At 56.2% G+C, this 56,892-nt stretch carries 53 protein-coding genes and 1 tRNA gene (2 of these 54 running past the window's edge); 30 read left to right on the top strand and 24 right to left on the bottom strand.

Going from position 1 to position 56,892, the window contains the following annotated elements; translation table 11 throughout:
- The 11 genes from EKL30_RS08610 to EKL30_RS08560 form a co-directional block, all read left to right on the top strand.
- Positions 1-186: the 3' portion of a branched-chain amino acid ABC transporter permease gene (locus tag EKL30_RS08610; RefSeq protein ID WP_126706802.1), read on the top strand. It extends 684 nt beyond the left edge of the window; the window shows 186 of its 870 coding nt (coding positions 685-870); the start codon falls outside the window, past its left edge; it ends in the stop codon at positions 184-186.
- 56 nt (positions 187-242) lie between these two features.
- A complete protein-coding gene (locus EKL30_RS08605; RefSeq protein ID WP_126706986.1) occupies positions 243-1,133 on the top strand; it encodes a branched-chain amino acid ABC transporter permease in 891 nt (296 codons plus the stop codon).
- On the top strand, positions 1,130-1,879 hold the full coding sequence (locus EKL30_RS08600; RefSeq protein WP_126706801.1) for an ABC transporter ATP-binding protein: 750 nt from the start codon (positions 1,130-1,132) through the stop codon (positions 1,877-1,879). Before EKL30_RS08605 ends, EKL30_RS08600 begins: the two co-directional genes overlap by 4 nt.
- On the top strand, positions 1,876-2,604 hold the full coding sequence (locus tag EKL30_RS08595) for an ABC transporter ATP-binding protein (protein ID WP_126706800.1): 729 nt from the start codon (positions 1,876-1,878) through the stop codon (positions 2,602-2,604). The genes EKL30_RS08600 and EKL30_RS08595 overlap by 4 nt, the downstream gene beginning before the upstream one ends.
- A 207-nt stretch (positions 2,605-2,811) precedes the next feature.
- Positions 2,812-6,807, top strand: coding sequence for a GH36-type glycosyl hydrolase domain-containing protein (locus tag EKL30_RS08590; RefSeq protein ID WP_126706799.1), 3,996 nt, complete (start codon positions 2,812-2,814; stop codon positions 6,805-6,807).
- A complete protein-coding gene (locus tag EKL30_RS08585; RefSeq protein WP_126706798.1) occupies positions 6,800-7,495 on the top strand; it encodes an HAD family hydrolase in 696 nt (231 codons plus the stop codon). Before EKL30_RS08590 ends, EKL30_RS08585 begins: the two co-directional genes overlap by 8 nt.
- Positions 7,492-8,598, top strand: a complete 1,107-nt coding sequence (gene tal / locus EKL30_RS08580; RefSeq protein WP_126706797.1) for a transaldolase — start codon at positions 7,492-7,494, stop codon at positions 8,596-8,598. Before EKL30_RS08585 ends, tal begins: the two co-directional genes overlap by 4 nt.
- The gene (gene pgi / locus EKL30_RS08575; protein WP_126706796.1) at positions 8,595-10,274 is read left to right on the top strand and encodes a glucose-6-phosphate isomerase; all 1,680 of its coding nucleotides are present in this window, start codon (positions 8,595-8,597) and stop codon (positions 10,272-10,274) included. Before tal ends, pgi begins: the two co-directional genes overlap by 4 nt.
- 96 nt (positions 10,275-10,370) lie before the next feature.
- Complete coding sequence (gene tkt, locus EKL30_RS08570; RefSeq protein ID WP_126706795.1) at positions 10,371-12,455, top strand: transketolase; 2,085 nt, start codon at positions 10,371-10,373, stop codon at positions 12,453-12,455.
- Positions 12,452-14,131: a phosphoglucomutase (alpha-D-glucose-1,6-bisphosphate-dependent) gene (pgm, locus tag EKL30_RS08565; protein WP_233582941.1), complete on the top strand. Its 1,680-nt coding sequence runs from the start codon at positions 12,452-12,454 to the stop codon at positions 14,129-14,131. Before tkt ends, pgm begins: the two co-directional genes overlap by 4 nt.
- A 16-nt stretch (positions 14,132-14,147) precedes the next feature.
- Positions 14,148-15,521 (top strand): glucoamylase family protein, encoded by a 1,374-nt coding sequence (locus EKL30_RS08560; RefSeq protein WP_126706794.1) that lies wholly within the window; start codon positions 14,148-14,150, stop codon positions 15,519-15,521.
- A gap of 275 nt (positions 15,522-15,796) precedes the next feature.
- Here EKL30_RS08560 and EKL30_RS08555 read toward each other — a convergent pair whose 3' ends face one another.
- From EKL30_RS08555 to EKL30_RS08540, 4 genes are all read right to left on the bottom strand, one after another.
- A complete protein-coding gene (locus EKL30_RS08555; RefSeq protein ID WP_126706793.1) occupies positions 15,797-16,039 on the bottom strand; it encodes a hypothetical protein in 243 nt (80 codons plus the stop codon).
- Entirely contained in the window at positions 16,036-16,515 is a 480-nt protein-coding gene (locus EKL30_RS08550; protein WP_199748515.1) for a DUF1772 domain-containing protein, read from the bottom strand. Before EKL30_RS08550 ends, EKL30_RS08555 begins: the two co-directional genes overlap by 4 nt.
- Positions 16,516-16,519: 4 nt before the next feature.
- Positions 16,520-17,017 (bottom strand): hypothetical protein, encoded by a 498-nt coding sequence (locus EKL30_RS08545; protein ID WP_126706792.1) that lies wholly within the window; start codon positions 17,015-17,017, stop codon positions 16,520-16,522.
- Positions 17,018-17,083: 66 nt separating this feature from the next.
- Positions 17,084-17,159: transfer RNA gene (locus EKL30_RS08540), tRNA-His, on the bottom strand.
- A 243-nt stretch (positions 17,160-17,402) separates the two neighbouring features.
- On the opposite strand from EKL30_RS08540, the gene EKL30_RS08535 reads away from it, so the two are divergent.
- A complete protein-coding gene (locus tag EKL30_RS08535) occupies positions 17,403-17,768 on the top strand; it encodes a hypothetical protein (RefSeq protein ID WP_126706791.1) in 366 nt (121 codons plus the stop codon).
- A 3-nt stretch (positions 17,769-17,771) separates the two neighbouring features.
- On the opposite strand, the gene EKL30_RS08530 is transcribed toward EKL30_RS08535, so the two are convergent.
- Positions 17,772-18,635 (bottom strand): neutral zinc metallopeptidase, encoded by an 864-nt coding sequence (locus EKL30_RS08530; protein ID WP_126706790.1) that lies wholly within the window; start codon positions 18,633-18,635, stop codon positions 17,772-17,774.
- Positions 18,636-18,757: 122 nt separating this feature from the next.
- On the opposite strand from EKL30_RS08530, the gene EKL30_RS08525 reads away from it, so the two are divergent.
- The 4 genes from EKL30_RS08525 to bamC all read left to right on the top strand — a co-directional run bounded on the left by EKL30_RS08525 (position 18,758) and on the right by bamC (position 22,235).
- Positions 18,758-19,384, top strand: coding sequence for an L-threonylcarbamoyladenylate synthase (locus EKL30_RS08525; protein WP_126706789.1), 627 nt, complete (start codon positions 18,758-18,760; stop codon positions 19,382-19,384).
- A 76-nt stretch (positions 19,385-19,460) separates the two neighbouring features.
- Positions 19,461-20,114 (top strand): site-2 protease family protein, encoded by a 654-nt coding sequence (locus EKL30_RS08520; protein ID WP_126706788.1) that lies wholly within the window; start codon positions 19,461-19,463, stop codon positions 20,112-20,114.
- An 82-nt stretch (positions 20,115-20,196) separates the two neighbouring features.
- The gene (gene dapA, locus EKL30_RS08515) at positions 20,197-21,099 is read left to right on the top strand and encodes a 4-hydroxy-tetrahydrodipicolinate synthase (RefSeq protein ID WP_126706787.1); all 903 of its coding nucleotides are present in this window, start codon (positions 20,197-20,199) and stop codon (positions 21,097-21,099) included.
- Positions 21,100-21,116: 17 nt separating this feature from the next.
- A complete protein-coding gene (bamC, locus tag EKL30_RS08510) occupies positions 21,117-22,235 on the top strand; it encodes an outer membrane protein assembly factor BamC (RefSeq protein ID WP_199748514.1) in 1,119 nt (372 codons plus the stop codon).
- On the opposite strand, the gene cysG is transcribed toward bamC, so the two are convergent.
- The 14 genes from cysG to EKL30_RS19160 all read right to left on the bottom strand — a co-directional run bounded on the left by cysG (position 22,201) and on the right by EKL30_RS19160 (position 39,442).
- Positions 22,201-23,634, bottom strand: coding sequence for a siroheme synthase CysG (gene cysG, locus EKL30_RS08505; RefSeq protein ID WP_126706785.1), 1,434 nt, complete (start codon positions 23,632-23,634; stop codon positions 22,201-22,203). The two genes, bamC and cysG, sit on opposite strands and share 35 nt — an antisense overlap.
- A 5-nt stretch (positions 23,635-23,639) precedes the next feature.
- A complete protein-coding gene (cysI, locus tag EKL30_RS08500; RefSeq protein ID WP_126706784.1) occupies positions 23,640-25,340 on the bottom strand; it encodes an assimilatory sulfite reductase (NADPH) hemoprotein subunit in 1,701 nt (566 codons plus the stop codon).
- 11 nt (positions 25,341-25,351) lie between these two features.
- Positions 25,352-27,148, bottom strand: a complete 1,797-nt coding sequence (locus EKL30_RS08495) for an assimilatory sulfite reductase (NADPH) flavoprotein subunit (RefSeq protein ID WP_126706783.1) — start codon at positions 27,146-27,148, stop codon at positions 25,352-25,354.
- Positions 27,149-27,304: 156 nt separating this feature from the next.
- Entirely contained in the window at positions 27,305-28,492 is a 1,188-nt protein-coding gene (locus EKL30_RS08490) for a cupin domain-containing protein (protein WP_126706782.1), read from the bottom strand.
- The gene (gene mutS, locus EKL30_RS08485; RefSeq protein WP_233582939.1) at positions 28,489-31,131 is read right to left on the bottom strand and encodes a DNA mismatch repair protein MutS; all 2,643 of its coding nucleotides are present in this window, start codon (positions 31,129-31,131) and stop codon (positions 28,489-28,491) included. The genes EKL30_RS08490 and mutS overlap by 4 nt, the downstream gene beginning before the upstream one ends.
- 203 nt (positions 31,132-31,334) lie before the next feature.
- Complete coding sequence (locus EKL30_RS08480; RefSeq protein ID WP_126706983.1) at positions 31,335-32,102, bottom strand: sulfite exporter TauE/SafE family protein; 768 nt, start codon at positions 32,100-32,102, stop codon at positions 31,335-31,337.
- A gap of 84 nt (positions 32,103-32,186) precedes the next feature.
- Positions 32,187-33,167, bottom strand: a complete 981-nt coding sequence (locus EKL30_RS08475; protein WP_126706781.1) for a tripartite tricarboxylate transporter substrate binding protein — start codon at positions 33,165-33,167, stop codon at positions 32,187-32,189.
- A 31-nt stretch (positions 33,168-33,198) separates the two neighbouring features.
- Positions 33,199-33,921: a fumarylacetoacetate hydrolase family protein gene (locus EKL30_RS08470; RefSeq protein WP_126706780.1), complete on the bottom strand. Its 723-nt coding sequence runs from the start codon at positions 33,919-33,921 to the stop codon at positions 33,199-33,201.
- Positions 33,922-34,054: 133 nt separating this feature from the next.
- Positions 34,055-34,990, bottom strand: a complete 936-nt coding sequence (locus EKL30_RS08465) for an AraC family transcriptional regulator (protein ID WP_126706779.1) — start codon at positions 34,988-34,990, stop codon at positions 34,055-34,057.
- 16 nt (positions 34,991-35,006) lie between these two features.
- Positions 35,007-35,729: a YggS family pyridoxal phosphate-dependent enzyme gene (locus tag EKL30_RS08460; RefSeq protein WP_126706982.1), complete on the bottom strand. Its 723-nt coding sequence runs from the start codon at positions 35,727-35,729 to the stop codon at positions 35,007-35,009.
- Positions 35,730-35,836: 107 nt separating this feature from the next.
- Complete coding sequence (locus tag EKL30_RS08455) at positions 35,837-36,832, bottom strand: LLM class flavin-dependent oxidoreductase (RefSeq protein ID WP_126706778.1); 996 nt, start codon at positions 36,830-36,832, stop codon at positions 35,837-35,839.
- A gap of 43 nt (positions 36,833-36,875) precedes the next feature.
- Positions 36,876-37,652, bottom strand: coding sequence for a S9 family peptidase (locus EKL30_RS08450; protein ID WP_126706777.1), 777 nt, complete (start codon positions 37,650-37,652; stop codon positions 36,876-36,878).
- Positions 37,642-38,769, bottom strand: coding sequence for a DUF3182 family protein (locus EKL30_RS08445; protein ID WP_199748513.1), 1,128 nt, complete (start codon positions 38,767-38,769; stop codon positions 37,642-37,644). The genes EKL30_RS08450 and EKL30_RS08445 overlap by 11 nt, the downstream gene beginning before the upstream one ends.
- Before the next feature lie 193 nt (positions 38,770-38,962).
- Positions 38,963-39,442 (bottom strand): PRC-barrel domain-containing protein, encoded by a 480-nt coding sequence (locus EKL30_RS19160; RefSeq protein WP_126706776.1) that lies wholly within the window; start codon positions 39,440-39,442, stop codon positions 38,963-38,965.
- Between the two features lie 170 nt (positions 39,443-39,612).
- Here EKL30_RS19160 and EKL30_RS08435 point away from each other — a divergent pair, with 170 nt between their 5' ends.
- Together EKL30_RS08435 and EKL30_RS08430 are read left to right on the top strand one after the other, a co-directional pair.
- Positions 39,613-39,759, top strand: coding sequence for a lmo0937 family membrane protein (locus EKL30_RS08435; RefSeq protein WP_126706775.1), 147 nt, complete (start codon positions 39,613-39,615; stop codon positions 39,757-39,759).
- Positions 39,760-40,046: 287 nt separating this feature from the next.
- Entirely contained in the window at positions 40,047-40,913 is an 867-nt protein-coding gene (locus EKL30_RS08430) for a mechanosensitive ion channel family protein (protein WP_126706774.1), read from the top strand.
- Position 40,914: 1 nt separating this feature from the next.
- On the opposite strand, the gene EKL30_RS08425 is transcribed toward EKL30_RS08430, so the two are convergent.
- Entirely contained in the window at positions 40,915-41,682 is a 768-nt protein-coding gene (locus EKL30_RS08425) for an IclR family transcriptional regulator (RefSeq protein ID WP_233582930.1), read from the bottom strand.
- Positions 41,683-41,827: 145 nt separating this feature from the next.
- Here EKL30_RS08425 and EKL30_RS08420 point away from each other — a divergent pair, with 145 nt between their 5' ends.
- The 3 genes from EKL30_RS08420 (at position 41,828) to EKL30_RS08410 (ending at position 44,171) form a co-directional block, all read left to right on the top strand.
- Entirely contained in the window at positions 41,828-42,781 is a 954-nt protein-coding gene (locus tag EKL30_RS08420) for a tripartite tricarboxylate transporter substrate binding protein (RefSeq protein WP_126706979.1), read from the top strand.
- 83 nt (positions 42,782-42,864) lie between these two features.
- Complete coding sequence (locus EKL30_RS08415) at positions 42,865-43,536, top strand: 3-oxoacid CoA-transferase subunit A (protein WP_126706773.1); 672 nt, start codon at positions 42,865-42,867, stop codon at positions 43,534-43,536.
- Positions 43,533-44,171: a 3-oxoacid CoA-transferase subunit B gene (locus EKL30_RS08410; protein WP_126706772.1), complete on the top strand. Its 639-nt coding sequence runs from the start codon at positions 43,533-43,535 to the stop codon at positions 44,169-44,171. The genes EKL30_RS08415 and EKL30_RS08410 overlap by 4 nt, the downstream gene beginning before the upstream one ends.
- Here the strand turns inward: EKL30_RS08410 and EKL30_RS08405 are convergent.
- Positions 44,168-44,938 carry an RNA methyltransferase gene (locus tag EKL30_RS08405; protein WP_126706978.1) on the bottom strand — a complete coding sequence of 257 codons (771 nt, stop codon included), beginning with the start codon at positions 44,936-44,938 and terminating at the stop codon, positions 44,168-44,170. The two genes, EKL30_RS08410 and EKL30_RS08405, sit on opposite strands and share 4 nt — an antisense overlap.
- A 130-nt stretch (positions 44,939-45,068) precedes the next feature.
- Between EKL30_RS08405 and EKL30_RS08400 the strand changes: the two genes are divergently transcribed.
- The 5 genes from EKL30_RS08400 to EKL30_RS08380 all read left to right on the top strand — a co-directional run bounded on the left by EKL30_RS08400 (position 45,069) and on the right by EKL30_RS08380 (position 50,941).
- Entirely contained in the window at positions 45,069-45,860 is a 792-nt protein-coding gene (locus EKL30_RS08400; RefSeq protein ID WP_126706771.1) for an inositol monophosphatase family protein, read from the top strand.
- 73 nt (positions 45,861-45,933) lie between these two features.
- Positions 45,934-47,517, top strand: a complete 1,584-nt coding sequence (locus EKL30_RS08395) for a TerC family protein (protein ID WP_126706770.1) — start codon at positions 45,934-45,936, stop codon at positions 47,515-47,517.
- On the top strand, positions 47,510-48,403 hold the full coding sequence (locus EKL30_RS08390) for an undecaprenyl-diphosphate phosphatase (RefSeq protein ID WP_126706769.1): 894 nt from the start codon (positions 47,510-47,512) through the stop codon (positions 48,401-48,403). Before EKL30_RS08395 ends, EKL30_RS08390 begins: the two co-directional genes overlap by 8 nt.
- 121 nt (positions 48,404-48,524) lie before the next feature.
- Positions 48,525-49,157 carry a carbonic anhydrase gene (locus tag EKL30_RS08385; protein WP_199748512.1) on the top strand — a complete coding sequence of 211 codons (633 nt, stop codon included), beginning with the start codon at positions 48,525-48,527 and terminating at the stop codon, positions 49,155-49,157.
- Between the two features lie 62 nt (positions 49,158-49,219).
- Complete coding sequence (locus EKL30_RS08380) at positions 49,220-50,941, top strand: solute carrier family 23 protein (protein ID WP_126706767.1); 1,722 nt, start codon at positions 49,220-49,222, stop codon at positions 50,939-50,941.
- Here EKL30_RS08380 and EKL30_RS08375 read toward each other — a convergent pair whose 3' ends face one another.
- From EKL30_RS08375 to EKL30_RS08365, 3 genes are all read right to left on the bottom strand, one after another.
- The gene (locus EKL30_RS08375; RefSeq protein WP_126706766.1) at positions 50,942-51,712 is read right to left on the bottom strand and encodes a UDP-2,3-diacylglucosamine diphosphatase; all 771 of its coding nucleotides are present in this window, start codon (positions 51,710-51,712) and stop codon (positions 50,942-50,944) included. It lies immediately after the preceding gene.
- Positions 51,705-52,214, bottom strand: a complete 510-nt coding sequence (locus EKL30_RS08370; RefSeq protein ID WP_199748511.1) for a peptidylprolyl isomerase — start codon at positions 52,212-52,214, stop codon at positions 51,705-51,707. The genes EKL30_RS08375 and EKL30_RS08370 overlap by 8 nt, the downstream gene beginning before the upstream one ends.
- A 164-nt stretch (positions 52,215-52,378) precedes the next feature.
- Positions 52,379-53,149 (bottom strand): tetratricopeptide repeat protein, encoded by a 771-nt coding sequence (locus EKL30_RS08365; RefSeq protein WP_126706764.1) that lies wholly within the window; start codon positions 53,147-53,149, stop codon positions 52,379-52,381.
- Positions 53,150-53,363: 214 nt separating this feature from the next.
- Here EKL30_RS08365 and cysS point away from each other — a divergent pair, with 214 nt between their 5' ends.
- The 4 genes in view from cysS to tilS are tightly spaced (at most 36 nt apart) and all read left to right on the top strand, a layout consistent with a single transcriptional unit that may run on beyond the window.
- On the top strand, positions 53,364-54,812 hold the full coding sequence (cysS, locus tag EKL30_RS08360) for a cysteine--tRNA ligase (RefSeq protein ID WP_126706763.1): 1,449 nt from the start codon (positions 53,364-53,366) through the stop codon (positions 54,810-54,812).
- A gap of 10 nt (positions 54,813-54,822) precedes the next feature.
- Positions 54,823-55,470: a DNA-3-methyladenine glycosylase gene (locus EKL30_RS08355; RefSeq protein ID WP_126706762.1), complete on the top strand. Its 648-nt coding sequence runs from the start codon at positions 54,823-54,825 to the stop codon at positions 55,468-55,470.
- A 36-nt stretch (positions 55,471-55,506) separates the two neighbouring features.
- Positions 55,507-56,472, top strand: a complete 966-nt coding sequence (locus EKL30_RS08350; RefSeq protein ID WP_126706761.1) for an acetyl-CoA carboxylase carboxyltransferase subunit alpha — start codon at positions 55,507-55,509, stop codon at positions 56,470-56,472.
- Between the two features lie 5 nt (positions 56,473-56,477).
- Positions 56,478-56,892 carry the start of a tRNA lysidine(34) synthetase TilS gene (tilS, locus tag EKL30_RS08345; protein WP_126706760.1) on the top strand. 638 nt of this gene lie beyond the right edge of the window, so 415 of the gene's 1,053 nt are visible here — the first part of the coding sequence; its start codon is at positions 56,478-56,480; its stop codon lies off the right edge, out of view.

Below are 56,892 nucleotides of genomic sequence, written 5' to 3'. Positions count from 1 at the left end.
ATTATTGTGGGAGGTCTGGGCAGCCTATTCGGCACCTTGCTGGGCGGATTGCTGATTGGTGTGGCGTCCGGAATAGCGACTGTGTTCGTTCCGTCCGCTTCTGAAGCGATCATCTACATCATGATGGCCCTCGTTCTGCTCGTGCGTCCGCGCGGCCTGCTCGGTGAAGAGGGGATGAATCTGTGACTGACATCAAACAAAAGAGACTTGCGATCGCTCTATTGTGGATTGCGCTCTTGACCATGCCTTACTGGATGGGCGCCGTCGGCGGCTATACCGGTTTGGCGACCCGTGTTCTTGTGCTGGGACTCGCGGCAATGTCCGTGAATTTTCTTCTGGGTTTCACGGGCGTCCTGTCCTTCGGGCATGCGGCCTACTTTGGTCTCGGCGCATACGGTGCGGGCATGCTGCTGAAGTATCTGGTGCCCAGCACTACATTGAGCATTCTCGTGGGCGTGCTTGCGGGAACCATAGCGGCCGCCGTAGTCGGCGCGTTGATCGTGAAGCTGCGCGGCATTTACTTCGCCATGGTCACCATCGCATTTGGCCAAATGTTTTATTTCATCGCTTTTCGGTGGAGTTCTGTGACCGGCGGGGACGACGGTCTGACCGGCTGGAAGCGCCTTCCTATCAATCTTGGTTTTACCCAGATCGATATCCTGGGCAACGCAGAAGCCTACTACTATTTGGTGCTCCTGATATTCGCAGTATCAGTGGGCGTCATGGCCCTCATACTTCGTTCGCCTTTCGGGCGGACGCTGCTATCCATACGGGAGAACGAACGGCGTGCACGCTTCCTGGGCATACCGGTAGAGATGCATATCTGGATTGCGTTCGTAATCTCGTGCTTCTTCGCAAGCCTTGCCGGCACGCTGTACGCGCTGCTGAATAACTTTGTGGACCCGCGCACATTGCATTGGACACTGTCCGGCAACTTCGTGATCATGGCCGTCGTAGGCGGCATGAGATCGTTCTGGGGACCACTGATCGGCGCGGCAATTTTTGTGATCCTGCAGGACTACGTTTCCAGCTACACGCAAAACTGGATGTTTTTCATCGGAATATTCTTCGTGCTCATAGTGCTGTTTTTTCCGCGTGGAGTACTGGGAATGGTTCGAAAGAGACTGCTATGAGCCTGCTGGACGTCAAGAATGTATCGCAGCATTTTGGAAGCCTTGTAGCGGTCAACAATGTCACCATGGCGGTCGAGGTTGGCGAACTGAGGGCGCTTATCGGTCCCAATGGCGCGGGGAAGACGACTCTTTTCAATTTGATTAGTGGGTTCTTCCGGCCCACCGCTGGCCGTATCTTGCTGAGCGGCCAAGATATAACGGGGCTCGCGCCGCATAAGCGGGTTGGATTGGGAATGGCCCGAACCTTCCAGATCACCGAGATCTTCCCGGAATTGAGCGTGCGTCAAAACTTGCGCATCCCTGTTGAGCTCGCGATGGGGATGCGACTGCAGCCATGGCTGGGCCGGGCTGACGATGCCCAGGTCCGCGAGCGCGTGGACGAACTCATGGACCTGGGCGGCTTGACGCAGCACGCTGACAGGATGGTAGGCGAACTATCACATGGCGACCAGCGCGCGACTGAAATCATGATGGCGCTGGCCCTCAAGCCGCGCATCCTGCTTCTGGACGAACCCACTGCCGGTATGGGCAGTCGCGAAACCTACAGCACGGCGATGCTTATTCGTAAATTGCACAGGACGCAAGCGCTGACCATCGTGCTGGTCGAACACGACATGCGAGTGATTTTCAATCTGGCCGATCGGATTACCGTACTTGCGGAAGGGGCTGTCCTCGAAGAGGGCGCGCCCGACGAAATTGCGGCCAGCGAACGGGTGCAGGACGCCTATCTGGGGAGGGTTGCATGAAAGCGCTCGACGTGCAGGATCTGCATACTTACTACGATAAGAGCCATATTCTGGACGGGGTCACCTTCAGCGTGGAAGAGGGCGAGCTCGTCACCTTGCTGGGTCGCAACGGTGCCGGTAAATCGACTACGCTGCGCAGCATCATGGGGCTTACGCGTGCGCGCAGCGGCAGTGTGCACATACTTCGTCACGAAACCACGCAATGGCCGCCCTATAGAATCGCCGCGCTGGGGGTTGGCTTCGTTCCAGAGGGTCGACGCATTTTTTCAAACCTCACGGTCGAAGAGAACTTGAAGGTGCCGGTCGATAGGCCCGGCCCATGGAATGTAGCGCGAGTATACGAACTCTTCCCCAAATTGGCCGAACGCAAAGCCAATAAGGGGCGCCAGCTTTCAGGAGGAGAGCAGGAGATGCTGGCAATTGCCCGAACCTTGCTGCTTAATCCGAAACTGCTGCTTTTGGATGAGCCTTCACAAGGCCTCGCCCCATTGATTGTCAGGGACGTTTTTAAAATTATCGTGGCGACTCGTAAGGAAGGCACGTCGGTGCTGCTGATCGAGCAGAACGTGCGTGCCGCCGTCGAAATCGCTGACCGGGCCTATGTCCTGGACGAAGGTCGTATCGTATATGAGGGGGCTGCGGCGGAATTTGGGCGGGATGAGGAAAGAGTGCGGGCCCTCGCGGGGGCAAGTGCCGAAAAATGGGAGGAGGAACCAGCCAGCTGACTGTCGTGCTTCAGTGCCGGATGCAAGTTGCTCACACAAAAAACGGCTTGGCAAATTATTGCCAAGCCGTTTTCCATGGCGTTTCCTGTGCACGAAAATTGCTTTTGAACTTCCTGCCCCGTTAGTAGTCTGCTATTTATAGCCGGCCTGTTTTTATACATTGAAATTTAGGCCCCGCGATTTTCCGTTACTGGAGGTCGACCCGTCATGCATTCGCTCTCGTCCCCGGAAACCGGCGCTTGTTCCATCAACAACAAGGGTGCCGGCGGGGAAGGGTGCAATGCCAGTTACGATCCGGGCCCCTGGCCCGCAGCGCATCTGCTGTCGAACGGGCGGTATCACACCATGGTAACAAGCGCAGGCGGCGGATACAGCCGTTGGAAAAACAACGCCCTCATCCGTTGGCGTGAAGATTGCACCCGTGATAACTGGGGCGTCTTTTTTTACATTAGAGACCTCATCACCAAAGCGCTTTGGTCTGCCGCTTTTCAACCGGTCTGCAACGGTGCCGCACACTACCAAAGCAGCTTTGTGGGTGGCTGCGCGACCCTACATTGCGATGCCTTCGGGCTAGCCCTGCACACTGATATTACCGTCAGCATCGACGACGATCTTGAAATACGCAAGATAACAATCACCAACCATTCCGGCGATCACAGGTTGATAGACTTGACCAGCTATGCCGAAGTTGCCCTCGCGCCGCCTGCTACCGACGACGCACACCCGGCCTTTAACAAGCTGTTTATCGAGACGGAAATCGTTAGTGAACGGCGGGCATTACTTTGCCGCAAGCGGCCAGGCGGCGCCGACCCAGATGAACCCTGGGTTTTTCATATGTTGATCGCCGGCGATGTGGCGGTGGAAAATGTTTCTTGCGAAACCGACCGGGCTCGCTTCATCGGGCGCGGCAACACGGCAGTCAATCCGCAAGCAATGCAGACAGAGCGCTTATCGGGCACTCAGGGTTCGGTGCTGGACCCCATTGTTGCAATTCGCTGCCCGGTCAATTTGAAGCCCGGCCAGTCGACCGAAATTTACTATCTTTTTGGTGCGGGTGACAGTAGGGAAAGCTGCCTGGCGTTGATTGAAAAGTATAGTGAGCGCAGCGTGGCAGATGACAGTTTCCGGAGTGCGCACACGCACCACCAACAGCTATTGAACGATCTTGACATCAAGCCAGTGGATTGCGGCCTGTATTGCCTCCTTGCCGATGCCATTCTCTATAACAGTCCAGCATGGCGAGCCGACCCTGCTACCGTCATGCAAAATGAGCGTGGACAATCTGGCTTGTGGCGCTTTTCAATTTCCGGCGATTTGCCTATCGTATTATTGCAATTGGATGATCCGCCAGATATTGACCTGCTGCGCCAGATGTTGCAGGCTCATGCCTATTGGCGCAGTTGCGGCCTGGCCGTTGACCTGGTTATTTGCAATAGTTTGGGTATGCCCGCCGGGCAAAGCGCGCAAGAGCGCGTCCTGGTGCTCGTCGCCAACGAAAACCAGTCCGATCAAATTGATCGGCCGGGAGGGATATTCATACGCCTGGATACAGCCTTGGCGCGCGAAGACCGCATACTGCTGCAGACGGTGGCCCGTATCGTTCTTGATCAGTCGGCGGGCGCCTTACCAGCACAGTTCGCAAAACGGGCCTTACCCAAAACCACGGCGCATCTTGCAGCGCCTTCCGTTATGCCACCGCAGCACGACCCCGTGGCGGCCCGCGGCACGACAGCATCAAGCGTCTGCTTTCACAATGGTCTGGGCGGCTTCACGCCTGACGGTACCGCGTATGTCATCACCCTAGAGCCTGGTCAAGTCACCCCAACCCCTTGGGTCAATGTACTGGCCAACCCGGATTTCGGTACGCTGGTGTCGGAAAGCGGCTGCGCCAGTACCTGGTGCGAAAATGCGCACGAATTCCTGCTTACGCCTTGGTCTAACGACCCGATAGGCGATTCGCTGGGCGAAGCCATCTACCTGCGCGACGAAGAAACGGGCTGCTTTTGGTCGCCCACGCCCTGGCCATGCCGTGGCAAGGGCCAGTACGTTTGCAGCCACGGCTTTGGCTACAGCATGTTCGATCATGAACAAGACGGCATAAGGTCTGAACTGCGGGTCTATGTCGCTATCGACGCGGCAATAAAGTTCATCGTGCTTAAACTGCATAATTGTTCTGGCCGCAGCAGGAGTCTTTCTACAACAGGCTATGTGGAATGGGTGTTGGGCGACTTGCGCGAAAAAACCATGATGCAAGTATGCACCGAACTTGACCCTAGCAAGGGCACCATAACGGCCCGCAATGCGTACAGCATGGAATTCGGCGCCTACGTGGCATTTTTTACTTCGAACGACGCCAATTGTTCCCTGACCGCCGACCGAACTGAGTTTATTGGACGAAATGGGTCGCCGGAAGCGCCGGTGGCCATGACCCGGCCCGAGCTTGGTGGCAGGGCGGGAGGTGTGCTCGACCCTTGCGGCGCGATCCGAATTCCCTTTGAACTAGGCGCGGGCCAAGAGCGCGAAATTATTTTCAAACTGGGCGCCGGTCAAAATCAGGGAGAGGCGCAGGCGCTGATTCAACGCTTCGAACAGCCGGCTGCAGTTCATGCCGCCCTGGATCAAGTCACCGAGTACTGGAGAGGCACCTTAGGCGCCGTGCAGGTGGAAACCCGCGACAAATCGCTGAACTTCCTGGCCAATGGGTGGCTCGTTTATCAGACGATTGCTTGCCGCCTGTGGGCACGTACCGGTTTCTATCAATCGTCGGGGGCCTTCGGTTTTCGCGACCAGTTGCAAGACGTTATGGCGCTGGTGCATACCCAGCCCGGCCTGGTGCGCGCGCATATCCTGCGTTGCGCTTCGCGCCAATACCTCGAAGGCGATGTGCAGCATTGGTGGCATCCCCCTCAGGGTCGGGGCGTGCGCACCCGCTGCTCGGATGACTTCCTGTGGCTGGCCCTTGCGGTCTCCCATTACGTTGCAACGGTCGGCGACACCGCTGTGCTTGATGTAGACATACCCTTTCTCACTGGCCGCCCACTTAAGCCTGGCGAAGAGTCGTATTACGAACTTCCCGGTCAGTCGGCCGAAAGCGCCACACTGTACGAGCATTGCGTGCTGGCGATTCGCCACGGCTTGCGCCTGGGCGCCCACGGTCTGCCGCTGATGGGAACGGGCGACTGGAACGACGGTATGAACAAAGTTGGCGCGCAAGGCAAGGGCGAAAGCGTTTGGCTGGCATTCTTCCTAAACTACGTGATGGACGAATACACACCTATAGCACAAGCAAGAGGTGATGTGGCGTTCGCTCGCGAATGCGAAGAACAATCTGCACTGCTACGCGGCAATATTCAAAAGCATGGTTGGGACGGAGCCTGGTTTCGCCGCGCTTACTTCGACAACGGTGCGCCACTAGGCAGTGCCCAGAATACTGAATGCCAAATCGACTCGATTGCGCAAAGTTGGTCGGTGTTGTCGTCGGCGGCCGATTCCGGCCATGCCCACCAAGCCATGCAGGCAGTCCATACACAACTGGTAGATCGCTCCAACGCATTGATCAAGCTATTGGCGCCGCCATTCAACACCTCTGCGCCCGACCCCGGCTATATCAAAGCTTATGTGCCAGGTGTAAGGGAAAACGGAGGCCAGTATACCCACGCCGCAGTCTGGGTAGCGATGGCTTTTGCCCAGTTGCACGATCGGGGAAAAGCCTGGGAATTATTTTCCATGCTCAGCCCTATCCACCACGGTTCGACGGCCGAATCCATATCGCATTACAAGGTCGAGCCTTATGTGGTCGCATCGGATGTCTATGGCCTGCCGCCGCATACCGGGCGCGGCGGCTGGACCTGGTATACGGGTTCATCCGGATGGCTGTACCGGCTTATCGTCGAGTCGATTCTGGGCTTGCACCGCAAAGCCAACACGCTTGTCATTGAGCCTTGCGTCCCTGCAGATTGGGAATGGTTCACGATCAATTACCGCTTCGGTGCATCGAATTACCAGATCCACGTTAGCCTGCAGCAAAACCAGTTTGCTGCCAAAACGCGCTTGTCGGTTGACGGTATACCCCAGGTTTCGTCGTTAATCCGGCTCATCGACGACGGGCTGGATCACCAGGTTCAGGTAGTGATAGCGGCCCAGGTCGATAAGGCACCCACAAGCCCCGAAAAGCCGCGGACGGGCAGGGGGCATCATGGATGATCTGATCCTTTTGTTCGATGTCGACAATACCCTACTGGATAACGATAGCGTTACTGTCGATCTCGCGCAGCACCTGACCCGGAACTTTGGCCGCGAAAGCGCCGCGCGCTATTGGGAGATTTTCGAGGCCCTGCGCGCCGAATTGGGATACACCGATTACCTGGGCGCACTGCAACGCTATCGGCTCGACAAAATGGATGATGTCAGCATGCTTCAGATGTCCGACTTTCTACTGGAGTATCCATTCTCCAGGCGTCTTTTTACCGGTGCTTTTGATGCGCTGGCGCGAGCGCACCAGTGGGGGACAACCGTCATCTTATCCGACGGCGACGTGGTGTTCCAACCGCGCAAGATTCGGCGCTCCGGCTTGTGGGACGCCGTACAAGGCCGTGTCCTCGTCTATATACACAAAGAAAAGATGTTGGATGCCGTTATGACGCGCCACCCGGGTCGGCACTACGTCATGGTCGAGGACAAGCTGCGCATTTTGGCGGCCATGAAAGCTTTTTTAGGCGAACGCCTCACAACGATTTTTGTACGTCAGGGGCATTATGCCCACGATCCAGCCAATATCAGTTCCTATCCTGCGGCTGACATTACGCTGGATCGCATCAGCGACCTGGTGCATCTTGATTTACCTGAGCGCCTGAATGCCATCTGGGCGCAAGCCAGGAGGAATACGCCATGAATCCCTTATATAAGCTTCAACACGCCGGACAGAGCATTTGGCTGGACAACATTACACGCGGCATACTCGACGATGGTACGTTAAAACATTACATTGACCACCTGGCGGTAACTGGGCTGACGTCAAACCCCACCATCTTCAACAAGGCGATAGAAGGCTCGGAACTCTACGATGATGCCATTCATCAGAAAATACGCGAGGGTAAAGCAGGCGAAGCCCTGTTCTTCGAATTGGCCCTGGACGACCTAAGGCGAGCCGCCGACCTGTTTCGCCCCATACATGACGCCACGCAGAGTATTGACGGCTGGGTTTCGTTGGAAGTGTCGCCCGTTCTGGCTGCAGATGCCGTCGCCACGATAGAGTCGGCGCTGCAACTGCATGCCAGCGCTGCGCGGCCCAATCTGTTTATCAAAATACCAGGAACCGAAGCAGGCCTTGTTGCTATTGAAGAGTCCATCTTCAAGGGAGTGCCAATTAACGTCACTTTGCTGTTTTCCAGCGAGCAATATATACAAGCTGCCACCGCCTATATGCGCGGCATTGAACGGCGGCTCCGTGCAGATCTTGACCCTCGCGTCGCGTCGGTTGCTTCATTGTTTATCAGCCGCTGGGATGTGGCCGTGCAAAACCAGGTCGCGCCCGAAATGCGAAATCGCCTGGGTATAGCCATAGCCAAAAGTACCTACGAAGCATATAGGGAACTACTTGCGACGCCACGCTGGCAAACCCTGGCTCATGCAGGCGCAATGCCGCAACGCCTGCTCTGGGCAAGCACCGGCACCAAGGATCCCGCTGCGCCCGACACGCTCTACATTCAGGCACTGGCTGCTGCCGATACCATCAATACGATGCCCGCCGCAACGTTAGAGGCCTTCGCCGACCATGGTCTTATCCAAGAGACCGTGCCTCCCGATGGCGGAGACTACCGTGCGACGCTGGCCGCTTTCAGCCACGCAGGCATCAATGAAACCGAGTTGTCTGAACGGCTTCAAATAGAGGGCACCGCATCATTTTCCAAGTCATGGAATGAGCTGTTGGCTTGTATTGAAAGAAAAAGCGCAACACTCAAAGAAATGAGATGGTCGCAAGGGGGACGGCGATGAGTATTTATCCGTTCGTTCGACCACAGCCGCTGACCTCAAGCCCCGCCTGGAAAGCGCTGCAGGCGCACCAACAGGCAATACGCAATACATCGTTGCGTCAGCTATTCGCCGACGACCCACACCGCGGGGACCGGCTGGCCGCCGAAGGTGCCGGGCTTTACCTTGACTACGCCAAGAACCGCATCACAGACGAAACCCTGGGCCTGCTGGAAAAATTGGCCGAGCAATGCGGCCTGCATCAGCATGTCGAAGCCATGTTCAAGGGCAAGAAAATCAATATCACCGAGCAACGCGCCGCGCTTCATATCGCTTTGCGCGCTGCCGCTGACGAGCAGATTTCTGTGGATGGCAGAAACGTCGTCCCGGACGTACACACCACGCTGGCGCGCATGGCGGAATTTTCAGAGCAGGTACGGAGCGGCGCATGGCTGGGATATACCGGTAAGCGCATCAGGAATGTCATCAACATTGGGATAGGGGGGTCTGCTCTGGGCCCGGTTATGGCCTACGAAGCATTGCGGCATTACAGCCAACGCGATATTGATTTCCGTTTTATCTCGAACATGGATGCCACCGATTTCACTGAAGCCACGCGCGGCCTGGACCCCGAAGAAACCTTGTTCATCGTCTGCTCGAAAACATTCGTCACCCTCGAAACCTTGACTAACGCGCGCGCAGCACGTGAGTGGTGCCTGAACAAACTAGGTAACAAAGAAGCGTTACGTAGACACTTTGTGGCGATATCAACCAATGCTGAAGAGGTTTCCCGGTTCGGCATCGATACCGCCGAAATGTTTGGATTCTGGGACTGGGTTGGCGGGCGCTACTCGATCGACTCAGCGATAGGGCTGTCGACCATGATCGCCATCGGACCAGCGCGGTTCACAGAAATGCTGAATGGTTTTCACGCCATGGACCTGCATTTTCGACATACCCCGTTGCGACAGAACTTGCCGGCTCTGATGGGGCTGCTGGCGATATGGAATACTAATTTTCTTGATGCGCGCACTGTCGCCGTACTGCCATACGAACAGTATCTTGCGCGCTTTCCCGCCTACTTGCAGCAACTGACGATGGAGAGCAACGGCAAGCACGTCACGTTAGCCGGCACCACCGTCGACTATCAGACAGGGCCTATATATTGGGGCGAGCCAGGCACGAACGGCCAGCATTCCTTCTATCAACTGATACATCAAGGCACGCATTTGATTTCTTGCGACTTTATCGGTTTTTGCCAAGCGCTTAACCCGCTGGGCGACCAACACGACGAATTGATGGCGAACCTGTTTGCTCAAACCGAAGCGCTGGCCTTCGGTAAAACCCGGGAGCAGGTAGCTGCCGAGGGCATACCCGACTGGCAGGCTCCTCATCGCGTCTTCGAAGGCAATCGTCCAAGCAACACCATTTTGGCCGAGCGGCTGACTCCATACTCGCTTGGAACCCTGGTTGCTCTTTACGAGCACAGCGTCTTTACGCAAGGCGTCATCTGGAATATCGACTCTTTTGACCAATGGGGCGTCGAACTGGGCAAACAGTTGGCTAAACGCACCTCGCCGGAACTCGAGAGCACGGATGACCCCCCGCTAAAGCACGATAGCTCCACTAACGCACTGATGCGGCGCTATCGCAGCCTGAAAAAGGGAGCAGCCATGGCCACAGGCTACGACGGCGATTGAACTCGTGGCGCCACGTGGCACCAAGGGTAAACATTCTCTAACAGCATTGCTTGCTGAGCAGTACCCAGGCAGGACGCACTCTAAAGAGGCGGAATCATGAATTCACAGAAAGAACTCGATCAACTCTGCGTCAACACCTTGCGTACGCTATCGATAGACGCCGTCCAACAAGCTCAGTCGGGTCACCCTGGCACCCCTATGGGGGCAGCACCCACCGTTTATTGTCTTTGGCAGAAATTTTTACACTACGATCCGAGTCATCCAAATTGGCTGAACCGCGATCGCTTTGTACTGTCAGCCGGCCATGCCTGCGCCTTGCTTTACAGTCTGCTGCACCTGACAGGCGTAAAGGCGGCGCGTTCGGACGGAGAGCCGGTTTCACAATTAGCCGTCCCTATGGAAGAGCTCAAACGCTTTCGCCAGCTTGGCAGCCTTTGTTCAGGACATCCGGAATACGGCCTGACCACGGGCATTGAAACTACCACCGGGCCGTTAGGGCAGGGCATAGCCACCAGCGTGGGTATGGCCATAGCCGAACGCTGGCTGGCCGCCACCTTCAATCGCCCCGGGTATGAGCTGTTCAACCACAATGTCTACGTATTGTGCAGCGATGGCGACATGATGGAAGGGGTAGGGAGCGAAGCGGCATCATTGGCCGGTCATCTTAAGCTTGCCGGGCTGTGCTGGATCTATGACGACAATCGCATCACCATTGAAGGCTCCACTACGCTGGCCTTTACGGAGGACGTCGCCGCGCGATTCGCTGCCTACGACTGGCATGTAGTCCACGTCAGCGATGCCAACGACCTGTCATCGCTTGCTCATGCCTACAAGTCGTTTCTTGCAACCCGCGATCGCCCGACGCTGATCATTACCCATAGCCATATCGGTTATGGTGCGCCCAACAAGCACGACACGCGCGAAGCGCACGGCGAACCGCTGGGCGTAACAGAAACGCGATTGGCCAAGGAGTTTTACGGCTGCGATCCAGACAGTCAGTTCAACGTTAACGAAGAAGTATGCCAGCATTTTGACCGGCAATTCGGCCAACGGGGTGCCCACGCTTATGCTGCCTGGGAAGCCAACTATGCTGCCTATCGTGCTCAATATCCCGACCTCGCAGATCAGCTTGACCACATGCAGCAGCGCATAGCGCCTGACAAGTGGGATACGTCGCTACCTGCATTCTGGACCGATGCAAAAGGGCTGGCGACTCGGGATTCATCGGGCAAAGTGCTCAATGCAATTGCCGCCCGAATGCCGTGGCTGCTGGGCGGGGCGGCCGACCTGGCGCCATCGACCAAAACCAAATTGATCGAAGTCCTGGAAAAAAGCTTTCAAGCGCCGGGGGCGGACGGTGACTATAGCGGCCGTAATCTCCACTTTGGCCTGCGCGAACACGCCATGTGCGCCATTGCCAACGGATTAAGCCTGTCGGGCTTGCGTCCTTTCGCGGCCAGCTTCTTTGTTTTCACCGATTACTGCCGTGCCGCACTTCGGCTTAGCGCCATGATGAAGCTGCCCATCATCTATATCTGGACACACGACTCCATCGGCCTGGGCGAGGACGGACCAACCCATCAGCCGATAGGCCAGCTGGCCGGGCTGCGGGCAATGCCGGGCATGATCGTGATACGACCGGCTGATGCCAACGAAGTTGTCAGTGCCTGGCGAGTCATCATGCAAACCACGGATTGCCCCATATCGTTGGTGCTGACGCGGCAAGCCGTGCCAACGCTGGATCGCAATAAATACGGTTCGGCCAGCGGGCTGGCGCAAGGCGCCTACATATTGGCGGACGCGTCAGATGGCGAACCCGACGTGCTGCTGCTGGCTACAGGGAGTGAAGTAGCACTATGCATCGCAGCCTACGAAGAGCTCAAGACTGAAGGCATCAACACGCGCGTCGTCAGCATGCCTTCATGGGAATTGTTCGAGAGCCAGAGCCAGGCATATCGCGACAGTGTGCTGCCGCCCACGATTACGGCGCGCGTGGCGGTCGAGGCCGCATCCCCCTTTGGTTGGGAACGCTATACCGGGTTGCACGGAGCCATTCTAGCTATGCGTGCCTTCGGCATGTCGGCGCCCGCAAAAGAGGTCGCTAGCCATTTCGGCTTCGAGCCGGCGCATGTCATCAACGCAGTACGTGAACAGCTAGCGGCGAAAGGAGCTCGACGATGACCGACGCCCAAACCGCAACCATGACTATCAGCCCGCTGGCCGGTAAACCCGCGCCCGTATCGTTGTTGGTTGACGTCCCCAGGCTTATTACCTGCTACTACACCAATACGCCGGACGCATCCATACCCGCACAGCGGGTTGCCTTCGGTACCTCCGGCCATCGCGGGACGGCGTTCGACTGCACATTCAACGAGTGGCACGTACTGGCGATTACCCAAGCCATTTGCGACTACCGGAAACACAGCCATGTGAATGGCCCGCTTTTTGTCGGCGTCGATACTCATGCCTTGTCGACGCCAGCTGCGGCCAGCGCGCTTGAGGTATTTGCGGCCAACGGCGTCGAAACTATGATCTCGCAAAATAACGAAACCACGCCGACCCCTGCGGTATCGCACGCCATCCTCGCCTACAACTGCGGGCGAGTCAGCGGGCTGGCCGATGGCATCGTGATCACACCGTCACATAATCCCCCCGATAGCGGTGGCTATAAATACAACGCCAGCAACGGCGGGCCCGCCGATGTCGAAATAACGCGATGGATTGGAGCCCGGGCCAACGCTTTGCTTGAAGCGGGCTTGAAAGGCGTGCTGCGCTGGTCCTACGATCGCGCACTGCTTGCCAATACCACACATCGCCACGACTTTCTCAGCGCCTATGTGAACGACCTGGACACCATCATAGATATGCAGGCGATCCGTAGCAGCCGCATACATATGGCCGTCGATCCGCTGGGTGGGGCAGGGGTGCACTATTGGTCGAGAATTGCGGAACGCTACCATCTGAACCTGACGGTAGTCAGCGAAGAAGTCGACCCCACCTTTCGCTTCATGTCGGTAGACTGGGACGGGAAGATCCGTATGGACCCGTCATCGCCCTATGCCATGAAGCGTCTTATCCAGCTTAAAGACAGCTCCGACATCGCCTTTGGCTGCGATACCGATTACGACCGTCACGGCATTGTCACCCCAAGCGTCGGGTTGCTGCCCCCCAATCATTATCTTGCCGCCGCGATCCAATATTTGTTCACCCACAGGGCGAAATGGAGTCGAGGCGCGGGCATAGGGAAAACCGTGGTCAGCAGCGAGATCATAGATCGGGTGGCGGCGCGGTTGGGCCGAAAGCTATTTGAGGTGCCGGTAGGCTTTAAATGGTTCGTGGACGGGCTGTTCGACAGTTCGCTGGGTTTTGGCGGCGAAGAAAGCGCGGGCGCCTCATTTCTGCGTAGGGATGGCTCGGTCTGGACGACTGACAAGGACGGCATGATTGCGGCTTTGCTTGCGGCGGAAATGACGGCGGTAAAAGGAAGCGACCCGGGCCAGGCCTATGCCGAACTGACGAAAAGCCTGGGCACACCGATTTTCCGACGGTTTGAGGCCAGCGCTGACTCGTCGGAAAAAAAGCAATTGGCTGGACTAGCGGCACAAGCCATACACACCAAAGAGCTGGCCGGCGAGCCGATAAGCGCTATTTTGACCGAAGCGCCGGGTAACGGCGCGTCGATTGGCGGCGTGAAAGTAGCCGCCGCCAATGGATGGTTTGCGGCGCGTCCATCGGGCACTGAGGAGATCTACAAAATCTACGCGGAAAGCTTCCGGAACGAAGAACATTTGCAGCGCATTTTGACTGAAGCCCAGGTCATTGTCGGCACTGCATTGGGCGCGGGCTCGCGCCACTAGCGTCAAAGGAAACGAAATGAGCGGTACAAAGCGACAAGGCGAAGCAGAACTTGAGCAGTTGCAGCGGCTGTCGTTCAGCTACTTCAAGCACGAAACCAACCCAGCCAACGGACTGGTGGTCGACAAAAGCGCGCCTAATTGGCCCGCAAGCATTGCGGCCACCGGCCTGGCACTAAGCGCCTATCCCATCGCGGTCGAGCGCGGCATGATGACACACAATGCGGCGCTTGAGCGCTCGCTGACCACTTTGCGGTTTTTCTGGAATAGCCCACAAGGAACACACGTCGACGCCACCGGCTACAAGGGTTTTTATTATCATTTTCTGGATATGCAGACTGGTCGCCGCGCCTGGCAGTGCGAACTATCCACCATCGATAGCGCCTTGTTGCTGGCCGGAGTCTTGGCAGCCGCCGCCTACTTCAACACCGATAGCGCCGCCGAAAAAGAAATCCGCGACCTTGCCGACGCGTTGTTTCGGAGAGCCGATTGGCAGTGGGCATTAGATCAAGGAGAAAAGCTCACCCATGGGTGGAAACCGGAAAGCGGCTTCCTGCCATATCACTGGGAAGGCTACGATGAGGCTTTGATGTTGTACATACTAGCGCTCGGGTCGCCAACCCACCCCATACCGGCAGGCAGTTACGACGCATGGCTAAGCACTTACCGCTGGGAAAACTGCTATGGGTATGAGTACGTATACGCCGGCCCGCTTTTTACCCATCAACTGTCGCATTGCTGGATAGACTTTCGTGGCATTCAAGACAGTTATATGCGAGACAAGGGTATAGACTATTTCCAGAACAGCGAACGCGCTTCCCGTGCCCAGCAGCAATATGCCATTCACAACCCCTTGAGATTTTCCGGCTACGGCCCATACTGTTGGGGGATAACCGCCAGCGACGGCCCCGGCCCAATAACCATGAAAATCAACGGTGTCTTGCGCCAGTTCCTGGACTATGTCGGGCGTGGGATTCCTTATGGGCCGGACGATGGCACTGTCGCGCCATGGGCTGTGGTGGCCTCGCTGCCGTTTGCCCCCGACATCGTGCTGCCTGCCATAGACCACTACATCAACTCGCTGAAGCTGACGTCAAACGACTCGTACGGCTTCAAAGCCACCTTCAACCCCACCTATTTAAACGACGAGTGCAAGCCTTGCGGCTGGGTTTCACCCTGGCATTTCGGGATTAACCAGGGGCCGATAGTACTGATGATAGAAAACTACCTCACGGGGTACTTGTGGACGCTCATGCGTAGCTGTTCGTACATAACCCAAGGCCTGAAGCAGGCGGGTTTCACCGGCGGCTGGTTGCTTGAGGCCGAGAATCACTCTAACGCCGTCTCGGTCCGGAGTCCTGCTTGTGACGTCCATTTGGAACGTCGCATGTAGCGCGTACGCGAGAGCCGATGCTTTTTCTCCCTACGGCACCGTATAGGGTCGACCATATACTGACGGCCCGCGAGGCTTTACCAATCCTGCCACCGATTTCCGGCACCAGAATTTTTTCTACTGCGGCGAAACGCCAGATGTGGCCAATATTCCAGAATCAGATAGTGCAAAGAGGCCATATCGGCGTCATATCCCGGTTTTTCTTTACCGTGGAATTCTGGCCTGTGCCAGCCTGGGCCGGGTCGCCAGGACGCAGCCTGCGCTAAGTATATAAACTAGTCGGCCGGAAGGCGGGCTTGCGATATGGGGCGCTCTTGCAATGACGCATGCCAGTCGGGATTGGGAGGGCCATGCCCGGCCAGGCACTGAGCGCGAGAGGGCGCGCGCCATACCCCGCCGCCGATGCCAAGCACGGGCTTTACGCCATACCAGAACCACCGCCCGTCTTCATCCTGGGCAAGCCAGTTCCAGCCCTCAGGGGCGAGTGACCAAGAAGGAGTGTCGAAGTCTGGAGTCATAATGCGCCGGCGCTTGGATGCCTATTAGCCGGGATGTAGGCCAGGCAGGAACTCGTTATGCAGCAAAATGCCGCAAGAACGAAGGCGCCACCTGCTGCACGCGAGTACTCCCATTGTTCCCTTAGCGCCATCCAGTTTTCCGGGGCAATTGACCAGTTGCTGGTGGCAGCATTCGCCGGAAAAGTCCACAAGAAAAAAATAGCGAGTGATGCGGCCAGAAGCACAGATCCTGCTAGAGCCAATCGGAATGGCGCTTTCTCGCGCCGCGACAGGAAACTAAGAAGCAGGCCCGCCAAAAGCGCCGCAATCATTTCGGCGCCCATCAAGTCCCAGCCCCGGTATATTTGCTGAACCGTCATATAGGCGTCACGTTCGAGGCTTATCTTGTTTGCCAACTCGAGCACATGCGCCCCTTCCGGTACGAGGGCAATCGCAAAGAGCAGCAACGTGCAGAACTGTGCGAGCCTCATCGGCATGAGATCACCTGGATCCGGTTTTGCGGCGCCGCAGACGTGAATTGGCTGGCTGGGCCGACGGATTTCCCACATGGGCCATGAGCCAGTTCTTCATTGGCGAGCCTTCGCTGGCGTACCAATCGGCACCGACTTCTACAAGCAGCGCGTCCTTGATATCTGTGAAGTCGCCGCTGACACCTTGGAAGGCGCCCTGCCGGATTTCCGATGCGACCAGGTCGGTGTTGATAAAAACGCCGAGGCCCTTGGAGTCGACCCAAAGCGGCCATGCGTTCTTGTCGACTGTTTCTTTCAGGTTGGCGAGCACAGTCTGGATCGACTTCGCATTGTCTTTCGATGCAGAAACTAGCATTAGAAAATTCTTGCGGCCAGCAGAGGCCGGGATCGGGTCGCCAAACGGATCGATCATGGACATTCCTTTCAGTAGCGGGTAGATGCCAAAGCCGTTGACTTCATGCAAAAAAGCCCCATCAGCGTGTGGCTGTAGGGCTAATTCTAAATCCATGTCACCAAGTTTGGTTTATATCACCATTTCGGTGTTTCGCTAATCTCTCAAGAACAGCATGTTTACTGGGGTGACCGATGGGGCTCGAACCCACGACAACCGGAATCACAATCCGGGACTCTACCAACTGAGCTACGGCCACCACTGTAACAGCACTACAACGACTAAAAAGTATAACACCTTTTAGTTGCTGTTTGTTCTCGAACAGAAACGGGATTCTAGCACGAACTTTACGTTTGGTTTTGTCGACACAGCAAAATTCGAAAAGAGAAACGAATGGTAACCATGCCCCCTGTCGGTTGACGATTAGAAACATTTGTCCGGTACATGATGGAGCCTTTCTTCTACCATAAATATTCCCTCATCATCGAAGGAAGTGACTGCCATGAAAACTTTAAACAAAGCGCTTGTAATTGCAGCATTGTTGGCCGCTCCGTTCGCGGGGGCACAGGCGGCACGTGACCAGGCGGCTCACGAGGCCTGGATCAAGGCGCAGAAAATTGATATCCAGCCGACACTGAGAGTAACTGAGACAGAGATTCCTGCCGACTCAAGCGCTACTGGGTCTCAAATGCCCGGGACGAGCTCGCAACCTGGCTCGACGTCTAGCGGTGCCGCGAATAGCACCGGCACCGGGCTGGTGCCGCCCTCGAGCCCTCCTGCACAAAGTGCGCCTTATCCGGGGACAGGTTCGACTATGCCCGGAGGGACAGCCCCATTTCCGGTCCATCCCGGCGGCCAAAAACAGTAGTGCTTAAAGAGCAGGGGCATTGAACGTGTCGCACTGCGCGGTATCGCCGCTGGTGAATCCGCGCTTGAACCAACGCACCCGTTGCGCTGAACTTCCGTGCGTAAAGGAATCGGGTACGGCATAACCTTGAGATTGTTTCTGAAGGCGGTCGTCGCCAATGGCGGTGGCCGCGTTCAGACCTTCTTCTATATCGCCTTGCTCGAGTGTGTTGCGTTGTGTGTTGGAATGCTGAGCCCAGACTCCCGCAAAGCAATCCGCCTGCAGCTCGACTTTGACTGATAGTTGGTTCGCGGCGGCCGTTCCCAACTGACGCCTTGCCTGGGCGACCTGATCGGTCACGCCCAGGATGTGCTGGACGTGATGACCGACTTCATGAGCGATGACATAGGCCTGGGCGAAGTCTCCGGGCGAATTGAGTTGTTGTGCCATCTGCTGAAAGAAACTGAGGTCAAGATATACTTTTCTATCACCCGGGCAATAAAATGGCCCCATGGCAGATTGACCGGTACCGCACGCCGTCGGCGTCGCTCCGCTAAACAGTACCAGCTTGGGTTGTAGATAATTTCCCCAACCTTTTTGTGCGAATATCGCAGTCCATACGTCTTCGGTGTCGCCCAAGATCTTGGAAACGAATAAGGTCTCGGCAGTGGGCTGCGCCGGTTCGCCCTGCGTAGTGTAGGTTTCTTCATCTCCGGCAGGTCCGCCTGCATTCTGCAATATCACGCTTGGGTCGACGCCAAAATAAAGGGCGACTAGAGCAAGTACGATGGAACCCAGGCCAATTTTAGCTCCACGACCGCCAAGGGAAACACGGCGACCCCTACGGTCTTCAACATTTTTGCTCTCCCGCGAATCGTCGAGGCGCATGGTAGATTCCTTTCAAGGGCGTGTGACCTGAGTGATTTTTGCCGTAGATATCCGTTATATTTTATTGCCTGTGGCAGTATGCAAGCTTAAATTCAGCCTTCAAGAATGTTAGGATACGTTAAATGGCCCAATTGTTTGTCGTTCACCCTGAAAATCCGCAAATCCGTTTGCTTAAGCAGGCGGGTCAGTTGCTCGCCGACGGCGGGCTGGTTGCCGTCCCAACCGACTCGAGCTATGCCGTCGTGGCCAGACTCGATGATAAGTCTGCTGCCGACGCCTTGCGTCGCTTGCGCGGGCTGGACGATCGCCACCACCTGACCTTATTGTGCCGTGATCTGGCCGAGATCGGGCATTTTTCCAGGGTCGACAATCGCCAGTACCGTTTTCTTAAAATGGCAACGCCGGGCCCCTGGACGTTCATACTCGAGGCCACCCGCGAGGTACCCCGAAGGGTGTCGCACCCATCGCGCAAGACAATCGGTATACGGGTGCCCGATAACCATGTAACGCTGGCCCTGCTCGAAGCGGCAGGCTCGCCCCTGATGTCGACGACCCTGATTCCCGAGGGCGAGGACGAACCCATGAACGACGCGCAGGAAATTTTTAATCGGTACGCCAATCAGCTTGCCGCTGTGATCGACGGCGGTCCATGCCCCTTGCAACCTACGACGGTGATTGATCTTACCGGCGATACTCCAGAAATCGTGCGCCGTGGTCAGGGCGACCTTTCCGCTTTGGGCCTGGATTAGTCATTAGTTCATCTTTCATCGCCACTCACTTACATTACTTGCCCGTTCGGTTGGGCAGACGCCTGCGCGGAAATTTATGGAATCCCTGATACAAACGATCACTGTCTATGCATTGCCAGTTATATTCGGGATCACCTTGCACGAAGCGGCTCATGGCTATGTTGCGCGAATGTTCGGAGACCCTACGGCATGGCAGGCTGGCCGGGTCAGCTTGAATCCTGTTCGCCACGTCGATTTGGTCGGTACGATTATTGTGCCCTTGGTGCTGTTGTTCAGCACCAAGATATTAGGCGGAGCAGGGTTGTTGTTCGGCTGGGCCAAGCCGGTGCCCGTCGATTGGAGCCGGCTGCGACGTCCCAAGCGCGACATGTTGTGGGTTGCGTTGGCGGGGCCCGGGTCCAACCTTGTCATGGCGATCCTCTGGGCGATAGGGTTGCGTGTCCTGGCCGAGACCAACGGCGCCAGTGCTGACGACTTCTGGGTACAGATGGCAATTGCCGGGATCCAGGTGAACTTGGTCCTGATGGCACTGAATCTTGTGCCGCTGCCGCCGCTGGATGGCGGCCGCATTGTGTACAGTCTGCTACCTAATCGCATGGCCGAGCAGTATTCCCGGATCGAGCCCTACGGCCTGGTCATACTTATTATTTTGATGCTAACTGGTATTTTGTGGATCGTTCTGCAGCCTTTACTAGCATTTGGTCAGTTAATTATTAATTGGTTCTTATAAATTTCGATGCTTATCCGGTAAACTTGCGAGTTAATTCAGGCAAGTTCACCGTTTTGGTGAAGTCGAGGAGATCATTCGCATTATGGCAAGCACGGATTCAGCGATCACAATCCTTCGGGGCAGTATGGTAGCCCTGATCACACCCATGCATCCCGATGGCACCCTGGATCTTGACTGCTACCGAAAACTCATCGATTGGCACGCCGCCGAAGGTACCGATGCCCTGGTGGTGGTGGGTACCTCGGGCGAGTCGCCAACCGTCAGCGTCGAGGAACACGCCGAGCTGATTAGAATCGCGGTCGAGCATTCAGCCGGACGACTTCCTGTCATCGCTGGCATCGGTGGCAACTCTACCGCTGAAGCCATCGAGCTTTCGCGGCACGCCGAGTCGGTGGGTGCGCAAGCCGGGCTATCAGTAGTTCCTTACTACAACAAGCCGTCGCAGGAAGGCCTTTACCAGCACTTTCGCACCATTGCCGAGGCCGTCGACCTGCCATCGGTGCTGTATAACGTACCGGGTCGCACGGTTGCGGATCTGTCCAACGACACCATTCTGCGGCTGGCTCAGGTTCCCGGCATCATCGGCGTCAAAGACGCTACGGGCGATATTGCACGGGGCGCCATGTTGGTGCGCGACTTACCCGCCCATTTTAGCGTCGTCAGTGGCGACGACGCTACCGCCGCTGCACTAATCCTGCTTGGCGGTCAGGGCAATATTTCTGTCACCGCTAACGTAGCGCCCAAACTCATGCGACAGTTGTGCGAGGCCGCCTTGAACGGCGATGTTGCCTTGACCCGTCAGCTTAATGCACGTCTTGCGACCCTAAACAAAGTACTGTTTATCGAATCTAACCCGATTCCTGTTAAATGGGCAGTTGCTGAAATGGGGCTGTCCGAACTGGGCTATCGCTTACCCTTAACCTCCCTGCACGAGCAGTATCATGGTGTAGTGCGAAACTCGTTGAAAGAAGTGGGCTTGATTTAACTATGATGAATATGCGTATGAACAAACGCTGTGCCAGCTTTACGCTTGGTTTAGGTGTGCTGTTGTTGTCCGGCTGCTCAACCGTGAACCAAATGATCGGTAACGAAGAATCAGTCGACTATAAAAGTACGGTGGCCGGCGATCCTCTCAGCATTCCGCCTGACCTTACTCAGGCAAATCGCGATGCGCATTTCCGGGCGCCCGAGGGATCCGCGACGTTCAGCCAATATGCGCAAAGCCAGCAGGCTCAGCAAAATGTCAGTGCCGCCGACCGCGTTCTGCCTGCAAGCAGTGGCATATCGGTCATGCGCGATGGCGATATTCGTTGGCTCGCCATTGACCAGCCAGCCGAAGCGGTTTACCCCAAGATCGTTGAGTTCTGGGGCGAACAGGGCTTTACCCTGCATTCACAAGACCCTCGTACGGGCCTGATGGAAACCGACTGGGCTGAAAATCGTGCCAAGATTCCTGAAGGATGGATCCGATCCGCTTTAGGCTCTGTACTCGACCAGGTGTTCGACAGTGGCGAGCGTGAACGTTTCCGCACCCGCGTCGAGCGTGTCAATGGGAAGACTGAAGTCTATATCAGCCATCAGCAAATGGTCGAAACTCCCACACCTGACGGCGCTGCGTTCAAATGGGTGTTCGGCAAAGAAGATCCAGGTCTTAACGCCGCCATGCTGGCCCGCTTGATGGTGTTTTTAGGCACCGACGTCAAGAGCGCGCAAACCCAAGTGGCGGAAGCCGAAAAAGATTCCGACCTTCCGTCCATCACTGCGGGCTCCGAGGGTCAGGCCGCTCTTACATTAGGCGAACCCTTCGACCGCGCCTGGCGCCGTGTGGGCGTAGCCATCGACTCCGCGGGCTTTGCTGTCGAAGATCGTGACCGTTCTGCTGGCGATTATTTCATCCGTTATCTGGATAGCGATACGGGTCAAAAAATCGAACAGCAAAACATAATCGGGCGACTGTTCGGTGGGAAGAATACTGCAGCGCCGACGCCGTATCGTATTCACGTGGCCGATCAGGGTTCAGGTTCGCTGGTGACTGTCCTTGATCAGAACGGTCAAGTGCAAAACACCGATACGGCAAAACGTATTATTACGGTGTTGTCGACTCACATGGGATCGAAATAACGTCTTCTGCATCAATACTGGCGCCAAACCATTGCAGCTTTGGCGCCAGGGCAGTGACTTCACCGATCAATAGCAGCGAGGGTGCCTTGAAGGCGTGCTGCCTGGCCTGCGCCGTAAGGTTTTTCAGCTTCCCGTGCAATACCCGCTGATAGCTGCGCGTACCATTTTCGATCAGTGCATAGGGTGTATCGCCTGAGCGTCCGTTGGCAATCAGGCGTCCAGGTAGCCAGTCCAGTTGGCTCACGCCCATATAAAAAGCCAGTGTCTGTTTTTCCTGCGCTAGCGATACCCAGTCTTCCGCGGTGGTATCTTTGCTGAAATGCGCCGTAGTCAGTCGAACAGACTGTGCATAATCGCGATGCGTCAACGGTATTCCTGCGTAGCTTGCACAGGCCATGGCGGCGGTTATGCCTGGCACAACCTCGTAAGGAATGTCGTGAGCACGCAAGAACTCGAGCTCTTCGCCGCCCCGGCCAAACACAAATGCATCGCCGCCTTTTAGTCTGACGACGAATTGGCCTGCCTGGGCGTGTTCCAGCATCAGTTGGTGTATGCGAGATTGTGTCGCGTTGTGATCTTCACCAGGAATCTTGCCTACACATACCTGTGTGGCATCCCGCCTCGCGAGCTCTCTGATTTCATTGCTGACCAGCCGATCGTAAAGAATGATGTCGGCTTCGTTCAGCGCTCGTAACGCGTTCAGGGTAAGCAAGCCAGGGTCGCCAGGGCCTGCGCCCACAAGCACCACCTTGCCTTGCGTTGCGGCTTGGGGCTGCTGTAGTTCAGTTTGCAGTGCCTTCTCCGCGGCGATGGGCTGATGTTTGCGCAGGGCGCTGGCGACAGGGCCATCAAGCAGCCAGTCATAGAACTGACGGCGCTGCCGCATATCAGGTCGCGCCTGCCGTATTGCGGGGCGGTGCCTGGCAGCTAGCGCAACCAGCTCTCCTAAGGAGTGATCAAACAGGGCTTCGATACGTTCACGCACGCGACGAGCAATCACCGGAGCGTATCCGGAGGAGGAGATGGCGATTACCAGCGGTGCGCGGTCGACGATCGAGGGCACCTGAAAGGAAGAAAGTGCGGGATCGTCCACCACATTGATCAAAAGGCGTCTTTCATTGGCCAGCGATGCGACGTGCTGGTTGATGTCGCGATTGTCAGTCGCCGCGATGACTAGCCACATATCATCGAGCCATTCGGGCTGAAAACTGGCATGATGGAGCGCGATCGCGCCCTGCTTATGCAAGCGCAGTATTTCTGCTGTCGCCTCCGGGGCGCCAACGGTAACCACTGCGCCAGAAGATAACAGGCTGGCAACTTTCCTTTCGGCTACGGCTCCGCCGCCTACGACCAGCACTCGACGATTTTGCAGGTCGGCAAATAGCGGAAATAATCTCATTGTGTTCAGATTACGCCGTCAAGAACGATAGGTATAAGCCGTTGCGAGGGTGCTGGAATAACGTTGCTACGGACTAAAAAATCGCCAAATTTTTCGTCGGGGTCGCGATCTTTTGCGTATGCGGCAAACAGGGAGTCGAGAGCGCTCAGGATTTCAGGCTCGGCAATGTTTTCCCGATACACCACATTCAGGCGTTCGCCGATGAAGTCCGCGCCTAATCTCAAGTCATAACGCCCCAAAGCTCGTCCTACCAGCGCGATCTCACCTAAATATGGCCGGGAACACCCGTTGGGACAGCCAGATAGGCGCAGCAAGATGGGGGCGTCGAGCAAACCGTGCTTGGCAAGCAGAGATTCCAGTTTCGGTAGCAGAACGGGCGCATAACGCTCGCTTTCGGCCATGGCAAGAGCGCAGGTCGGCAAGGCGACGCACGCGATGCTATGTCGGCGAATGCCGCTTTGTTGGACATAGCCATCCAGTCCGTATTGGGCGACCAATTTGTCGATTTTAGCGAGATCCTTGGTGGCAACGTTCGAGATGACCAGATTCTGGTTGCACGTCATGCGAAACTCGCCGTCGAGCACCTTTGCAATTTCGCGCACGCCGGTCTGCAGCAGGCTCGTCCCTCGGTCCCACAGTCGGCCCGACTCGATGTAGAGGCCCAGATGCCATTTCCCGTCTTCGCCTTGGGTCCAGCCGTAGCGGTCGCCATTCTGATCGAAATGGTAAGGCCGAACGGCTTGCAAAGGGAATCCAATGCGCTCCTCTAACTGGGCTTTAAACCAGTCCAGGCCGCGATGGTCCAGCGTGTATTTAAGGCGCGCATGCTGGCGCACGACCCGATTGCCATAGTCGCGCTGCAAGGTGACGACGCCTTCGGCTACGGCAATCAGCTGTTCAGGCGGTACAAACCCGATCAGGCTTCCCAGACGGGGATAGGTGGTGTCGTCGCCGTGGGTAGCTCCCATGCCGCCGCCAATGGCCACGTTGAAGCCCTGCAGTTTGCCGTCCTGGATAATGGCAATGAGGCCAAGATCTTGTGCAAAGACATCGACGTCGTTGGTCGGTGGAATCGCAATACCCATCTTGAATTTGCGGGGCAGATACGTATCGCCGTAGATGGGCTCTTCTTCCGGTTCGTCGGTTATTTTTTCGCCATCAAGCCAGATCTCATGATAGGCGCGGGTGCGAGGTATGAAATGGTCTGAAAGTTTCTGAGCCCATTCCTGAACCAATTTATGTTGGCTCGAAAGCAATGGGTTAACTGAACTGACGACTTGGCGATTAACGTCGCCACAAGCGGCAATCGTAGTCGCCATGGCGTTGTGAATCGCCTGCATGGCGGGCTTGAGGTTGCGCTTGATAACCCCATGCCATTGGAAGGTTTGCCGCGTTGTGATGCGCAACCCGCGTGCGGTGTAGGTTCTGGCGAGGTCATCGAAAGCGATCCATTGGGCCGGCGTCACTACTCCGCCCGGTAAGCGGGCTCGGATCATGAATGAATAAGCTGGTTCAAGTTTTTGCTTGCGTCTTTCGTCGCGAATGTCTCGATCGTCTTGTTGATAGCTGCCATGGAACTTGAGCAGTTTGTTATCGTCGTCGCTGATCGCACCGGTTATCGGGTCGTTAAGTCCTTCGATTATGGTGCCACGCAAATGGCGGCTGTTTGCTTTTACCTGTTCCAGGTGTGCAAGGGTGTTGCTCATGTTGATCCTGTTTAGTAAACGTCGCGGGCGTAGCGGCCCTGGGCAGCGAGGTCGTCCAGCCATTGCTTGGCCTGCGACTCGTCTAGACCGCCTTCGTTTTGCGCAATACGTAATAACGCCTGGTGAACATCTTTGGCCATGCGAGTAGCGTCGCCGCAAACGTAAATATGTGCGCCGCCCTGAATCCATTCATAAAGTTCGGCGGCACGTTCCAAAAGCTTATGCTGCACATAAATTTTTTCGGCTTGGTCGCGTGAAAATGCCACATCGAGCTTATGCAGGTCGCCGTCACTAAGGGCACGCTGCCATTCGGTCTGATATAGAAAATCAGAGGAAAAGTGCGGATTGCCAAAAAACAGCCAATTGCGGCCGTTCGCGCCGATGGCACTGCGTTCTTGAACAAAGGCCCGGAACGGCGCAATACCGGTACCCGGGCCTATCATGATCACGTCGCGCGAGCTGTCGGAAGGAAGGCGGAAACGGGGGTTTTCTTCAATGAAGACGGGGAGCTTGTCTCCCTCGGCGAGCTCGCTTAGAAAATTGGACGCGACACCGAAGCGCTTTTCGCCCTTGTGTTCGTAAACGACGTTGGCGAGGGTCAAATGCACCTCGGCATCAACGGCGGCCGGGCTGGACGCGATCGAATACATACGTGGGGTGAGGGGCCGCAAGGACTTCGTCAGACCTTGCGCCGTCCAGGGCGCCGGATACGCCTTTAGTACATCCAGCAGTTGGTGGGTACTCAGGAAATCTTTCAGCGTGTCGATGGCTTCTGGCTGCAGCAAGGCCTTCAATGCTGCACTATTTGCCAGGTCTGCATGCGCGACCAGGAAGGGTTTGGTCAGTTGCGTCAATTCGCGATGGTGGGTCAGCCATTTTTTCAGGCTGTGTGACACCTTATTAATTTCGACAACCTCGTTTTCATCAAGCTTCAAGGTTTCAATCACTTGCGAGACAAGCACGGTCGATTGCGTGGGCCATACGCCCAGGGCATCACCAGGTTGATAGCTTAACTGGCTGCCCTCGAGCGAAATTTCAAGGTGGCGTACGTCCTTCTCGCTGTCGCGGCCAGTCACGGGCTGATTAAGCAACAGTTCGGCAAGAAATGGCTGTTCACGGGAAACCTTTGCGGCCTTCGGATGCAGGGGCGTTATCGTGGCGGTCGGGGCATCGGTCTGTTTCAGCGCTTTTTGCGCCAGCGCGATAGTGGCTTCCTGCCAGGGAAGGGCAATCGTTTCGATATCCAGGTCCGCTGTGCCGAGATCATGCAAGCGGTGCGCACCGAGCTCTGCAAGCCGGGCATCCAGGTTCTGGGCTATCCCGCAAAAAAGTGGATAACTGGAGTCGCCCAGGCCCAAAACGGCATATTTCAGCTGCGGTAATTTAGGCGCGCGGCGGCTGGTAAGGAACTCGACAAAGCTGATCGAATCGTCGGGCGGATCTCCCTCGCCCTGCGTGCTCATGACGATATATAGCAGCGTCTCGTCTTTGAGCTCCCGCGTCGCGTAGCGGTCGGCGCGGATGAGCCGCGTTTGCAAACCCAGGGCGGAGGTTCGTTCTGCCAAAGACTCGGCAATTCGCTTGGCGTTGCCGGTCTGGCTACCATACACAATCGTGAGTTGCTGGGCCGCCGTCGCGGCACTGGTGACTGCACTGACGGCAGGCGCGACGCTGCGTGCTGCCTGCTTGCCTTGTGCCACGCCGGCAAAGTAGCCTGAAAGCCAGCTTAGCGCGTTGGACTCCAGGCCCTCTGTCAATTCGGTGAGTAGCTTGTGTTTGGATTCGGGTAAATAAGAAGGGGCCAGCATTGCGTGCTCAGGAGAAACATGACCCTAGCATTCTAAGACTTTAGGCCGTCCGGCCAACGACAAGCTACTTATTTCCTTATTACTTATATGTCGGTATTGTTTCGTCCGCTATAAGCGGGGGCGCCATAAGTGGGTATAAGATGGCCCCGTTTATGCTCAGTCCTGCACGTAATGCAGCCAACCTTCGTGCAGCCAGTCAGTCAATGCCCTGAGTTCTTTCTTTTTCAGTTTGGCAGCCAGGCCTTCCGCACATTGCAGCTCCCGGTTGTCCGCCAGCAGGCGCATCCGCGAAGACGCCGGAACGCTTGCCACCTCGCCATTGATGTAGAGCTGTTTGCCCCGATACATTAGCTTGGTGCAGCGATCCAGGACAAGTTTTCCGCTGACTGGCGGCGTTTGGCTGAGATCGATATTTTCGTCGCCAGGTTCGAAGTACGCATTGCAAGGTATATCGGTCAGCCACTGGCCTAAAAATCGAGCGGCAAGCGCTTTGTCGAAATTGACTTTTTTAATCGCTTTGACCGTTGCTTTGATCAGGTTCTCGGGCAATGCAGCGGGTTGGTTTGTTGCAGCAATGCCCGCATCGTTGTATGTTTCCGAAAGGCGCGGCCCGGGAATTACCGGGGAGGCATACAGGCCGCCAGTATCACCCAGGTTGGCCAATATCTGATCGTTTGCCGCTTCCAGCATCCCGCAGGCAAGGGTGGCCTCGGTAGGGGCGCGAAAGCCGATTGAAATCGTCATGCAGGTGCCCACCGCCACGCCATCGTGCGCGGCATGAGGCGGCAAATACAGCATATCGCCGGGTTCCAGCAGAAATTCCTGCTCGGATTTAAAGTTCTTCAGGATTTTCAGGGGCAGGCCCGGCTCCAGCGTAAGATCCTCTTGCTGACTGATGCGCCAGCGTCTCTGGCCATGGGCTTGCAGCAGGAACACATCGTAGCTGTCGAAATGTGGGCCTACACCGCCACCATCGGTCGCAATGCTGATCATGGCGTCGTCAAGACGCGCGTCAGAGATAAATCGGAATTGCCTGATCAGAGCGGCGGTGGCGTCGTCGTGCAAGTCGACGCTCTGTGCCAGCACGGACCAATTTGGTTTGCTTGCCGCCGGCAGGCGATCTAACGGACCGGTCTTCATATTCCAGCCATTTTCATCCTGCCAGATGAGTCGCGATTCGACTTCCTCGCGTTTGACCAGCTGTTTGATGTTGGCAATCGACAGGGATGGTTTGAAACCTGGAATAGCCTGCCGGATCAGCAGCGGCTTGCGCTGCCAATAGTCGCGCATGAAATCCTGGGGCGTAATGCCGCCCAACAGGGTGAGAGGCTGATCAATGTTCATTTAAGCTCTTTACGCAAACGGTATAAAACATCCAGCGCTTCACGGGGAGTGAGCTGGTCCGGGTCTATCGCGGCCAGCGCAGATTGTAGTGCGGACTCGGTTTCCACGAGGCCACACGCCTGATCGGAAAGGCCTTCTTCGCTAGAGCCATAGTCCTGGTCGGCGGCCGCGGCAAATAAATCCAGCTGTGGCGTTGGCGCGCCCTGCGCTTCCAAGCGCGATAGCTCGCGGCTCGCATGGCGGATGACGGCGGCAGGTATGCCGGCACGCTGAGCGACTTGTATTCCGTAACTGCGGCTGGCAGGGCCTGGCTGTACTTCATGTAAAAAAACGATGCCTGAGGATGATTCTGCGGCGGCCAGGTGGACGTTGGCGGCCGCTGGCGCTTCGCCAGGCAGCCGTGTGATTTCAAAATAGTGTGTTGCAAACAAGGTAAGTGCCTGGTTGTGAGTCAGGAGCCGATGCGCTATGGCCCAGGCCAGTGCCAGGCCGTCGTAGGTCGAAGTACCCCGGCCGATTTCATCCATGAGCACAAGACTTTGAGGGGTGCTGGCCGCCAGGATTGCAGCGGCTTCCGTCATTTCCATCATGAAGGTGGAGCGGCCTCCGGCCAAGTCGTCAGCAGCACCAATGCGCGTAAAGATACGATCGATTTGTCCGATGCTGGCCGATGTGGCGGGCACGAAGCTTCCGATGCGCGCCAGCAGTGCAATCAATGCGATCTGTCGCATATAGGTTGATTTACCTCCCATATTTGGGCCGGTAATCAGCAACATTCGGCGTTCGGGGGCGAGCTCGCAATCGTTTGGGGTGAAGCGCTCGATGCTATGTTCGACAACGGGGTGACGACCGGCCTCAATCTGGATCTCGTTTTTTTGCGATAACTGCGGAGCGGTCCAGTCGTTAAGCCTTGCGTGTTCTGCCAGCGAGGCGAGCGCATCGATCTCGGCCAGTGCTGAAGCGCATTGCGATAGCGCCGGGGCATAGCGGGCAAATTCATCGAGCAAGTTCTCGAATAGCCACTTTTCTCGTGTCAGACTGCGGTCTTTTGCGGAAAGGACCTTGTCCTCCCAGGATTTCAGTTCCGGGGTAATGTAGCGTTCTGCGTTCTTCAGTGTCTGGCGTCTGCGATAGTCGGCGGGCACCTTATCAGCCTGCCCGCGTGACACTTCGATGTAGAAACCATGCACTCTGTTGAATTCAACGCGTAGTGTCGCGATGCCTGTGCGCTCTCGCTCGCGCGCTTCGAGTTCAAGCAGAAATTCACCGCTGTCACTGGCAAGGCGCCGTAATTCGTCGAGTTCGTTGTCGTATCCCGGTGCAATAACGCCACCCTCGCGAATCAGCAGCGCCGGCTCCGGGTCGATGGCTTCATGAAGCAAGGCGGCGATCGCCGGGTCGATATCAATGCGCAGCAAAAAGCCCGCGAGTATGGATTCTGCATTGAAAGCCACTCGAAGCTGTTCGGATACGGCAGGAAGCGAAGCGAGCGCTTCGCGCAGGCTGGCCAGTTCGCGGGGTCGTACCGAGCGTAACGCTATGCGAGTCGCGATGCGCTCCAGGTCTGGGTAGTGGTCCAGCATCTGGCGCAAGGTGTCGAGGGGCGCTTCGGCGCTCAGGGTATCTTGCCTGGGCGCGGCCGCCAAGAACGATGAGATGACTCGCTGTCTGGAGATAACCGGTTCGTTATCGCGCAAAGGATGGTGCAGCCAGCGACGCAGCATCCGGCTTCCCATGGGCGTTTTGCAGTGATCCAGCGTGGAAAACAGAGTGGGGCTTTCTTCGCCGCTAATGGTCTCGGTCAGCTCGAGATTCTTGCGCGTAACGGGATCGAGCACGACATATTCGCCTGCTTGGTCGACGCGTATCGATTGTATGTGGGACAACGATCCCGTCTGTGTGCGGCTGACATAGCGCAGTAACGCTCCAGCCGCGCAGGTGGCGACGGGCAGATCCGCCATACCGAAGCTGGCCAAAGAATCAACGGCGAAATGCCTTTGCAGTACGTCGCGGGCTCCGTCCGACTCAAAGTGCCAATCGGGGATCGTGCTGATCGCGATGCCGGCATTGGCGCTGATACGGCTATTTTCCGCGCATACCAGCTCTGCCGGTCCGATACGGTGCAGCTCTGTTTCCATCATGTCTGGCAGGCATTCGCTTACTTTGAACTCGCCATTGGCCAAGTTCATCCAGGCCAGTCCGACACGTTCGGCTTTGTTTACTCGCCCGGTCCATAGGGCCGCTATCATGCGATCTGCCTTGGCCGGCAGCAACGCTTCATCGGTCAAGGTGCCTGGGGTGACAATGCGCATGATCTTGCGTTCGACCGGCCCCTTGCTGGCCGCAGGATCGCCGATCTGTTCGCAAATGGCAACTGAGATCCCCTGTGCCACGAGGCGCGCCAGGTAGCCTTCCATGGCATGAAAAGGAACTCCGGCCATGGGAATCGGAACGCCGTTAGAAGAGCCCCGTTTAGTAAGCGTCAGATTTAGAATGCGCGCACCGCGCTCGGCATCGCCGTAGAACATTTCGTAGAAATCGCCCATACGGTAAAACAATAAATGCGGCCCGGCTTCCGCCTTCAGCCGTAAATATTGCTGCATCATCGGGGTGTGGCCGCTTGTATCTGGTCTTTCCATTAACGATCAATATAGTGTCGGTCTGCAAGGGCTCCTATTGTAGTGGACTACCAGTATTCGCTCGTCGGCACTCAGGGTCGCAAGCATTTGTGGGTACGATCACGCGAAAAGCAGGCATGTTGGCAAACCTGGCTCGTCGGCGGGGCTCGACGGAAATGTCCAGGGCGGCATAAAGCGGTGCGCCCTGTCGTTTTCGGGCGCCGTCAACCTTTCCAGAATAGGGCGGCAGTCATGCTTAGTCCGATTACGATGACGTAATACCGGACCTGTTTCGCGGGCACTATGCGTGCGAGTCGGCCGCCGGCCCAGCCACCGGCTGCACCGGCAAGCATCATCGGCGCGGCGTAGGCCCACGCAATGGCGTCGCCAGCCATGTATACCGCTGTAGCGATGAGCGTCAGGACGGCAGACGCCCAGTTCTTTGTTCGGTTCATCGCATTCAGGCTTTGTCGGCTCGTCATAGTGAAGAGCGCGAGCAGCAATATTCCCATGCCGCCGTTGAAATAGCCGCCATACAGACTGGCTGTAAAAAGGCCTGCACGTATTCCCCATCTGGACTGATCTGCGCTTGCATCTGCATCGTTCGCCCTGGCCGCGACGCGGCGAGTGATCCAAATAGGGCCAACAATAAATAGCATGGTGGCGGCCAGCATCATCCACGGCACTACCGCGCGCAGCAAATTGTCATTGGTTTGAGTCAGCAGAAACGCGCCAATGGCCCCGCCGATGCCGGCGAGACAAACCAGTTCACGCAGAGGCAGGAGTTCTGGGTCGGCGGACGTGTCGCCGCGTAGCGACAACGCCCCCGTCACGTATCCCGGTAAAAGCGCGACAGTGCCTGTCGCATTGGCCGTCACGGCCGGTACGCCCGCAAACATCAACGCCGGCATGGTCAGGAAGCTCCCGCCGCCCGCGATCGTATTGAGGACCCCGCCAATGAAGGCGGCACAACATAACAATACCAAAATCATCAACATGCCCTGAAATGAACGCTTAACGAATCCTGGGCGGGCATGCATTGCGCGCGCCCGCCCGGACTTTCATCTTATGGTTTCTCAGTCCACTTGCAGACCAATGCGTTTGACGACGTCGCCCCACTTTTTCAGGTCATCTCGAATGAGTTGGCGTAGTGCATCCGGAGTGCCGGGTGCGGGCTCCGCACCTTGTGCCGACAATGTCGCGTGTGAAACGGGGTCCTTAAGGGCCAATGCCACTTCGGTATTGAGTTTGCTGATGATTTCAGGAGGCGTGCCGGCCGGGGCAAACAGCGCAAACCATGATCCTGATTCGAAGCCGGCTACCCCTTGCTCCGCGATAGTGGGTATATCGGGCAGCGCCTTCGAACGGTGCGCAGATGTGACGGCGATCGGTTTTACTTTGCCAGCTTTGACCTGCGGCAAGGCAGAACTGACGTTGTCAGCCAGCAATTGGACTTGACCACCCGTCACGGCGATCAGAGCAGGATTTCCGCCTTGAAACGGGACGTGTTCCATCTCGACCCCAGCCAGCATCTTGAGTAATTCCATGCCAAGGTGCCCGGGTGTGCCGATGCCCGCAGAACTGAAATTCAAGTGCGCTTGATTACTCTTGGCATATTTGATCAGTTCGGGAATGTTAGACACTGGTACCGAGGGGTGAACGACTACGACTTGTGGCACATGGGCCACGAGCGATATCGCGTCGAAATCCTTTAGGGGATCGTAGCTCAGGTTGCGATGGGTGGTAGCGGCAATGGCATGCGATGCGTTGGTTCCCATCACCAGCGTATAGCCGTCAGGTGCGGCCCGACTCGCCAAACGCGCCCCGATAGTGCCGCCGGCACCGGCGCGGTTCTCAATGACGAAGGACTGGCCTAATTTCACCGAGAGCTGTTTCCCCAACTGACGGGCCAATAGATCGCTCGCCCCGCCTGCAGCAAAGGGCACGATGATAGTCACCGGGCGGGAAGGATAGTCGGGGGCGGCCTGCACGCTGCTGACGAGCCCGCCGAACAGTAAAGCCGATACAAGGGTGTTAAGAAATGTCCGTTTTTTCATTTTGCCTCTCCTTTGGATGAAGTTGTATGGACTAACGTGCTTCGATAATCGTCACGTTTAGTTCTGGAAGGTCCGCAATGCGCCCTCGCAATCTATCCCCCACCTGTACGGCGCCAACGCCGGCAGGTGTTCCTGTGTAGATAAGATCGCCCGGCATCAATCGATATTGGCGCGACAGTTGCACAACAATCTCGGGGACATTCCAGATCATTTTTTCGAGTGCAGACTCTTGGGCCGGTTTGCCGTTAACTTCCAGTACTAAAGGGCCTTCGAGTACATGCCCCCCAGTTTCCACTGGCATGATGGCCCCGCAAGGTGCTGACCAATCGAACGATTTACCCACTTCCCATGGTCGTCCCTCGCGAAACGCCTCACGTTGACGGTCGCGCCGCGTCATGTCCAGGCCCACGGCATAGCCCAATACCGCAGCAAGGGGATCTTGAAGGTCGGCGTCGGGTGTGCGTCCGATTGCCACGACGAGCTCAAGTTCGAACTGGAAGTCCTCGGTCAGTGAAGGGTAAGGCACCTGTCCGTCGACCACGACGGAATCCGTGGGCTTTTGGAAGAAGAAGGGAGGGTCGCGCTCATCGCCTTCCTTCATCTCGCGGATGTGCTCGATGTAGTTGCGGCCGACGCAATAGACGCGGCGCACGGTGAATGGTTGTTCGCGTCCGACCACCGGTACGGTTGCAGGCGACACGATAGGGAGGGGCAAGGCGGCGATATTGCCTTGCGCAACGGCAGACTGATTCATAAATATCCTTTCGCTTGTCCCCGCACAGGGAAGCGGTGCAGGGTATACGTCATGGTGCACGAAAGGACGATGTGGCAGTTAGAGGGTAACTTGCCCTAAAGCCGGACAAATTTGCGCATGCGCCGGTTTGTGGTCACTTGAATTCAACTTTCTGCAGCCCGCGGCGAAAAGCCGAAGGGCTGATCTTCTCGTGTAGTCGGAATCGCCTGCCAAAATAGGCTTCATCCACGAAGCCGCAACGCGAAGCAATTTCCTTGACCGAAAGGTTGGTATGCAAGAGGAGTTCTCGCGCTAAGGAAATGCGACGGGCGGTGAGATATTGGACGAAGGTCTGTCCGGTCTCGCGCTTGAGCAAACGTGTGAGGTACGCCGGCGATAAGTGAATGGCGGATGCGGCCTGCGTCAATGAGATCGGCTTATGCAGCTGATCTTTCAGGAATGCGAGCAAGCGTGTCAGCGCCTGCTTGCGCCCCAAACCGGAGACCGGCATCGCTGCCAGCGCTGCCAGTTCTTCGCCATGCTGACGCCAGACGATTCCTATCAATTGCAGCAAATATGAGCGTATCAGGATGGCCGAGCCGTTGCCCCGGCGCGCATCTTCTGTCGCGATGTCACGGCACAACGCTTCAACCTGAGTGAACGCGGGTCCGTCAAGCTTGAAGTCGAGAAGCTCTTGAAAGCAAAACGGCGCCAGTTCGGGTGCACGCTCAATGGGTGTATCTTCAAGGTTCGATATGTCGACGTCAAGCGAAGGCAGCAGATAGCTGAGTCCTGCATTCAAGATGTAATAGCGGCTATTGGCGACGGTGGGAATGAAGTGGGCTTTGAAGGGAAGGATAAAGCACACGGTGCCCGGTTCCACGATCCTGCGCACATTGCCGATGTCATGCTGGGTGGTGCCTTCCAGCTGCACATGGATTTGGAAGTATTCATGTCGGTGCGCAGCATGATTGGGCAATGCGGAGCGTTCGTCCCGAATGCCGAAGTCGTCATGTTCGGACCGATCCGACATTTTGTAGTTGCTCAACGGTGTCTTGGGCTTTCGAATGTCGGCAACTTCGGAAGTCATGTTTGCTTATCCCTGTCTACAGTGGAGCGTCACCATAAATGCGTCCGCCAAAGATGGCGGTACCGATACGCACTTCGGTAGAGCCTTCTTCGATGGCGATTTCAAAGTCGCCGCTCATGCCCATCGAAAGACGGCTTAACTCGATGCCTTCGATCGCCTCGCCTTGAATCCGATCACGAAGTTCGCGCAACGCCCGAAAACAGGCGCGCACTGCTTGGTCGTTCGCATCGTTCACTGCCATGGTCATCAGCCCTCGTACGCGTAGCGTAGGCGTGTCGTGAACGAGGGTACGCAGAAATCCGGAGAGCTCTTCTGGTGGTAGTCCGTACTTGCTCGGTTCGCTCGAGGTCTTGATTTGCACCAGAACGTCTATCGCGCGACCTTCCTGCTGTAGCCGTCGGTCCAGGGCGATTGCCAATTCCATCCGGTCCAGCGACTGCACCTCCGCAGCGACGCGGGCAATATCTTTTGCCTTATTGGTTTGCAGATGTCCGATCATGACCCACTCGAGGTCGCACTCGGTCAGCAAGTCGTGCTTGGCCCGGATGTCCTGCACTTTATTCTCGCCGAACCGGTGTTCCCCAACCCGCAGCGCTTCGCGGATGGCTTCTTCGCCAAATGTTTTGCTCACAGGCAACAAGCGAACTGAGTCGGGCGCTCGCCCGGCCCGTATTGCGGCATCGCGAATACGGTCTTTGACGTGGGTCAGGCGGGAGGCAATAGAACTGTGTTCGGTCATGTTGAGCGCACTCATGAAACGACAGCCGCCCTGCGTAGCGAGGGCGGCGAAAATCGACTCTGTCATTGTAAACGCCGGCGATCTGGCCGGGGCCACCTGCTAAGTGCTTAAGTCGTCGTAAGGGCCTGATGCACCTGCGAAGTGATTTCGTATGATCGAAGTCGGGCAGCATGATCAAACATATTCGATGTGATCATCAGTTCATCGGCGCCGGTACGGACTAAAAAGGCCTTCAACTGTGCGGCGACTGTGTCGGGCGAACCAATTGCCGAGCACGACAGGACATGCTGGAGCAGTTCTTGTGCTTGAGGGCCTATCTGGTCGAGATATCCTTTTAATGGAGGAGGCAGACGCGAGGGACGGCCGCTACGAAGGTTGACGAACGATTGCTGCCACGATGTTGCCAGGTACTGGGCGTCTTCGTCGGTGTCTGCGGCAAATACGTTGAAACCCAACATGACGTAGGGCTTTTGCAGCCGTTCCGAAGGCTGGAAGGTGCTGCGATACAACTGGATGGCTTGCATCATCTGCTGAGGCGCAAAATGGGAAGCAAAGGCGTACGGCAGGCCCAGCGCGGCAGCCAGCTGTGCTCCAAAAAGACTTGACCCAAGAATCCAAAGCGGGACATCCAGGCCTTTGCCGGGCACCGCTTGCACAGTCTGCCGGGGCTCCGCCGAAAAATAGTCCATTAGCTCGACCACATCGCGTGGAAACTCGTCGGCGTCCGAGGCGAGGTTACGTCTTAAGGCACGGGCCGTTATTTGGTCGGAGCCCGGTGCGCGGCCCAGGCCAAGGTCGATGCGGCCCGGGAACAGCGATTCGAGCGTGCCGAATTGCTCGGCGATGACCAGCGGCGAATGATTGGGCAACATAATGCCGCCTGCGCCCACCCGGATGGTCGATGTGCCGGCGGCGACGTGTCCGATCAAAACGGCGGTTGCGGCACTGGCAATTCCCGGCATGCCGTGATGTTCGGCCATCCAGTAGCGATTGTAGCCCCAACGTTCGCCATGCTGAGCGATGTCGAGCGTATTGCGGAACGATTCGGCTGCAGTGCTGCCTTCGGTAATCGGCGAAAGGTCGAGTATGGAAAATGGAGTCATTGTTCCGAGATGGGGTCGCAAGCTCGGATATCAATGGCTGGCGTTAAAACTCTGGACCCTGCCTAAACCTGTCGGATCTTGAGCCGACACGTGCGCCAACCACCATTTCGGTTATCCAGCCAACCAGGATAGACGTATAAGCTTCCTGGCATGCTTTGGCGCTTAGCGCATGATCAGCGCCATCGATCACACGGTGTGTGAGCGAGTGCGCATCGCGAAATGCTGCACGGTAGCTCATGATGGTCGCGCGGGGCACCAGATGGTCGTTTTCCGACTCCACCAATAGCACGTCCCCCCTAAATGCGGCGCATGCGGCCAATGCACGATTTTCTTCCGGCGTTACCGGAGCTCCCCGATACGCGGCCAGGTCTTCTCGATTCAGTTGCCGCTTGGGTTTGCTCCATTCGGCGTCGCGGTATAACGATGGAACCCGCAAGGACAGCCACTTGACCGGTCGCAAGGTAGTCAATATGGTGGACAGATAACCGCCATAACTGGTACTGACCACCGCTACGGACGAGGTATCGATGGCCGGATGCTGTGCCAGGCGATCATACGCTGCAATGATGTCGCACAGATTTTCTTCCCGCGTTACGGTTTGTTGGCGCTCCGATCCTTTCTCATGGCCACGTAAATCGAAGGTCAGGCATACGCAGCCCAACCCCGCTATCCCGCGGGCGCGGTCCAAGTCCCGCTCCTGACTGCCGCCCCATCCGTGCACAAACAATACGCCTGGCACCTTCGATCTAGGGGCCAGAAATGTGCCGGCGACATGTTCATCTCCAACAATAATCTCCACCGCTGAGCTGCTAGTTCCCATAAGGTTCCACCATTACGTACTTGCGGATCAGCCCTAGATCCGGGTCCTGGCCATAGAACACTTCATTGGCTCCGGCAGGCGGCTGAACTCGATCGCCGAAGATTTCCATGGTACTGGCGCGGACGACGCGGACATCAGTGCGGGTATGGAAGGTTTCCAAAGCGGCGATTTCGGCCGCGCTTGCCCCGCCAGTGCGCCACGACTGTTCCAATACTCCGCATCGTTGATTGCCTTTACTGTCCAACCCGCTGGCCACATCGTAGTTCCGACGCGATGCAAAAAAGCCAGTAAAGCACTTTGAAGCGGCCGCATCGAAAGCCTTGGCTTTCGTGATCGATGTTTGATAGTCTGGCGCCAGATCCAGCTTCTGTAGCGTGTCGAAGTCACCCAACGCAACGATCAGCTCAGAGCCGCCATAGACCATTTCACCTCGGTTGTCGGGGGTGAGACGTTGCGTCCCAACGTAGCTCGCGATCATGCCGGCCACGCGGACTTGCCCTACGCTGTAAGTTTTAACGTCATCAAGATGTTCCTCGAGTACGACTCCGCAATCGGCAAGACGCGTAGTGTCTATGTCTTCTAAAGCGGTGGCGAGACCGTCTAGGTTCGAGACAAGGACCTGGCCGCGCCCGGCCGTGGCGAGTACCGGTTTAATTCGCAGTGGGCCGTATAGAAGCAGCTGCTTCCCCGCTTTGCGCGCGTCCTCCAGGCTGAAGCTGGTGAAGCCGCGCAGAACAGAATCCTGGACCAGCTTGCCGAATTCATGCGACCACCCCTGCGGGGCGACGCTAGCAGAATCAAGCAATGGGTGGCTGATGGCCTTTGTCGGAATGAAGGGGTGCGGGGCGACACCACCGAACAGATCGTTCTCGTTCTTAATGCCCAGGCTCTGAGCCAGTGCTATCCCTATCAATGTGTCGCTTGGCAGGAAGTAGACGCGACCTGTATAGCGCTTCGCCGCATCGTATTCGCCTGCGAACTCCATGCCAAGCATATGTGCAATACGCTTGGCAAGTTCGTGATGCACTTTCTTTTCATGTTCGGGTTCGTGCTCACGGGCGGGATAAATTACAACCACTCCGGAGCTCATCGTTGAGACCTCGGTTTTGCCACTCATTCAGTAAGCGGACTTTATTGATATTGCTGGACCAATAAGCATGGTATTGGCAGGAGGAGAAAAAGCGTTTCCGATCTCGATCGCGGTGTGATCGTGTGTCATGACGTGTTCCTTACATTCATCGCTGACAAAATCAGGCGAACGCTGGACCTCATGTGCCAACGTTCGCCCGAGGGGAAGGGCGTTATAAGGCTTACTTAGCCAGCTTCACTTCCGGTAAAGCTTTCAATTGGTCTTTAGTCATTCCTTGCAGGGTCAGCTTGTTTTCCATTTGGGTAACCCGATCGAAGGGGACCGCCACATCATGTGAACCAACCCCGAGGAAGCCGCCGGCGCCGATGATGAAATAGGCGGCTTTACCGTCGGCGGCCAATACTACGTCGTCAACTTCGCCGATTTTTTCGTTAGCTTCGTTATAGACGGTTTTCCCCATTATTTTGTCTTTGACGCTCCAGCCTGTAATCGCTTCGGTCATTGCCGCGCTGCTAGACACACCTGCCGCGGGACTCGTCGCAGAGCCGGGGGCGGGCGTGGTAGCTGTGGATCCTCGCGCGGGAGTGGCAGGGGTCGATTCGGCTGCAGGAGCGGCAGGGGCTGCCGTGGTCTGGGCATATGTCGTGGGCGCAATAAGAAGGGGCACCGTGCAGGCTGCGGCGATGAATAATTTTTTCATGTTTTCTCCTGGTTAAGCGACCATACGGTCTGGTCGCTATCCAGCAAGTGGCGTGCCTGCTTTGGCAACGCTTGTTACGGGCATGAGACTTGCCCCAGCAATGCGCCTCGAGATTTTCGTTAACAGAGAAGATGGTCGTAGGCGACCGATTAGCTTTGAAAGGGTTAAGAATGTTATATACGATTGCAGTGGTTCTTATCGTCCTGTGGCTGCTGGGACTCGTCACTTCTTATACCATTGGCGGCTTTATCCACATACTGCTCGTCATCGCGATCATTGTGATTCTTGTTCGTTTGATCAGTGGACGCGCACCGTAGGGCACCCGCTACTTGCCGTAAATCAGGCGGCTGGCCAGAATTCGAGCACGGTGTACAAGCCATTGTTATTACAGTATTGTTTCGGGTAGTCAGAAGGTTGTCCCCGCGCTTATCCACAATTTCCGGGGATAAGTACGTCGTTCGGCGACCCTGGCCGTATGGCTGATTTTCAGCCAATGAATACATCTGCTTGATTTATAAGGGTTTCGGGCACTAGTGCTCAACTTATACGTGTGCTTGTCCACAGATGACGGGGATAAGTCGACTTTCATTTTATAAAGGAAATTATGCTGGACGGACTTAAAGAGATTGGCCTGAACACACCTGGAATAGAATTTCTCGCGCTTAATTTAGTATTGACGGTCGTCATACTGACTATTGGCTGGATGGTATCGTCGCTTGCGGGGCGGGCAGTTCGAAAGTTCGCCGCTCGCTCTACCAAAGTCGACCCGACCATCGTCCCGATGGTCTATACCGTAACGGTATGGTCGATACGTATTTTCGTCCTCATTGCGGTATTGGCCCGATTCGGCGTGCAGACGGCCAGCATTATCGCCGTCTTGGGCGCGGCCGGCTTGGCCATCGGTCTTGCCTTGCAAGGTACTTTGCAAAACATTGCCGCAGGAATAATGTTGCTTGCCCTACGTCCTCTTCGCACCGGAGAATATATCTCTGTGGTGGGGAAAGGCGATGGCACAGTGGCTGAAGTGGGGTTGTTTCTTACCCGTTTGATTCAGTTTGACGGCGTTCACCTGACATTGCCGAATAGCCTGGTCTGGGGAAATCCCATTATTAATTACAGCCGAAACGCAACGCGCAGGTTGGACGTCGAAGTGGGTGTGCGTTATGGCGACGATCTTGAAGTAGCATTAGGCGAACTACGCAAGTTGCTGACTGGTCACGAATTCGTATTGCCCGAGCCGCCTCCGCAAGTCATGGTGACCGAATACCGGGAAAGCACGGCCGTCGTTAATATGCGGGCGTGGGTGAAATCCAGCCATTATTGGGATTTGCGCTTTGACCTTTACAGAAAGGCCTTGCAAGCGCTGGGGCGCGCAGGACTGCAATTGCCGATTCCGGTGCGGGTCGTTCAGGCGCAGTCGTCGCCCAATGAGTCGCTCCCTATTGAAGGCGCAGCCCAGGCAAAGGTGTAATTCACACCTTATCTTCAATGGTTTTCAGGCCATCCTGAATAAGCTGTGCAATCTCGCGTTGCCGGGTGGCCGGCATGCGATCAGTGATCGCCGTAACACTAATGGCAAGATACGGTTCCTGCTTGGCGTTGCATAGGGCGCAGCCCACGCCCAAGGCGCCTCGCACGGCATAGTTGCCGACCACCGAATAACCTCGGGTACGGGTGTTCTGCACCAACTGCCGCATTTCGCGCGAGGTCATCCCACCGTATTGTTCGATTTGATTATTGTTGTGCGCGATGATCTCGTCGACCGTTGCATCGTCTAGCTTGGCTAATAAGGCCATTCCGCCAGAGCCTACTCCCAGTGGTTGTCGTTTCCCCGCGAAGGTGGCAAGGATTTGCACGGGATAGGCGCCGATTTCTCGCCATAAGCTTACCGACTCATAGCCATCGCGCACCACCAGGAAAACGGCGTCGCCCGTCAGGGCCGCCAGTTTTTTCAGCAGGGGAAACGCGAGATCGATACGTCGGTCTTGTTCGATTCTGTGCGGCGCGATCGCTTGCTCGGCCATGAATCTTTTGCTGCCGGTCACGTTTCTTGCAAACCCGCCTTCGATCAAGGCGGCCAGTAACCGATAGATAGTGGGGCGCTGCAAACCCGTCAGGCGGGCCAGGCTTGTTACGCTAAGGCCGGAGTCAGGATGCTCTTGTAGCGTCCGCAGTACCTGCAGGCCTCGTCGTAGTGTTCGCGGGCCGGATCCGGTAGTATCGTTGCTGGAACTGTCCACAGTATGTACGCGCAAGTTTGAAAAAAAAGAAATATGTTGGAAAATCGAACGGCTATTATATAACCGTCCACCTTATGGACACTAAAATCAAATTTCGGAGGACACAGTGTCAATTCGTTCCAAACTCGCATCCAGTGCAAAAGTAATCGCCGCCAGCACCGTATTCGCTGGCGCCCTTGGTTTCGCCACCACCGCATCGGCCGCATATCCTGACCATGCGATAAAACTGGTGGTCGGTTTTTCCGCAGGCGGCACGACCGATGTCGTGGCCCGCATTCTGGGCAAGGAAATCGGCGATGCCCTTGGACAGCCAGTAGTAGTTGAAAACCGCCCTGGCGCGGGAAGCAACATTGCTACCGAAATGGTGTCGCGCGCAGCGCCTGATGGCTATACGTTGTATATGGTCGCCGTAACGAGCGCCATTAACCAGACTCTTTATAAGAATCTTCGTTTCGATTTGGTCAAGGATTTCGCACCTGTCTCGCTAGGGGTAAGGGTTCCCAACATTCTGGTGGTCAATCCTTCCGTTCCCGTCAAGTCAGTCAAGGAACTTGTCGACTACGCCAAGGCAAATCCCGGAAAACTGAATTTCGCTTCTTCAGGCAGTGGTACGTCCATTCACATGGCCGGTGAATTGTTCAAGCAGTTAGCCAAAATCGACGCCACACACATTCCTTATAAGGGCAGCTCGCCCGCCATGACCGACCTTATAGGCGGCCAGGTTGACTTCATGTTCGACAATATGCCATCGGCATGGCCTCACGTAGCCGCCGGCAAGCTGCGCGCATTGGCCGTTACGACAGCGGAACGTTCAAAGGCGGCTCCGGACCTGCCCACGATGCAAGAGTCAGGTTTCCCTTCCTATGATGTGTCGTCCTGGTTCGGCATCATCGCCCCTAAGGGAACTCCGGACGATATCGTAAATAAGCTGAATTCGGTTATCCAGACCGCCATGGCCAAGCCTGACGTGCAGGCTCGCCTGGCCGACCTTGGTGCGGTTCCGGCCAAGACGACTCCCGCCGAGTTCGGCGATTTCATCAAGTCCGAGGTAGACAGCTGGGCCAAGGTGGTCAAAGCTTCCGGTGCCACGGTAGATTAAGTACGTAGTCTGTTGCAGATGGCCGGCCTCTGGTCGGCCATCTGTTTTTTTAAACCCATTTATTAACAGGAAATGGATGCCACATGATTTCCAAACTTTTTAACAGCTTACGGGAGTCCTTGTCCGACATTCCTGACGGTGCTTCGATCATGGTGGGCGGATTCGGCCTGGCCGGTCAGCCCAAAGAGCTCATTGATGCCTTGCTCGATCAGGGCGCGAAAGATCTCGTCATCGTCAATAATAATGCGGGTAATGGCGACACAGGTCTCGCGGCGCTGCTGGCGGCTGGACGCGTACGCAAAATCGTATGCTCATTTCCGCGCCAAAGTGATTCACATGTATTCGATGCTCTGTATCGTGCGGGAAAAATCGAACTCGAACTTGTGCCGCAAGGTAACCTTGCCGAGCGTATCCGTGCTGGTGGAGCCGGAATAGGGGCATTTTTTACCCCTACCGGAGCGGGGACTTTGCTGGCTGAAGGTAAAGAGCAGCGCACGATCAACGGCCGGGATTATGTTCTCGAATACCCTCTGCAAGCCGATTATGCATTGATCAAGGCGTTGAAGGGGGATCGTTGGGGCAATCTGGTATATCGCAAAACAGCACGGAACTTTGGTCCCATCATGGCCAGTGCTTCCCGTATTACCGTGGCGCAAGTCGACGAAATCGTCGAGCTGGGCGCTTTGGATCCCGAAGCGATCGTGACGCCGGGTTTATTTGTACAGCGTGTGGTGGCCATAGGAGCCGAAAAATGAATCGACTGAATCGTGAGCAAATGGCGGCCCGTGTGGCCCGGGACATTCCCGAGGGCAGCGTGGTCAATCTGGGTATCGGCTTGCCGACGAAAGTGGGCAACTATCTGCCGGCCGACCGCGAAATCATGCTGCATAGCGAAAATGGCGTGATTGGAATGGGGCCTGCGCCGGAACCCGGCGCCGAAGACCCTGATCTGATCAATGCAGGAAAGCAACCCGTTACCTTACTGCCGGGCGGCGCATATTTTCATCACGCTGATTCATTCGCGATGATGCGCGGCGGGCACCTCGATATATGCGTTCTAGGGGCTTTTCAGGTTTCGCGCACGGGCGATTTGGCTAACTGGCACACAGGCGGTCCGGACGATATCCCCGCAGTCGGTGGCGCCATGGACCTGGCTATCGGCGCCAAGTCGGTATATGTCTTGATGGACTTGCTGACTCGCGAAGGCCAAAGCAAGCTGGTCGAACGCTGCACTTATCCCGTGACCGGTATTGCTTGTGTCTCTCGCGTGTACACCGATTTGGCGGTCTTCGATCTGAAAGATGGCAAAGTGATCCTGATTGACGATCTGGCTGGCGCTGGCATTGCCGAACTATCACGCCTGACGGGTCAGGCATTGGTCGCTGGCTAAGATTTCCTGGCCGTCTTGATCATCGCCGTACATAGTCCGCGCAGCATATCGACTTCGTCACGAGTCAGATCGTTGCGGCCGAATAAATGACGCATGCGAGGCATGAGTTTTTTAGGATGTTCCGGATCCAGGAAACCTACCTCCACCAGGGCTTGCTCCCAGTGAACCATGAGCGCCTGTATTTTTTCGCTGGGGGCGGGCTCGTCGCCTGCTTCAGTTTGACCGCTGGTGACGGGGAGTAGCGGCATTGCCGCGGCGGTAGCCAGCGCATAGCGCAATTCCCATGCGGCGAGCTGCAGAGCCTGCGCCACATTCAGCGAGCTGTATTCAGGATTCGCAGGTATGTGGCAAATTCGTTGACACAAGGCGATGTCTTCATTTGTCAGGCCCGATCGTTCTGTACCCAATACTATCGCCACCCGGCTGTGCGCTTGTTGTAAATGGGCGCAGCTTATGGTTGCGGCCTGGCGGATGTCGCAGGGCGGCGGGCCGATCATGCGGGCACGCGCCGTTAGGGCAAATGCCATCGTGACGGGGCGCAACGCCTCTTGTAGCGTCGGAACAATGTGAACCGCGGCCAGTACGTCAGTTGCACCGCTCGCCAGCGACTGGGCCTCGGGAAGCTCGAGCACATCGGGGAAACGGGGGGCCACCAGACACAGGTCGTGAAACCCCATCGTCTTAATGGCTCGGGCGGCTGCGCCAACATTTCCAGGATGGCTGGGGCGCACCATAATGAACCGAATGCGAGTGAATGCGTCGGTCATTTCGGAGGAAATCGTGTTAGTCATTTAAAATAGATGGTTTTTAACGATTATTGCCTGACTTTTGCCTATGCAGGCGGTCGGATTTGGCTGGTCAGGCAATTACAGTTTCTTTTGTTTAATACGGAATTTTATGCACCCGATGCTCAATACCGCCATCAAGGCGGCACGCCGTGCTGGCGCCATTATCAACCGTGGCAGCCTCGACCTGGAACGCCTGCAAGTGGCACGCAAGGGGCCCAAGGATTATGTCACGGAAGTTGATCATGCTGCGGAAGAAGCCATCATCGATATCTTGCGCACCGCCTATCCCGACCATGGTTTTCTGGGCGAAGAATCGGGAACTCATCTGGCTGCGGGTCAGGCGGTTGATGCCCAGGCCGACTTTCAATGGATTATTGATCCCCTGGATGGCACGACCAATTTTATTCATGGTTTGCCCATTTATGCGGTGTCTATTGCTTTGGCACAGCGTGGGCAGGTGACTCAGGCTGTCATCTATGATCCTAGCCGCAACGAATTATTCACCGCGACCCGCGGTGGCGGCGCCTTCATGAATGACAGGCGCGTTCGGGTTTCGGGTCAGACCCGTTACCACGATGCCCTTTTGGGTGCGCACGTACCGGGTTCGGCTGGCGTAGTACCTGCCAATACGCGTTTTTCCAGCGTATTGTCGGAATGTGCATCGGCTCGCCGCCTGGGCTCAACGGTGCTTGACCTTGCCTATGTCGCGGCAGGGCGCCTGGACGGTTATTGCGGGATCAATTTGAAGCCCTGGGACTTGGCAGCCGGTGGCTTGCTGATTCTCGAGGCAGGCGGATTAATCGCCGATTTCGATGGCGAGCAGGGGTGGATGAAGAATGGAAGCGTGCTGGCCGCTACACCGAAAATCTTTACGCAGATGTTGGGCCACCTGAAAGAGTAGTCACTGCGGTTGGCCGGGATTCTTGCCCGGCCCGATTTTTTTGGTATTTGCGCTTGCCTTTCGGAGCTGCCTGATGGAGTGGATGCTAGATCCTTCGGCCTGGATCGGTTTGCTGACGCTGGTGATTCTAGAGATTGTCCTGGGTATAGACAATCTTATTTTCATTGCGATTCTGGTCGAGAAGCTACCGCCCGCTTTGCGCGATCGTGCGCGAATCATAGGATTATCGCTGGCCCTGGTCATGCGGTTAATCCTTCTTTCGGTGATGTCCTGGCTAATAAAGCTCACCGATCCGCTGTTCTCGGTTGGGCCGTTCAATTTTTCAGGACGGGATCTAATACTCATCGCAGGCGGGTTCTTTTTGCTCTTCAAAGGAACGCTGGAACTCCACGAACGGGTTGAAGGTCGGGCGGTTAATGCATCCGGTTCACGCATGCACGCCAGTTTCTGGGTCATCGTTACGCAAATCGTCATTCTTGATGCGGTTTTCTCTATCGATGCAGTGATTACCGCTGTTGGCATGGTTGACCACCTGGCTATCATGATGATCGCTGTCATCATTGCCATGAGCATCATGCTGGGCGCCTCCAAGCCTCTCACGCGTTTTGTGAATGCCCATCCCACCGTCGTAATCCTTTGCCTGGGATTTTTACTGACGATCGGTTTTTCACTGTTGGCAGAAGGCTTCGGATTTGCGGTTCCGAAGGGCTATTTGTACGCCGCGATTACGTTTTCTGTTGCAATTGAAATGATCAATCAATTGGCCAGGCGCAATATGCGGCGGGCTGATGCGCGACGGCCTTTGCGGGAACGTACTGCCGAAGGGGTATTGCGCATGTTGGGCAAGCGCCCACTGATGGGGCCGGAGCAAAGTTCCGAGGCGAGCGAAGTGCCGTCGCCTCAAGCTTTTGGCGATGAGGAGCGCTATATGGTCAGTGGTGTACTCACCCTTGCCGACCGGTCTATTAATTCCATCATGACTCCGCGCACGGATGTTTCATGGATCAATCTTGACGATGATGCTGCCGAGCTGCGCGAGCAGATCATTAAAGCGCCGCACAGCTTTTTCCCGGTGTGCCGCGGTTCACTCGACGAGGTGGTTGGCATAGGCAGGGCCAAAGAAATGATTGCGGACCTGATCACCCAGGGTTCGATTCGCCTATCGCGCTTGCGTGATCCCATCATTGTGCATGAATCCATAGGAGTCTTGCGTCTGATGGATACGCTGAAGCGATCGCGTGGCCAAATGGTTCTGGTAACTGACGAGTTCGGCAACATTGAAGGGGTGGTAACCCCGATCGACGTATTCGAAGCTATCGCAGGCGAATTCCCTGACGAAGACGAAACGCCTGATATAGTTATCGAGGGCGATGACCGCTGGCGAGCGGATGGCGCGGCCGATCTGCATCATCTTGAGCTTCTATTGAACACAGATGATCTGGTTGACGAGGAAGAGGGCTATTCCACGTTGGCCGGCTATCTGCTGAAGCGTTTTGGTCATTTACCCAAAGCAGGTGACAGTTGCGAGTTGATTCAGGCGCATGCCACCTTTAAATTCACGGTATTGCGAGTCGAGAACCGTCGCATTGCAGCGGTGCAGATCGAACGCGATTATCACAACATTGACGATGCACACGACATGAGCGAGTATGACTGAAAGTAGCTGGTTTTTGCTAAAGGCCTGGTTTCTGGGAATGATGGAAGGGTTTACAGAATTTATCCCTGTATCAAGTACGGCCCACTTATTACTCATCGGGGACTGGATCAATTTCTCATCTGGAAGCGACAAGGTATTTGAAGTCGTGATTCAGTTCGGCTCGATCATGGCCGTTATGTGGATATTTCGCCAACGCCTGCTGCAACTGATACGTGGAGTCCTTACCGGCGAACGAAGCGAAGTTTTATTTGCGCGCAATTTGCTTATTGCGTTTTTGCCCGCAGCCGTTATCGGCGCCTTGATGATCAAATACATCAAGATGCTGTTTCATAATCCTGGCGTATTCGTGTTCACCTTGATCGTCGGGGGCCTGATTATGCTGTGGGTCGAACGCAAACCGCAGTATTCCAAGGCCGGCAGCGTTTCCACGCCGTCAGGCGAGGGAACGGTCACCAATCCGGGTTATGACTCCATGGCATCGCAATATGCCACCTCCTATACGCTTGAACAGATTACCTGGAAGCAGTCGTTAATCGTCGGGTTTGCGCAGTGCCTGGCGATGGTTCCCGGTACATCGCGTTCCGGAGCGACCATCATCAGTGGGATGATGGCCGGAATACAACGAAGAACAGCGACGGAATTTTCATTCTTCCTTGCGATGCCGACCATGCTTGCGGCCACGGTATACGATCTTTATCGAAATAGCAGTGCGTTATCCGACGCCCAGGCTACCGCTATTGTGGTGGGTTTCGTGTCCGCCTTTATCAGCGCCCTTATCGTAGTAAAAGCAGTGTTGCGCTTTGTATCGAAGCGCACGTACCGGCCTTTTGCCTGGTACCGCATTGCTCTTGGTATCGTGGTAATGATCTGGCTATTTTTACGGTAAAAATTGGAAACATCCCGCTATAATTGCACGCTATATTTCAACCCACTTTTTGAAGTGATAGCGTATGACTGCAGATTGCTGCCAACCAGGCCTTCGGGATATTTCACATTTCGAGACCGCCGTGCGACGGTTTCGAAGCGAGTTTTATCAGCGCGATCCTGAAATGATGCATAAGCTGGCCACGGAGGGCCAGTCTCCCGCAACGCTTATCATTGCATGCAGCGATTCGCGCGTCGACACGGGTGTCCTGCTGCAGGCACATCCGGGCGAACTCTTCACGGTGCGCAACGTGGCCAACCTGGTTCCCCCGTATCAGCAAGGGGCCGGGCTGCACGGCACCGGGGCCGCCATCGAATATGCAGTCCGCGATCTTGCCGTCGATCACATTATTGTATTGGGGCATGCCAGCTGCGGCGGCATCAAGGCGGTACTTGCGGCAGCCGATGGCCATCCGATCGACCGCGAGTTTGTGGGCGACTGGGTTTCCATGGCCATAAACGCGACCGAACTCTATCTGGACGCGGACGAATCCGGAATCAGAAAAAAGGTATCGCTAGAGCTCCTGAAGCAGAACCCCGGTCTGGTAGAGCGCGCTGCCGTCACCGGCTCTCTGCATAACCTGCTCACCTATCCGTGGGTAAAAGAACGTGTCGACGCCGGAAATCTAGCCTTGCATGGCTGGTGGTTCGACATCGAAACCGGGGATTTGTGGAAGTCTGATCATGGCGATCTTCATCTGATGCCGGCGATTTGATCCCGCCGTCATGCCATTTGTCCGTTCATACCTTTTCTTGGGCCTGCTTATAGCGGACAGCGATGCGTAAACCGGAGTCCATCGCCTTCTGGCTTAACGACAAGCTACCGGTTCCTACTGCGCTGGGGCTCGTGTTGCAACAGATCGCTTTTTTGTGCGCGCTGCTGGTCGTGCCGAATTTGTTCGTGCAAGACAGCTCTTCGCATCTGGGCACTGGCAGCTATCTGGACATCGCGAGCGCCTCGCTGATTGCCAGCGCCCTGTCGATTTTGCTGCAGACCATGAACCGGTGGGGCATTGGTTCGGGATATTATTATCCTCTGCAGGCCACCCCAACCGTCTTTGCCGTCATGTTCCTGGCTAGCAGCAGCTCTGGCGGCATGCCTGTTGCCTACGGTATGGTCTGCATCACGGGCCTTACTCAGTTGGCGCTTAGTACTTGCATCGTGCGTTTACGCAGCATCTTTACAGTGGAAATTGCCGGCTTGGCCGTAATGCTCACAGGGGTCGCTACGGGTCAGGTCGGGCTCAAGCTGCTATTTGAGCTTAAGGGTGGAGTGGGCGCTACGAACCTGGAACTGATGGTGGCGGCTTTTACCCTTTTTGTAATGGTTTTCTGCAATATTTGGCTGAAATCCCGAGTACGTTTATTCGCAAGCTTACTGGGATTGCTTGCCGGTAGTGCGCTCGCTGCAGCGCTAGGCATGCTGCCACTCGATAGTTTAAGTTTTATTGCTGCCACCCCATGGGTGCGTCTGCCCGACTTTCCCGCTTTTGGCTGGGCCTTTGACGTCAGCATGGTCTGGCCATATGTCATGATGGGCTTGGCCCTGTCGTTAATGTCGATCGGTACTCAAACGGTGGCCCAGAGAACTGCCGACGCCGATTGGCACAAGCCGGACCTGCATGCTTATGGGCGCGGCTTACGAGCCGAAGGCCTGACCCATGTGCTGGCCTCGTTCATCAATGCGATGCCGCAATCGGCCAGTGGTGGTGCGGTAGGGCTGGCGGCTACTTCGGGCTGCGCGAGCCGCTATCTTGGCTATTGGGTTGCAGCCTTCCTGCTCGTCACTGCCCTGTGTTCGAAACTGATCATCTTATGGCTGGCGGTTCCTGCACCCGTCATTGCCGCCTTGTTGCTGTTTCTGTCCGCATTTCTGTTGATGGCTGGACTAAAGCTGGTGGCTTCACGCATGCTGGACGATCGACGCTCGCTGGCCCTCGGGGTTGGGCTTATCGTAGGGGTGTCACATCACTATATTGTCGCAGGGCTGGAATATGCTCCGTTAGCCGGCTTCATGAGCCTTGCAGGCGTCACCAACGGCACGCTTGCGGCGCTGCTATTGACCGTGCTGTTTCGTCTGGGGGCGTCGCGCCGCACGAGGCAACGGTTCTTGATCGATGCGACCACGGCGGACGACCTGAGTCTTTTCATGGAAAATCAGGGCCGCTTATGGGGAGCCCGGCGGGACGCGGTTCAGCGTGCCGAGCAAGCGGTATGGCAGGCCTTCGATCTTCTGGCTCATGGTCGCAGCATCTCGCCGGATCAGCACTGGCTGGATGTCAAGACCCGATTCGACGAATATGCGCTGCGTGTGACCTTCACCTACTCGGGAACGGCGTTGCCCGTGGCGCGCTCTGCCGCACCGTCTGCCGAGGCGTTGATGGATGATCCTGAAGCGACGGCACACTTGACGGCCTACATGTTAAGTCGGCTTGCCAAGCGGGTTCATGTTCGGCAACGCGACGCCATTGCACAGTTACGGCTGGATTTCGAAGCGTGACTACCAAGTCGCCTGGTGCAGGACAGGACCATGGCGATCTATCGATAGCCAACCGCCGCGGGGGACTGCTGCATGGTCATAATCCCAATCGGGCAGCACGATACGTTTGCGTGGGCGCCCCGCTATAGCCAAATGATGGATCGCGGGACGGTGCGTGTGACCGTGTATCAACGTATTGACGTCGTTATCGGTGAACGCCTGGGCAATGGCCACCGGGTTCACATCCATGATATTGACGGATTTATACCGATTGGCATTCATACTGCGGTTTCTTGCCCAATCGGCAATATTGCGGCGCAGCGTAAGGCTTAGGCCAAGAAACAGCCGCTGCACGACGGGGTTACGCACAATACGCCTGAAGCGCTGGTACTTTTTGTCGAAAGTGCAGTATTCATCGCCGTGCGACAACAACATCCGGCCGCAGTCCGTATCAAGGCATACTGAATCGGGCAACAGTCGGCCACCTACGTGGTCCGCCAAGGCTGTGCCGATAAGAAAGTCTCGGTTGCCGCGCCCCAACCACAAGGGCATTCGTGTGGACACCCGTTTAAGCCTGTTCAGTGTCTGCGCTAGCCATTCGGGCGGCGCCGAAAGGGCGAAGTCGTCGCCGATCCAGGCATCAAAGATGTCGCCGCATAAAATCAAGGCATCCGCCTGAGCGCATGCCTTGTCCAGAAATACATCGAATGCTTCAGCGGTGGCTGGCGTATTGGGCCCCAGATGTATATCTGAGGCAATCCAGACCGTTCCCGCCAGCGGAATCTTATTCAACGATTGTGGCTTTCTCGATAATGACATCCTCGACGGGAACGTCTTGATGGAAGCCTTTATTGCCCGTTTTTACCATTCTGATCTTGTCGACGACTTCAGTGCCTTCGATGACTTTGGCGAACACGGTGTAGCCCCAGCCGTTTGGAGTCGGCGACGTGAAGTTCAGGAAGTCGTTGTCGGCAACGTTAATAAAGAACTGAGCCGTTGCCGAGTGCGGATCGGACGTGCGAGCCATTGCCAAGGTGTAACGGTTATTCTTCAAGCCGTTGTTGGCTTCGTTCTCGACGGGTGCATGGGTTTGCTTTTGTTTCATGTCGGCGTCGAAACCGCCGCCCTGGACCATGAAGCTATTGATAACGCGGTGGAAAACCGTACCATCGTAAAAGCCTTCTTTCACGTAGGTCAAAAAGTTTTCAACGGTTTTTGGAGCTTTCTCAGCATCAAGCTCGATGAGCATGTCGCCATGATTGGTTTGAAGTTTAACGTTTGGAGTGGTGCTCATAGGGTTACCTTGAGTAGGGGTTGAAGTGGCGGCTTGCACAGCACTGCCCAGGCTTAAAGCGAGCGATGTTGCGCAAGCAAGGCTGACAGCACGAAGTGCAGGGCTAAATGTGCCGAGGATAGAAATGAATGATGGCATAACGATGAATGTCAGTTTCCAGAGGATTATTTTTTCAAGAGATTCGTGGTGGCTTCGGCTTTGCCCTGAGCCCCGCCAACGCCAAGCTGCGCAGCGCCCTGGAAGGACTGACGAGCAAGCAATAGCTGAACCTCGCCCATATTGGCGCGCGCCGTACCATAATCGGGATTTGCCGCAAGGGCCATGGCAAGGGCGTCTTGAGCCATTTCGAGCTTACCCTGTTTAACATATTCAGCCGCGAGGTTGTTCCAGGGCTCGGGCAGCTCGGGATACAGCGTCGTCATTTGACGGTAGCTTTCTATGGCTTCGTCCTGGCGGCCCAGGACGGCCAAGGCGCGGGCGTGCAAAAACAATAATTGCACGTCGGTGCCCATGCCGCCTCGAGCTTGGTTTTGTGCCATACGTTTTTGAATGACATCAAAGGCTTCCTGATTTTGACCCCTGTCGAGCATGGAGGAAATTCTGCTGGTTATTTGCGAAGCCGTCAGCGGAATCTCGGTATCGACACTGGGGGTAAGGGCTTCAAGCAGTTTGGCGAGCCCTTTCCAGCCGCCTTCAGCGGGTGGCGGGTCGTTAAACAGCTTGCCCGTGTGGGGGGCGGGGGGTGTCCCGATGTATACCCGAACTGCCTTGGAATCCTTGCTGAACGCGGTGTCGCCTGGACCCGTGTCGAGCGTGGCGGTAAGATCAACGTGTGGCTCGAGGCCGGGCACGGGTACTTGGGCACCGGCGGTTTGTACCGACAGCCCGCCCCCGATAAGGGCAATCGCTAATACAGGACAAGAGATTCGAAACACAGGCTACACACCTATATGTGAAGGTTGGATTGGTGGTACATCGTTTAACGCGAAATCGAAAAGCGGGTCGCACTAAAATAGCAGCGGTTGGTTCGCTTGCTATACTTATCGACCGCCATTTTAGCCATGCTTTGCGGCTTGCACCCAGTTTACAGCAACCCAATCTATCTGGATCGGGCCCGCAATCGTACTTACTTATAGATATTTACCGCACATGCTGCACATTTATAACACCCTTTCCCGTGCCAAAGAGCCGCTGAAAACCGTAGAGCCTGGACAGGTACGTATGTACGTATGCGGTATGACGGTTTACGATTTTTGTCATCTTGGACATGCCCGCATGTTGGTCAGCTTTGATGTGGTGCAGCGGTGGCTTAGAGCAAGCGGCTACAAGGTAAAGTATGTGCGCAATATCACCGATATCGACGACAAGATCATCCGGCGCGCCGTGGAGACCAATCGTCGTCTAAGCGAAGTGACCTCTTTCTATATCGACGCCATGCATGCCGACGAGCGTGCCCTAGGCGTGGCCTCACCCGATTTCGAACCGCGCGCAACCGATCATGTGGGCGAAATGCTCAACATCATCAAGCGCCTTGAAGATAACGGCCTGGCGTATCAGTCAGAGGACGGTGATGTCAATTATTCGGTACGAGGTTTTCCCGGTTACGGCAAGCTTTCGGGCAAGTCGCTCGACGACTTGCGCGCAGGCGAGCGGGTAGCGGTAAGTTCGGGCAAGCGCGACCCGCTTGATTTCGTGTTGTGGAAATCGGCCAAAGCCGACGAACCGCCCGAGTCAAAATGGGAATCGGCGTACGGCACCGGAAGGCCAGGCTGGCATATCGAATGTTCGGCCATGAGCAAAGCCCTGCTGGGCCTGCCCCTTGATATTCATGGTGGCGGCCCAGACCTGAAATTTCCTCATCACGAAAACGAGATCGCCCAGACCGAGGGTGCATTCGGTGGGGCCCTTGCATCAATCTGGATGCATTGCGGTCCGCTGATGGTCGACGCCGACAAAATGTCCAAGTCATTAAATAATTTCCGCACCATTCGCGCGACCGTGGCCGCGGATTCTGCCTTGTCCGACGAGCAAGCCGCTTATCAGCCAAATTGCCGCGAAGCCGAAATGCTGCGCTTTTTTATTGTTCGCAATCATTACCGCAGTCAGCAAAACTACGCACCCGATAACCTGCTGGATGCACAAAACGCTCTAGATCGTTTGTATCAGACACTGCACAACGTGCCGGCTGAACCGCTCGAAATCGATTGGTCTCATGCCAGCGCCCAAGCGTTTCGTGCCGCTATGGACGACGACTTTAATACCTCGGGCGCCGTAGCCGCCTTGTTCGAATTGTCATCGGAGGCCAACCGTATCCATTCGTCGGAGGCTTCGGGCCTGCTCCGGGCACTAGGCGGTTTGCTGGGTCTTTTGCAGACTGATCCGGCACAATACTTGCAATCTCCCAGTCGATATCAGTCCGGCGGCAATGCGCTGGCTGAACTGACCAACGAGCAGATTGAAACCCTGATCACCGCGCGCGCCACAGCAAAGAAAGATCGAAACTTTGCTGAAGCCGATCGTTTGCGCGCGCAATTGCAGAGCAGTGGTGTCGAGCTGGAAGACAAGGCCGGCGGCTTGACGCAGTGGCGTCGTGCTTAAGGGGATCCCAATGCCAGAAGACGTGACCATATTGCGCTCCAAGCCCGAATTCTGGGATGAAGCTTCGTCCCAGCTTATGGGGCGCGACCGCATTCTAAAGAAACTGATTCCGCGCCATAAGTCCGAATGGCTGGCGCCGTCGGCAACGCCCTTCGTGACGCTGGCCCGCGCCATTATCGGGCACCAACTTTCCGTCAAGGCCGCGGATGCCATGTGGCAGCGCTTCACTGACGCCTGCGGCCGCCCGCCCACTCCGCGGGCTGTGATCACGCTGGCCGAGACCGATAGCGGTCTGGCCGGGCTGTCCAAGCGCAAGTCCGAATACATTCTCGACCTGGCCATTCATTTCTCCGAGAAAAAAGTGCAGCCGGCTTTATGGAGCGCGATGAGCGATGAAGAAGTCATCGCCGATCTGTGCGTGATTCGAGGAATCGGACGATGGACAGCCGAGATGTTTCTCATTTTTAACCTGCAGCGGCCCGACATCCTTCCTCTGGATGATTCGAGCCTGCTCAAGGCAATTTCGTTACACTACTTCAGCGGTGAGCCTGTTTCGCGTTTCGAGGCCAGGGAAGTGGCTCAGGCCTGGGCGCCGTGGCGCACGGTCGCCACCTGGTACCTGTGGCGCAGCCTTGATCCGGCCGCTGTTCAGTACTAAACAAAGCGAATGCTCTAATCTGGATACCAAGCCCTTATGCGTAATACCTTCCTGGAATTTGAACAGCCATTGGCGGAGCTCGAGAACAAGATCGAGCAGTTGCGATTCGTACAAACCGATTCTGCCGTAGATATTTCGGAAGAGGTCGGGCGATTGCAGCAAAAGAACCAGGCCTTGGCAAAAAGTATTTATTCCAAACTTACGCCATGGCAGACCGCCCTGGTGGCACGCCATCCTCAGCGTCCCTATACCCTTGACTACGTGCGGGAAATTTTCACCGACTACCATGAGCTGCATGGTGATCGCATGTACGCGGACGATCAGGCAATTATTGGCGGCTTGGCACGTTTCAATGGCACGCCTTGTATGGTTATCGGCCATCAAAAAGGGCGCGACACCAAAGAGCGTGCCATGCGTAATTTCGGCATGCCACGGCCCGAAGGGTACCGCAAGGCGTTGCGCCTGATGCGCCTCGCCGAGAAATTTCAGTTGCCTATCTTTACATTTGTCGATACCCCAGGGGCGTATCCCGGCATCGGGGCGGAAGAGCGGGGTCAATCGGAAGCCATTGGCCATAACCTCTACGCCATGGCCGAAATCAAAGTGCCCATCATTGCTACCATTATTGGCGAGGGCGGTTCCGGCGGTGCGTTGGCCATTGCGATCGGCAATGTCGTGATGATGCTGCAATATGCCACTTATGCCGTCATCTCCCCCGAAGGATGCGCTTCAATCTTGTGGCGTAGCGCCGACAAGGCATCGACTGCGGCCGAGGCTCTGGCCATCACCGCCCCGCGGCTTAAAGACCTAGGCCTGGTCGATCGTATTGTCAATGAACCGGTGGGCGGTGCACACCGTGACCCAGTCATCATGGCACGCCAGTTGAGTCGCGCCTTGTCCGACTCGCTGCGCCAACTGTCGGGCATGACGCCCGATCAGTTAATTAATCATCGCTTGCAGCGTTTGATGTCTTACGGGCGTTTCCAGGAAACGATTAGTTAGCGAGCATGCCCACTGACGCGTTCTGGCAAGAGTTTGGTTCTACTCCTCTGCTGCAGGCCATAGGCAAGGCATTCGATACCTTGCCACGAGTGCCGTCTCGTGTCGCCGTGGGATTGAGCGGTGGGGCGGATTCGGCGATGCTGGCGGTGCATGCTGCACTATTCGCTCATCGCCGCGCGCTCGAACTGCATTTTTTCCACATCCACCACGGTTTGCAGGACGCGGCCGATCGCTGGCAGGCTCATGTACACGATCTTGCCCAGTGGTTGCGTGTGCCTTGCCACAGTCGAGTAGTTCGGGTGAAAGTGAACTCAGGCACCGGTATCGAGTCGGCAGCACGCGATGCACGCTATGACGCCCTCAAGCATATGGCCGACCAGATCGGGCTACAGCATATTCTCCTGGCCCATCATCGTAACG

Source organism: Candidimonas sp. SYP-B2681, assembly GCF_003971065.1.
GTDB lineage: Bacteria > Pseudomonadota > Gammaproteobacteria > Burkholderiales > Burkholderiaceae_B > Pollutimonas.
This window is presented reverse-complemented; position numbering and strand designations above follow the sequence as displayed.

What these genes read in the sequence shown, in the direction of transcription:
- mutS (WP_233582939.1), bottom strand. Translation starts at nt 31,131, where the DNA reads ATGGAAAGACCAGATACAAGCGGCCACACCCCGATGATGCAGCAATAT.
- EKL30_RS08555 (WP_126706793.1), bottom strand. Translation starts at nt 16,039, where the DNA reads ATGACTCCAGACTTCGACACTCCTTCTTGGTCACTCGCCCCTGAGGGC.
- EKL30_RS08490 (WP_126706782.1), bottom strand. Translation starts at nt 28,492, where the DNA reads ATGAACATTGATCAGCCTCTCACCCTGTTGGGCGGCATTACGCCCCAG.
- pgm (WP_233582941.1), top strand. Translation starts at nt 12,452, where the DNA reads ATGACCGACGCCCAAACCGCAACCATGACTATCAGCCCGCTGGCCGGT.
- EKL30_RS08465 (WP_126706779.1), bottom strand. Translation starts at nt 34,990, where the DNA reads ATGACTTCCGAAGTTGCCGACATTCGAAAGCCCAAGACACCGTTGAGC.
- EKL30_RS08370 (WP_199748511.1), bottom strand. Translation starts at nt 52,214, where the DNA reads ATGAGCACCACTCCAAACGTTAAACTTCAAACCAATCATGGCGACATG.
- tkt (WP_126706795.1), top strand. Translation starts at nt 10,371, where the DNA reads ATGAATTCACAGAAAGAACTCGATCAACTCTGCGTCAACACCTTGCGT.
- EKL30_RS08450 (WP_126706777.1), bottom strand. Translation starts at nt 37,652, where the DNA reads ATGGGAACTAGCAGCTCAGCGGTGGAGATTATTGTTGGAGATGAACAT.
- EKL30_RS08445 (WP_199748513.1), bottom strand. Translation starts at nt 38,769, where the DNA reads ATGAGTGGCAAAACCGAGGTCTCAACGATGAGCTCCGGAGTGGTTGTA.
- EKL30_RS08560 (WP_126706794.1), top strand. Translation starts at nt 14,148, where the DNA reads ATGAGCGGTACAAAGCGACAAGGCGAAGCAGAACTTGAGCAGTTGCAG.
- EKL30_RS08590 (WP_126706799.1), top strand. Translation starts at nt 2,812, where the DNA reads ATGCATTCGCTCTCGTCCCCGGAAACCGGCGCTTGTTCCATCAACAAC.
- EKL30_RS08455 (WP_126706778.1), bottom strand. Translation starts at nt 36,832, where the DNA reads ATGACTCCATTTTCCATACTCGACCTTTCGCCGATTACCGAAGGCAGC.
- EKL30_RS08435 (WP_126706775.1), top strand. Translation starts at nt 39,613, where the DNA reads ATGTTATATACGATTGCAGTGGTTCTTATCGTCCTGTGGCTGCTGGGA.
- EKL30_RS08605 (WP_126706986.1), top strand. Translation starts at nt 243, where the DNA reads ATGCCTTACTGGATGGGCGCCGTCGGCGGCTATACCGGTTTGGCGACC.
- EKL30_RS08430 (WP_126706774.1), top strand. Translation starts at nt 40,047, where the DNA reads ATGCTGGACGGACTTAAAGAGATTGGCCTGAACACACCTGGAATAGAA.
- EKL30_RS08585 (WP_126706798.1), top strand. Translation starts at nt 6,800, where the DNA reads ATGGATGATCTGATCCTTTTGTTCGATGTCGACAATACCCTACTGGAT.
- EKL30_RS08495 (WP_126706783.1), bottom strand. Translation starts at nt 27,148, where the DNA reads ATGCTGGCCCCTTCTTATTTACCCGAATCCAAACACAAGCTACTCACC.
- EKL30_RS08520 (WP_126706788.1), top strand. Translation starts at nt 19,461, where the DNA reads ATGGAATCCCTGATACAAACGATCACTGTCTATGCATTGCCAGTTATA.
- EKL30_RS08480 (WP_126706983.1), bottom strand. Translation starts at nt 32,102, where the DNA reads ATGATTTTGGTATTGTTATGTTGTGCCGCCTTCATTGGCGGGGTCCTC.
- bamC (WP_199748514.1), top strand. Translation starts at nt 21,117, where the DNA reads ATGAACAAACGCTGTGCCAGCTTTACGCTTGGTTTAGGTGTGCTGTTG.
- cysG (WP_126706785.1), bottom strand. Translation starts at nt 23,634, where the DNA reads ATGAGATTATTTCCGCTATTTGCCGACCTGCAAAATCGTCGAGTGCTG.
- EKL30_RS08395 (WP_126706770.1), top strand. Translation starts at nt 45,934, where the DNA reads ATGGAGTGGATGCTAGATCCTTCGGCCTGGATCGGTTTGCTGACGCTG.
- EKL30_RS08470 (WP_126706780.1), bottom strand. Translation starts at nt 33,921, where the DNA reads ATGAATCAGTCTGCCGTTGCGCAAGGCAATATCGCCGCCTTGCCCCTC.
- EKL30_RS08405 (WP_126706978.1), bottom strand. Translation starts at nt 44,938, where the DNA reads ATGACCGACGCATTCACTCGCATTCGGTTCATTATGGTGCGCCCCAGC.
- pgi (WP_126706796.1), top strand. Translation starts at nt 8,595, where the DNA reads ATGAGTATTTATCCGTTCGTTCGACCACAGCCGCTGACCTCAAGCCCC.
- EKL30_RS08400 (WP_126706771.1), top strand. Translation starts at nt 45,069, where the DNA reads ATGCACCCGATGCTCAATACCGCCATCAAGGCGGCACGCCGTGCTGGC.
- cysS (WP_126706763.1), top strand. Translation starts at nt 53,364, where the DNA reads ATGCTGCACATTTATAACACCCTTTCCCGTGCCAAAGAGCCGCTGAAA.
- EKL30_RS08535 (WP_126706791.1), top strand. Translation starts at nt 17,403, where the DNA reads ATGAAAACTTTAAACAAAGCGCTTGTAATTGCAGCATTGTTGGCCGCT.
- EKL30_RS08545 (WP_126706792.1), bottom strand. Translation starts at nt 17,017, where the DNA reads ATGGATTTAGAATTAGCCCTACAGCCACACGCTGATGGGGCTTTTTTG.
- EKL30_RS08410 (WP_126706772.1), top strand. Translation starts at nt 43,533, where the DNA reads ATGAATCGACTGAATCGTGAGCAAATGGCGGCCCGTGTGGCCCGGGAC.
- EKL30_RS08550 (WP_199748515.1), bottom strand. Translation starts at nt 16,515, where the DNA reads ATGCCGATGAGGCTCGCACAGTTCTGCACGTTGCTGCTCTTTGCGATT.
- EKL30_RS08380 (WP_126706767.1), top strand. Translation starts at nt 49,220, where the DNA reads ATGCGTAAACCGGAGTCCATCGCCTTCTGGCTTAACGACAAGCTACCG.
- tal (WP_126706797.1), top strand. Translation starts at nt 7,492, where the DNA reads ATGAATCCCTTATATAAGCTTCAACACGCCGGACAGAGCATTTGGCTG.
- EKL30_RS08355 (WP_126706762.1), top strand. Translation starts at nt 54,823, where the DNA reads ATGCCAGAAGACGTGACCATATTGCGCTCCAAGCCCGAATTCTGGGAT.
- EKL30_RS08600 (WP_126706801.1), top strand. Translation starts at nt 1,130, where the DNA reads ATGAGCCTGCTGGACGTCAAGAATGTATCGCAGCATTTTGGAAGCCTT.
- cysI (WP_126706784.1), bottom strand. Translation starts at nt 25,340, where the DNA reads ATGAGCAACACCCTTGCACACCTGGAACAGGTAAAAGCAAACAGCCGC.
- EKL30_RS19160 (WP_126706776.1), bottom strand. Translation starts at nt 39,442, where the DNA reads ATGAAAAAATTATTCATCGCCGCAGCCTGCACGGTGCCCCTTCTTATT.
- EKL30_RS08415 (WP_126706773.1), top strand. Translation starts at nt 42,865, where the DNA reads ATGATTTCCAAACTTTTTAACAGCTTACGGGAGTCCTTGTCCGACATT.
- dapA (WP_126706787.1), top strand. Translation starts at nt 20,197, where the DNA reads ATGGCAAGCACGGATTCAGCGATCACAATCCTTCGGGGCAGTATGGTA.
- EKL30_RS08460 (WP_126706982.1), bottom strand. Translation starts at nt 35,729, where the DNA reads ATGACCGAACACAGTTCTATTGCCTCCCGCCTGACCCACGTCAAAGAC.
- EKL30_RS08595 (WP_126706800.1), top strand. Translation starts at nt 1,876, where the DNA reads ATGAAAGCGCTCGACGTGCAGGATCTGCATACTTACTACGATAAGAGC.
- EKL30_RS08350 (WP_126706761.1), top strand. Translation starts at nt 55,507, where the DNA reads ATGCGTAATACCTTCCTGGAATTTGAACAGCCATTGGCGGAGCTCGAG.
- EKL30_RS08475 (WP_126706781.1), bottom strand. Translation starts at nt 33,167, where the DNA reads ATGAAAAAACGGACATTTCTTAACACCCTTGTATCGGCTTTACTGTTC.
- EKL30_RS08390 (WP_126706769.1), top strand. Translation starts at nt 47,510, where the DNA reads ATGACTGAAAGTAGCTGGTTTTTGCTAAAGGCCTGGTTTCTGGGAATG.
- EKL30_RS08530 (WP_126706790.1), bottom strand. Translation starts at nt 18,635, where the DNA reads ATGCGCCTCGACGATTCGCGGGAGAGCAAAAATGTTGAAGACCGTAGG.
- EKL30_RS08525 (WP_126706789.1), top strand. Translation starts at nt 18,758, where the DNA reads ATGGCCCAATTGTTTGTCGTTCACCCTGAAAATCCGCAAATCCGTTTG.